Genomic DNA, 53358 nt, shown 5'->3' on the forward strand with positions numbered 1-53358 from the left:
GCTCGATGACGCTCCCGCCGATGCGCTGCCGCCGGTGGTAACAGAGCGCCGCGAGCGCTATCGGGTTGCCGGCATTGCGACAGACGAGGCTGAGCTTGCTGCTGGCGTTGCCGACGAGCAGGAGCGTGTGGATGCTGCCGTGGGCGGCTACAACCGCGCGGTGCGTCGTCTGTACGGCCCTGGTACGCCGTGGGGCGAGGTTGCCAAGTGGCAGACGGCAACGATGGAGGAACTTGAGCGTCAGCAGCGCATCAACGAGACGGCGAAGCATCGCGTGGTGGGGCTCGTTATCGAGACGCGCCCCGATGCCGTAACGCCGCAGGCGCTTACGCTCATCCGCCGCCTGGGCTGCACCAAGATCCAGATGGGTATTCAGAGTCTCGACCAACATTTGCTCGATATCAACGAGCGTCGTATTTCGGTGGCGCAGATCGAGCGGGCGTTTTCGCTTGCGCGCCTGTTTGGCTTTAAGATCCACGCGCATTTTATGCTTAACTTGCTGGGCGCCACGCCCGAGGGGGACAAGCGCGACTACGAACGCTTTATGACCGAAGGGGCCTTTATGCCCGACGAGGTCAAGGTTTACCCGTGTGCGCTCATCGAGGGCTCGCGTCTGGTGGGCTGCTACGAGCGCGGCGAGTGGCGTCCCTATACCGAGGAAGAGCTGCTCGGTGTGCTGGCCGACGACATCATGGTGACGCCGGCGTTCTGCCGCATCAGTCGCATGATCCGCGACTTTAGTTCCGACGACATCATGGTGGGCAACAAGAAACCCAACCTGCGTCAGCTCGTCGAAAACCGCTTGGCCGCTCGGGGTGACGGTGCGACGGTGCGCGAGATTCGCTATCGCGAGATCAGCACGGCGGGTGCCGACTTGGATGAGCTATCTCTTGATGAGGAGGTGGCGTACGAGACGCCGGTGACGCACGAGTGCTTTTTGCAGTGGGTGACGCCGCAGGGCAAGATCGCGGGCTTTTTGCGGTTGTCGCTGCCCGACCATTCGTTTGTTGCCGCGCATGCGGACGAGTTGCTGACGATGCCGGACGAGGCGATGATTCGCGAGGTACACGTGTATGGCATGGCGGCGCGCGTGGGGTATCAAGGCCAGGCGGCCCAGCACCATGGGTTGGGGCGTCTGCTCGTAGAGCGTGCGTGCGAGATTGCCCGGGATGCGGGTTATACGCGCATCAACGTGATCAGCGCGATTGGTACGCGCGAGTACTATCGCCATTTGGGTTTTTACGATCATGGACTCTATCTGCAAAAGGAGCTCTAGATGAACAAGCCGAGTGTTTCTGCTGGCGTCGTTGCCGGCGTTGCCCTGGGAGCCGCGGCGCTTGGTGCGGCCGCCGTCGCTGTTCGTGCTGCCTGTCTGCAGGTTGCGCGAACCCGCAATGGGTTGGCGCGTGTGAAACGCGTGCACGATGGGGACGGCGATGAGATTCGCGTGTTGGTGCAAGGCGGCGTCTACCAAAGCGCAAGCTACGTTGGTGAGCGTTGGGCGGAGCCCGTCTTTGCGTACTATCGTGCGTTTGACGACGTGTTTGAGTCCGAGGATGCGATGCACGATGCTTATGGTCACGGCATCAACCGCATGCTTGTGCTGGGTGGCGGCGGGTTTGCCTATCCTAAGTTCGCGCTGATGTCGCACGAGGGCTTGCGCATGGACGTCATCGAGTATGACGGAGAGATTACGCGCCTGGCGCGCCGCTGGTTCTACCTGGACGAGCTGGAGCGTGCGGCGGGCGATCGCCTGCGGGTGATAACCGCTGAGGCTCGCTCGTATTTGGGTGTGACGAGCGTGGGCCATCGTCGCTACGACGTGGTCGTGAGCGATTGCTTTGGCGGTGCCGAGCCCGTACGCGAGCTGGCGACGGTTGAGGCATTGCGTTTGGTGCGGGGCAGCCTAAATGTCGGTGGCGTCTACGTTGCCAATATCGTGAGTGCAAACGAGGGGAGCGATGTGACGTTCCTGCGCGACTGTGCCGCCACGGCGCTTGAGGTGTTCGACCATGCTTGGGTGGTCCCATGTGGCGATGCAGAGTTCGGCGGCGAGGAGAACTACCTGCTCATCGCCAGCGACGGCAACTACGCCTTTGCCGAAGCCGTGCCCTTCGACACCGACTTCCTCGGCACCGTTCTTCACGACAAATAGGTCTCCCCGTCCCAAAAAGACTGGTCTTAGGCGTGGTCGCGCCAGCCGAGAACGCGCTGCTTCATGTCTTCGATGTCGAGCACGCCTTCGGCAAAGCCTTTGCGCACGAGCTCTTCTGGAACGAATTCGTCGTACCGATCAAAGTAAGGCACCTCGCCGGGATAGACGAGGTCGATGGGGTCGAAGTCTTTCTCGGCTTCGGCGGCGAGCACTTCAAAGAACGTCTCCTCGTCGGCCTTCATCTTAAACTGCATAAAGTACGGGCGTGACGGGTCGAGTCCGCGAAGGCCCAACTCAGCGGCGCATTTAATCTTGAGCATGCGCTCGAGCGCCAAAAAGGCGTAGCTGCCCAACCAGGGGAAGAGCACCCAGGTGTCGCCACCCAGGTTGATGAGCGGCTTAGTTCCCGCGCCCGAAATCTCGGCCGTATGGCGAGCCTGCGCCAGACGGGCCCGCGCGTTACCCATCAGGTACGGATACGCCGCGTGCTCGTTGAGCGCCTTGCGCATACGCTCGAGTACGTGTGTATTGATGTCGCCGGGGCAGTCGCCAAAGTAGGCCGGCACCCGGCCCTTGACCTGCGTGGCAAAGACGGTGTGACGCTTCCAGTCCACTTCCTCGACAATCCAGCAATGGCCGGCGATGGCAATGCGCTCACCGGGCGGGGGCGGGTTGACAATCGTGCCCAGCTCGGCCGATTCGCTGCGAACGGTGAACTCCTCGTTTTCCTGAAACACGGCGTAGAACTTAAAGTTGTTAATGATGCGCTCGCCTGCGAGACCCACGATGAGCCCGCCGCTCTCGGTGATCTGAATATGGTCGATGGTAATGAGGTGACGGAGCAAGACGCGATAGTCATCGGCCGAGATGCGGTGAAAATAGCTGAGCGTGAGCACACGCTGGGCAAGTTCTGCCGGCGTGAGCTCACCGGTGCTGGCAAGTGTCGACATGGTCTGGTGATAGAGCAGACTATAGGGGAGTCGATCGAGCTCGGGTGGCTCGACCCACTTTTCCTCACGATAGAGTTGTACGAGCGCGATGCCCTGCAGGAGCTTCCACGGAATGGTCTCGGGCATCATCGTGCGCGGCTCGGGCTCTTCCTCGCGCATGACAAACCACATCTCGGGTGGAAGATCGCGGCGTCCTGTGCGGCCCATGCGCTGCAAAAAGGAGCTGACGGTAAACGGTGCATCGATCTGGAACGCGCGCTCCAGACGACCGATATCGATGCCGAGCTCCAGTGTGGAAGTGGTGACGGTTGTCTGTGCCTGCTCCTCGTCACGCATCAGCTCCTCGGCGGTCTCGCGCAGCGATGCCGAAAGATTGCCGTGGTGGATGAGAAAGCGGTCGGGCTCGTGTCGGCTCTCGCAGTAGCTGCGCAGCATGGAGCATACGGCCTCTGCCTCCTCGCGCGAGTTGGCAAAGACCAGGCACTTGCGGCCGCGCGTATGTTCAAAGATGTAGCCCATGCCGGGGTCGGCGTTTTCGGGCGCGGTGTCGGTGGGGTTGAGAAGCGCCTGCTCGGTCGCCCGCGGGATATCGACTTCGCCCTCGGGGGCCGAGGAAGTGCGACGATCCCTAGAGGTAACCTTGCCCCGTGCCTGTTCGCGACGCTGACGGCGCTCCTCCTGCGTGAGCTGTCCGCTGTGACGTCTGTCTTGGGTGCCGGCGGGCAGTGCCGTGGACGCTGCCGCCTCGATGCGCTCGCACGCAAGCACCTCGGCCTCTTGGGGACCAGCACTCTCGAATCCTCGCTGCTGCGCCTGGGGGCCCGAGTTGTAGAAGTGCTCCATGGAGATGCGCCACACGCGACGCGGTTCCTCAAAACGGGGGATAACGCAGCTGCGTCCCGTTCCCTGCGAGAGAAAGGCGCCCGTGCGCTCGGGGTCGCCGATGGTAGCCGAAAGGCCAATGCGTCGGGGCTGCACACCTGCCATGCGCGAGAGGCGCTCGATAAGGCAGAGCGTCTGCCCGCCGCGGTCGCCACGCATAAGCGAGTGAACCTCGTCGATGACCACATAGCGCAGGTCGCAAAACATGCGCGGGATCGCCATGTGCTTATGGATCAGGAGCGCCTCGAGCGATTCGGGCGTAATCTGCAAGATGCCGCTCGGCTTTTTAATGAGCTTTGCCTTGTGCGACTGCGAGACGTCGCCATGCCAGTGCCAGACGGGGATATCGGCCTCTTCGCAGAGGTCGTTGAGGCGGACGAACTGATCATTGATGAGTGCTTTGAGGGGACCAATGTAGAGGGCGCCTATGCTTGTGGGCGGGTTTTTCCAAAACTCGGTCAGGATGGGAAAGAAGGCTGCTTCGGTTTTGCCAGAAGCGGTGGATGCCGTTAGGAGGACATTGTCTTGCGTGTTAAAGATGGCGTCTGCCGCCGCAACCTGGATAGAGCGCAGGCTCTCCCAATCGTGGGAGTAGATGAAGTCCTGGATAAACGGGGCGTAGCGGTCAAAGGCGTTCACGGGGCCTCCTTTCAACAACGGGTTATCAAACGCAACGGGCAATGGGTCGTCGAATTGCAATATCGGCATTTGCCCAGATAAAGCCTGCCAAAATAAACCTGTCCCTTTTTGGCAGGTTAGATGGTGAATTCGGCGAAATTGCGGTCGCCGCCTGCGGTGCCGGTGTTGTCTGTTGCGGCTGTCGGCGCCAGCGCGTCGCCACCGACGCTTTGCAGCAACTCGGCTACGCTAGCATAGGGGTTCTGACACAGGATATCGAGCAACTCGATAAAGTCACGAATGACTTCACGCGGCGTCAGGTGCGTATCGGCTCCCACGCGACCGAACTCAATCTTGAGGAAGTCCACCAGGTCGTTCTCGGTAAGCGTGGGCGTCCAGCCAAAGTAGCCGGCATGGATCTGCATGAGTTTTTCGATGAGCACCAGCAGCTCCTCATAGGTGAGTGGCTGCAGGCGGATGATGGGCGCGAGCATGTCCTTAAGGTCCTCGCGTGCAAAGCGGCCCTGGGCGAGTCGGCTGCGTAGGGCCTCGTAGGAAAACACACCGCGGCGGCGGTCCTCGATGGAGGTCGGCGTGCCACCCATGATCATGCCCAGGTACTGCGCCTTGCCCTGAAGTGTGTCGTTGTACATGGTCAGGATTTTCTCGTAGTTGTACTGGCGCGTGATGGCGTTGGGAATCTTATACAGATTCACGAGCTCGTCAATGAGCACCAGCATGCCTTTGTAGCCGCTGCAAACCAAAAAACGCGCGATGAGTTTGACGTAGTCGTACCAGTCGTCATCGCTGATGATGGTTGAGGAGCCCAGCTCGGCGCGAGCCTCGCTCTTGGTGCGGTATTCGCCGCGGATCCATTTGGTCACGCGGCTCATGGCCTCTTCGTCGCCCTCGGATACGGCCGCGCGATAGCGGCGAAGCATGCGGGTGAAGTCGAAGCCGTGGACCATCTCCTCGAGCGGGGCTAGTTGGGCATTGACGACCGACTCGTCGACGTCGGCACACGAGGCGACCCAACGATCCAGGATAAGGTTGAGCGCACCGCCCTCGGGGCGCGTTTTAGTCGATATATTGCGGATGAGCTCGCGGTAGGTGGCAAGGCCCTGTCCCTGACCGCCCTGGAGACGGCGCTCAGGGGATAGATCGGCATCGGCGACGACGAACCCCTCGCCCATGGCGTGCGTGCGGATGGTTTGGAGTAAAAAGCTCTTGCCGGCGCCGTAGCGACCGACCAGAAAGCGGAAGCTCGCGCCACCGTCGGCGATGAGGCTCAGATCGGTGAGCAGGGCGCGGATCTCGACCTCGCGTCCTACGGTGATGTAGGGAAGGCCGATGCGCGGGACCACGCCGCCCTTGAGCGAGTTGAGAATGACGGCGGCGACGCGCTTGGGCACGCGGGGTGCTGCGGATGCGGTATCACTCATGGTCTAGGTATCCTCTCACGTCTGCTTCGTAGTCCTCAATAATCTGCGGTCCTGCCGCGCTAAATTCAATTACGGTGTCGCCCACCAGATCAAAGAGCGCCTCGTTGATGGTATCGACGAGCATGTCCTCGCTCTGCTCCGATTGCGCTACCGCCGATTCCGCCTGTACTGCATTGTGCTCGAGCAGCGCGCGGAGATAGGCGTCTGCAGCAGGCGCGAGTTCGTTCGTGGCGTCAACGGGCGCAGCAGCTGTAAACGCGGGCGTCGGCACAAGAAGCGGCGCCACAACACCAAACTGTTCGGTGGAAATGGTTGGCTCGTCGGCCTCGTCCTGCCGAATGGGTGCCGCGACCGCCTCGACCGTCGCGTCTGCCACGGGCTCGGCTTTCGACCGTTCGGAGCCTGCCGTATCGACCTCTGCGATCATTCCGTCCTCGCGCTCCTCGTCGATCAAAAGCGCCTCGCGCGTTTGCGCGGCGGCGCTCCGAATGTGCCCCAGCTGACTCAGATCGATATCGATCTTGACGGGCTGGTGTGCGGCGTCCCACGAAAGCCATGCCACAATCTCGTCATCGATAATCTTGGCCAGATATTTGGGGACCTTTTCTTCCTTAAGGGGATGGGCGGGGTCCAGCGCCAGGCGCAGGCGTTGGTCGCAGGCGCGCATCATTTCACCGAGCTTGCTGCTCTTTTGCCTACTACCGTGGATGCGCATGCATTCCCAAAAGCCGTTTTGGCAACGGTAGATATGGATAGGATCTAGGCGATATTCGCAGTCCTCGTGGCGCTCGGGCGCAAAGAATACGGCCGAGGCAAACATGGTGTAGGGCATGGCCGTCTCCTCCCCAAATAAACTCGCCACGATGCCGGTCTTTCGGTGCGTGTCATAGTAGCGCGCCATGCGGACATACACGGCGCACGCCACGTGGCGCAGATCGCGGTGGTGGCTGCGGTCGAGCCGCGAGTTACTTAGGTTATACGTGGAGAGGGCATTGATAGCGGCCATGAGTCGCTCCTCGCGCACCTCATCGGGCGGAAGGGGGAGCGTGGGCTCGGAGGTTTTGCGACGCTTAGGGGGCTGGCCGGACGGTGCCGGTGCTGGTACAAGGTCTCGTGCCGCGCGCCGCAGCTCGATAAGGGCGTTATCGAACATGACGGTTTTAGAGTCACGAAGCAGCTTGGGGTCGAGCCTGTGGAACACGGCGTAGTCCTGCAGCCACACGCGCGCAAACCGGTCGATGCCGGGCTCGAAGGCGCGATAAACATCCCAAAAAGCCTTGATCTTGTTAAAACCATCGAGCGGGTCATCTACGCCAATGCCGCAAATCAACTCATAGAGATACAGAAAGGCAAACGAGGTCGATGTCTCCTCGATATTCCCGCGGCGCACTTGGGCACGCCAGGTAAAGTAGCCGCGCAACTGCCGGTCGCTCATGGCGTTGTAGGTGGGAAAGTACGACTTAAAGGTGCCGTTGTAGGGACAGTCGTCCTCAAAGTCGGCCATCAGCAGGCCTTGGCGGTAGAAAAGCTCGGCTTCCGAAAGCCAACGGCCCGCCCCGCCCTTTGGGTCTTCTTGCCAACGCGATATCTCACGCATCTTGCGGTATTGGTCGGGGAGGAAGTTCTGCATCTGTCGGCCGGTCTTGAGAATCGGCTCGTCTGCGTAGATTTCGTTTGAGAAGCGGGCGGACTGATGGGTCCGGGCCTCGGCCATAATGCGCTCGATGAGCATCTTGATGTCCTGGTCGGCCACCGCTCCTCCTCTCGAACACAGCTACGGTGACCTCATATCATAGCACAGCATCAAACAGATGTTCGAGATACCGCTGCGTAGATAGATTTAGAACAGGAGGGCGTAGATGACGGCGATGATGACGGAGGGAAGCATATTGGCAGTGCGGAAGGTCTGAGGACGGATGAGGTTGACGCCGACGCAGAAGATGAGCATGGAGCCTACGAGCGAAAGGCTGTCGAGGGCTGCCGTGGTCATGATGGGGGAGAGTGCACCGGCAAACAGCGTGATCGTCCCCTGGAACACGGCGACGGGCAGGGCGGAAAAGATGCAGCCGCGGCCAAGTGAGGCCGTCATGGTGCAGACGATGATGCAGTCCAGTGCGCCTTTGAGGGCAAGCGTTGACCAGTCGCCGAGTAGGCCGTCCTGGATCGATCCCACAATGGCCATGGCGCCGATACACACGGTGAGTGAAGTCGAGACAAAAGCGTTGGTGAACTCGTTATCGCCCTCGCTGCCGGTTTTGCGCTTGAGCCATTCGCCAAGGTTCTCAATGGCGGCCTCCAAGTTGACGGCCTCGCCGATGAGCGAGCCGAGGGCGAACGAGACAATGAGCATGGTGGTACCAGTGGTCGCCAGCGCCTTCCCATCGATAAGGAGCATCTTTTGCATGGTGCCGCCAAGGCCGATAAACAGGACGCACAGCCCCGACGCTTTCATGAGCGTGTCTTGGATACGCGGTGTGATAAAGCGACCGCCCGCTAATCCCAAAAGACCGCCCGCAACTAAAAGGACAACGTTGATGATTGTTCCCAAGCCCGGCATGAGCCCTCCTGTATTGATGCCAACGTGGCAATCGTAGCAGAATGGAATGCGAGGCACATCGCGACTCATCTAATACGTTATATAAGTGGTATTAGGAATGATGCGCAGTATTTAAGCCTCAGGTGGTTGTCGGGACATAGGGATAGTAGTCAAAGCGCAGTGTCATAAGCCGCTGTGGGGATTCAATAGCCGCGGCGATGATATTGGCATCGCGGGCACGATCAAACCCTTCGAGTTCGATCTGATACGAGACGTCTTGCATAATGTCCAGACGTCGCCAGGCTAGGAGTGTGTCGCCATCGAATTCCAAGGTCTTGCCTCCGTCTGGGGCAACGGCGTATAGGCGCAGTTTAGCGGTGGTTGCAGGGTCGACAACCGTGACCTTTTTAATTTCGTTTCGAGTATTCTTGGCGCCCAACAAGGTGAGCAGTGTTGGGGCCACGACCTCGCCCGATGGCAAAAAGACGACTTCGATGGATTCAGGAAATGCGATGATGGCCGACTTGCGGACGGGCTGATTGGCGGCGGCAACTTCGATGTTCGCAGCGTCGATGACCTCCGTGTGGTCGAGCGCGGCAAGCACGCAGCAGTTACCTTCATCGATCTCTTGAGGATCAGTAAGCCCCAGACTGTCCGCGAGCTCGGGATCGTTTTGATCGGTAGCGGGCTCATTCGGTGCTTCGAAAGAAGCTGGGACGCTGTTTGTCGGCGACGGCGTGTCGCCCGCACCCGCTTCCTTGTCCGCGCTCTCTTCTTGTATGGTTGCGTTGATGGGTTCGTCGTTTGAGGAGAGCGTCTTGGCGTCAAGCGCGGAGGGGAGAATTCCGATGGCTCCGGATCCGTTCCACTCCATTTCGAGAAGCGCCGGGTCGGCAAGAATGCGTTGCCTGCTTTGCGCGTGGGCATCGATTTCAATAGGGCCTGCTTCTATCCCTCGTGTAAGGCTGAGTGATCCGGCTGGCTTCTCGAAATGAGCATCTGTGTCTTTGGTGCTGACGGCGTAGAACAGCAGGGACGCTTCTCCCGCCGCGATGGCATCGGTGCCGGCTTTGGTCAGCCGCAACGATGCCGTGAATGAGAGGGTGGGCTGCGTGTCGTCTGCATTCGCGGCGGCGCAGCCCAGACATATACCGCCTCCTTTCTCGAAAAACGCACCGTCGAAGGCGACCTTCGCTCCGTTCGCCGAGTCATCGACCGAAGCGATGTCGATGCGCAGCTCTAAATTGCATGGATCGCCATCTGCATCGAGCACAACCGAGCGCCACGTGCAGACGGCGCACCCCGCCTGGGAGCCGTTTGCCTTGTTCGAACGATTGATATCCACGACTATCGAGCCGTCCGTATTACGGCGAAGGCATCCCGAGGTTGAGATTGCAGCCTGTGCGAACGAAAAACGCTTGCACGCAATGGCGCTCGACGGATTTGGTGCGGAGCTTAGGGCTGCCGGTAAGAAGTCCGCCATGACGGGAGTCGCCCAGGCGGCGACAGGCGTTCCGGTTGCGAGCGCGCCGCAGAGTGCGACGACGGGCAAAAGGTTCTTCGATGCCATGGGGTCTCCTTAGCTAATTTAGTGCGGCCTGTCCGTGTTTTGTTTCTGGCTGCGTTTGATGTGCAGACCGAGGCCGGCGGTCCCCGCGCCTGCTGCTGTGGCGCCTGCTGCCAAGAGCCATCGTCTGTCGCCTGTCTGCGCCAACGGTTCCTCGCGGTCGCCACGGTCGAGCTCCGAGAGGTCGACCGTCACTTGCGTGGCGGCCTGTGCCTGTTCTTGCTGGGCAAAGGCCATGGCTGGCTCAAATGCTAGGATGCTGACGGCGGCGGCCAGGGCGACGGCCTTATGCCGTGTGCGCACCGGGCTCGACCGTCCAGGTGATCGTTGCAACCTGATCGCCTTCGCCGGTTACGCGGAAGATGTCGCGCGTGACGCGGGCGACGTTTCCGCTTGTCTTGAGCTTAATTTTGTCCGTGCCACCGGCAATGCCCTGGTAACCCATGTCGAAGGCTGCATTCTTGGAAAGATCGAGGCCCGTCTCCTGCATTGCGGTGCTAGCGTTCTGGAGTGCGCCGTCGGGGCCGACCTTAAAGTCGATGGAGTTCTGCGCGGTTCCGGCCTTGGCGTCGGCGGCAATGGTCCAGGTGTTCATGGCGTCGATCTTCATGTTGGTGACATGGATGCCGTAGGCCGAATGATTGTCGATGGTGGTCGCGTCTTCTGAGGGGCCCTGAAGCGTGCCGTCGGGCTTGGCGACGAAGGGAATAACCGTCGGAACTTTGAACTCAACGTTGTCGATCTCGGTCCTGACCATTACCTTCGTGGTTCCAACGCGCCCGGCTGCCATAGCTGGCGTCGGGGCGGCGCCCATTGCGAGCGCGAGCGCGAGCCCTGCGCCCACGACGAGCGCTCTGGCTCCGTTCATGTTCCTGGTGATGTCCATGGTCGTTCCTTTCTATTCGCCGCGGGCCGTCCCCGCGATGATTGGACAAATGCCGGTGAATTGCGTGCGGTGCCGCGTCGGCCGGAAAGCTAGTTCTCGGCTTGCTCAACCCGTACCTTGACACGTGTCGGATTGCCGTGGCTGTCGAGGGTCTTTGCATCGAGTGCCTGGATCTCGATGTATGCTTCGCCTTCTTTGATGTTGCCGGCGGGGCATGTCTCGATTGTCTTGCCGGTCTCGACCACACCGGATTCGTACATGGTCTCGTCGTTTTGGATGACGCGGAATCGCTGGGGAAATTTATTGTCTTGGACGTTTTGCACGTTGATGCGCAGCTTGCCGTTCTCCTGCAGCTGAGCGACCGGCGCGACCGAGATCGTCATCATGTTGTCGCGGACGATGGCATCGAGCTCATCTTGGATTTCTTGGCGCGATTTACCCTCTGCCGTCGTGACTGAGGCACCCGCTTCGGGCACGGGTTGCGACTGCCAAGCGTATAGCCCTACGGCGATGAGGGCGCAGACGATAGCCAGGCAGACAACGACGAGTTTCTTGCGACGTCCCAGTCCTGCGAGGCGGGGCGGCTTCTTCGCACTCATGCGGCATCCTTGGTGGTGTAGACACGTGCGAATGTGGACGGGTCCGCTCCAAAGAGCATGTGAAGCATCAGGCGGCGCGAGTAGATGAGCTCGTCGAAGTCGTGAGGGAGCTCGATGTCGTGGATACGCGCGATGTGGTGGGCGAGCGCCGAGAACGACTCGGGGTCGCAGATAACATCGGTGGTGACATGGTAGACCGCCGTATCGGGGAACGCCTCTTCGTCGAAAGGCAGGAGATAGGGATCGTCGTCGACCTCGATGGCGACGCCGTACTGGGGCCAGTAATATGCCATGGGAACCTCCCTGCTCTTGGGCCAAAACTTCTATCGGTTTTGGCTGTCGACGCCGACCCTATCAGTCGCAACTTGACCAATTTCTGACCAAATGCTTGACGGATTGGTGTCTCCGCAGGTAAAAGGCAGCAAAAATTACTTCAACTTTTTTCGAGCGACAATCGAGCGATCGGCGACGGCGTGGCCATATGTGTTAAAAGCATCGTCTGTCGAGGAAGACTTGCCGTTCGCCGAATTGCACGAACGTAAAAAACGCCAATTATGGAGACGGTCTCGAACACGTCGACGAAACGATGCGGTAACATCTCCCTGCAAACACTGTAGTTAGCTAAAGGGGGAGTTCGCGTGTCTGCAACCATCAAACCCTTCACCGACGAGTTCGAAGAGTATGGCCGCGATGAGTCTCGCACATCGGGCGAGGCCTCAAGCATCTCGTTTCCGACAACGGAGAACGAGGTCCGCGCCATTTTGAAAAAGCTCCATGCCGAGCGTGTCCCGGTGACGGTTCAGGGCGCCCGGACCGGTCTTGCCGCCGGCGCTGTGCCTCATGGCGGTCACATTCTCAATACTTCCCGCATGAATCGCTACTTGGGCCTTCGCCGCGATGAACAAGGCCGCTTTCTGCTGCGCGTGGAGCCGGGCGTTGTGCTTTCGGAACTGCGCAAGCAGCTGGGCAAGAAGGTACTGCCGGCCGCTGGCTGGGACCAGGCATCGCTTAAGGCCTACGATGAGTTTCAAGAGGCCCGCGAGCAGTTCTTTCCCACCGATCCCACCGAGGCATCTGCCTGTCTGGGCGGCATGGCGGCATGCAACGCCTCCGGCGCCCGCAGCTACGCTTACGGCCCCATGCGCCCGCATATCACGGGACTCCACGTCGCGCTGGCTGATGGCGATTTGCTTGAGCTTCAGCGCGGCGAGGCTTTTGCCCAGGGCCGCCACCTGTCGCTCGTGACGGCAGAGGGCCACACACTCGAGCTCGATCTTCCTGGCTACACCATGCCCAAGACCAAAAATGCCTCGGGTTATTTTGTTGCGGACGATATGGACGCCATCGACCTCTTTATCGGCGCTTGCGGCACGCTCGGCGTTATCACCGAGCTCGAGATTGCCCTGCAAGCGGCACCTGCGGTCGTTTGGGGTGTGAGCTGCTTTTTCGATAGCGAAGACAAGGCCGTGTCCTTTACCGATTCCGTGCGCCCTGTCCTGTCCCATGCGGTTGCCATCGAGTACTTCGATGCTAGCGCCCTGGATATCCTGCGTCGCCAGCGCGAGCAGTCGACGGCGTTTGCCTCGCTGCCGGTGCTCGACAAAGAGGCCAAGGTCTGTGTCTACGTGGAGCTCGACTGCGATGACGAGGCCCAGGCGACCGAGGAGCTGTACCACCTGGGGTGGGTGCTGGAGCTTGCGGGCGGCCGCGACGATGCGACATGGGTCGCGCGCACCGAGGTTGATCGCGAGTGCCAGCGGTTCTTCCGCCATGCGGTCCCCGAGAGCGTCAACATGCTTATCGACGAGCGCCGCCGCATGGATCCTACCATCACCAAGCTGGGCTCGGACATGTCGGTGCCCAATGCACACTTGGCCGATGTCATCGCCCTTTATCGTCGCACGTTGGCCGAAAGTGGGCTTGAATCTGCCGCCTGGGGTCACATCGGTAACAACCATCTGCATGTGAACATCCTGCCGCGCGATGCGCAAGACTACCGTCGCGGTGGAGAACTCTTTGCCCAGTGGGCTTCCGAGGTCACGGCCATGGGCGGTGCTGTTTCTGCCGAGCACGGCGTCGGCAAGATCAAGGCGGGCTTCTTGGAGACGATGTACGGCCACGAGGCCATGGTCGAGTCGGCGCGTCTCAAACTCCAGCTCGATCCTGCCGGCCAGCTGGGTCGCGGCAACCTGTTTGCGGAGAAGTTCTTGGATGGACTCGTCCAGAAGGGGGGCGCGTGAAGATGAGTGATTTCCATATGGTGGTGTGCGTCAAGGCGGTGCCCGGAAGCACCGAGGTCAAGATGGACCCCAAAACCAATACTATCGTGCGTGATGGCAAGCAGGCGGTCATTAACCCGTTCGATGCAAGCGCTCTGGAATGCGCGCTGGCGCTGAAGGACGACTTTATCGGCTTTGGCATGGACGTGCGTGTGACGGTGGTGTCGATGGGCATCCCCGCGACCGAATCGCTGCTGCGCGACTGCATCGCCCGCGGTGCCGACGACGCGCTGCTGCTGACCGACCAAGCCTTTGCGGGTGCCGATACCCTAGCCACCACCTATGCCCTCAAATGCGGTATCGAGGCACTCGATGAGGACTTTGACCTGCTCATCTGCGGCAAGATGGCAGTGGACGGCGATACGGCCCAGATCGGCCCCGAGCTGGCCGGCGCCTTTGAGATCCCCTGCGTGACCGACGTGAGCTGTGTGCAGAGCGCGGGATTTACGACGTGTGGCTCGCTGGCGCTCGTCCACGGCTGCGATGCCGGCGAGGAGACGGTGTACCTGGAGATGCCGTGTGCGATGACGACCGCCAAGGAGATTGGCCAGCTGCGCATGCCGAGTATTGCCGGCATTCGCGCGGCCGAGGATGCAGACGTGCGCGTGGCTAGCGCTGCCGACGTAAACGCCGATCCCTCGCGTTGCGGCCTTGCCGGATCACCGACGCAGGTCGTGCGTTCGTTTGTGCCCGACCGTGACCAAACGTGCGAGGCCGTTGAGGGAACGGCGTCCGAGCAGGCGGTAAAACTTGCCAAGATTATCGAGGAGATGGCATAGATGAGCGGACTGATAATCGATAGCGAGGCCTGCGTTGGCTGTGGCCGCTGCGTTCGCGCCTGCGCCTCGGGTGGCATTGTGGTGGAGGGCGAGCGCCCCAACCGTTGCGCCCGCGTAACCGACGGCTGCATCCTGTGCGGCGGGTGCGTCGACGCCTGCCCTGTCAGCGCTATCTCGATTGAGCGCGACGAGGCCGCTGGCGCGGTGGACCTTGATGCATATCGAGACATTTGGGTCTTCGTGCAGACTGACGAGCACGACGCCGTGGCTCCTGTGGCCTACGAGCTCATGGGTAAGGGCCGCGAGCTTGCCGATGCTCGCGGCTGCCGTCTGGTCGCACTGGTCGGTATGGGCCCCGAGGGTTCTCTCGGTGACCTGGAGCATCTGGTTTACGCCGGTGCAGACGAGGTCCTGGTCTGTCGCGACGAGCGTCTGCGCCAGAACGACGCGGAGGTTTACGCCCGCCTGATCTGCGATTTGGTGGCAGAGCGCAAGCCCGAGGCCATTCTGTACGGTGCGACCGCCTTTGGCCGCGAACTGGCACCCGGCGTTGCCGTGCGTTTGCAGACGGGCCTTACGGCCGACTGCACCGTGCTTTCGATGGATGCGGAGACGGGCTTGCTGCAGCAGACGCGCCCGGCGTTTGGCGGCAACTTGATGGCCACCATCATTTGCCCCAACCACCGTCCGCAGATGGCAACGGTGCGCCCCGGCATCTTTAAGGCTCCCGACTTCGACTACGGCCGTTCCGGCACGATTGCCCAGGTGATGCTTGCGGAGGACGTTAAGGCCCGTGTCGAGATCTCGATTCCCGTCGAGGAGTGGGGACAGCAGGCCTCAATTGCCGATGCCGAGCGTCTGGTCGTGGTGGGCCGCGGCATTGGCTCCAAGAAAAACCTACCGCTGATGCGAAAGCTTGCCGAGGCTCTGGGTGCCGAGCTTGGCTGCACGCGCCCCGTGGTGGAGGCCGGCTGGCTGGAGTATCGCCATCAAATTGGCCAGACGGGTGTATCGGTCTCGCCCAAGCTCCTCGTGAGCATCGGTGTCTCGGGTGCTATCCAGCATCTCGCCGGCATCGGTGGGGCGGAGTGCATTATCGCCATCAATGAGGACCCGGATGCCCCCATCTTTGGCGCCGCCCAGTACAAGGTTGTTGGAAACGCCGTCGAGGTCGTTGAGGAGTTGCTGGCTCAGCTCGAGTGCTAAGCGCTTGCCAGCCAGCGGCGCAGCTCGTCCTTAAGGCGGCTCCAGGTTGCCTGCGTGGTGGGGTCGATAAAGGGTCGCGTAATGCCAAAGGGCGCGTCGAGCAGGCGATAGATATCGCCTTGCTCGCGCGCCAGCGCACGGCTTGTCGGATAGACGAGCTCAAACATAAAGCAGATGAGTCCCACCAGGTAGTCTGCGGGCTCGTTGCGTTCATCGCGTGCGACGCAGCGGTGCTCGTCAAAGGCGGCAAGCGTCGGTGCCGAGAAGCGACTGGCTACAAACGCGTCCTCATCCACTTTGAGGATAGTGTCGACGGTGCTGTCGGCGATGGTGCGCATAATGTCGATCTTGTCGCCATCGCGCACGATATCGCAGAAGCTCCGCGTGCGCTCGTCGAGCTGCGCGGGTAGACGGAAATCACTGTGATAGGCAATGCTCGCTCGGATGAGCTCATCTTCTGCCGGGTCATCGATAAAGTCGCGGATGCTCGTTACGGCGGGTGCATCGGCGGGATTCTCGCCAAAGAGGACCTCGATGCCCAGCGCTGCATGGCTCATGCTCTCGGTGTCCTTAAAGGTGTCCCAGCGCCGCAGCTGTTCAAAACGACCCATATCGTGCAGCAGTCCGCACAGCCACGCCAGGTCAATGTCCTGCGGTGACCAACCCTGTTTACGTGCCACGGCATCGCATGCCTCGGCAACATGGTACGTATGCTCGATTTTGAGTGCGATACGTGGATTGGCGGCATCGTAGGCATCGGTATAGGTCTTAAAGGCCGCAGCTGCCCGCACACGATCGATAGCTGTCATAATGACTTCCTAAAAAGTTGTGTCTTTCTGTATCTTTCGATCCGGTGGCAATTGTAGGTGATGTCGGTTGCTGCCGGGCGATGATTCTGCCGTGTCGTTGAATGCGGCTCGGACAGCTTGTCGGGACGAGGAACGTTATGGTGCTCAAGATCTTAAAAACCGTCTGGCCGGTGATGCTTACCTATGTTGCGATAGGTGCGCCGTGCGGAATGATTATGGCGCAGGCGGGGATGGAACCATGGATGGTTTTTGCCCTGAGCAGCACGTTTGTGACGGGCTGCGGACAGTTTATGGTCTGCAACCTGTGGCTGGCGGGCGTGCCTGCGGCATCGATCGTCGCTAGCGTCGCCGCAATCTCCTCGCGCTTTGCACTTTACTCGGCATCGATCGCACCGCATCTGGCGGGCGCCTCGAAGCGTCAGACGCTGGCCGTTGCCGCGACGCTCACCGAGGAGGCATATGGCATCTCGCTTGCCAAGTTGATTGAGGGGCAGGATTGGGGTCCGCGCGAGTCCTTTGCGCTCAACGTGATCCTCATCGCAACATGGGGCGTTTCGTGCACAACGGGCGCCGTTGTCGGTGCCGTTGTCGATGTCCCCACCGCTCTTGCAGGTTTTGTCTGCACATCGCTCTTTATCTGCCTGCTCTTTTCGCAGCGACTGTCGCGTGGCAATGCCGTAGCTGCCGTTTTGGCTGCGGCATCCGTCGCCGTATGCAAGTTCTTGGGGTGGACGAATGTCGCCGTGCCGGTAAGCGTACTCGTCGGCGTTGCCGCGGCGCTCGTGTGCGATGCCCTCGCCGAAGGAAGGGGTGCTCGCGATGCCCGTTAACGAGTTTTTGGTCCTGTGGCTTTCGTCGTGGGCGGCCATCGCGTTTTTCCGCATTGCCCCGGCGTTTGCTTTGCGTGGGAGAACGCTTTCACCCCGCGTTACCGAGGCCTTGGGCTATATTCCGCCCGCTGCCTTTGCGGCGCTAGTCGCTAACGACCTGATAAGCCCCGGCGCTTTCGATGCCGGCTTGTGGCAGGGCTTGATTCCCTGGATCGCATCTGCCGGCGTCGTGGCGGTGGCAATCAAGACAAAGTCGATGCTGTGGTGCTGCGTCTCGGGCATCGTGCTCTATATCGTTTTGAGCCTCGTATAAGAGCAGGGCGCGTTTACCGTCTCGACTTTGCGAATCGAATTTCTCACCGAGCCGGTCTGCTTCTTCTGGTACCATGGTCAAACTTTACTGTAGCAAAGTATGACGTGGGCTTTTGTATCCCGTCAACGGAAATGGGGGTTTCATGGCACAGGAAGCGACCGCCAACGAGCAAAAGAAATTCAAAGTACCGCGAATCCCGGGCGACATCATGATCTACCCGATGATCGTCGGTCTTTTGCTCAATACCTTCTGCCCGCAGGTCTTCGAGATCGGTGGCTTCTTTACCGCCGCCTGTCGCGGCGGTTCCAATACCATCGTCGCCGCGATCCTGCTCTTCGTGGGTGCCGGCATCAGCTTTAAGTCCACGCCGGGCGCTATCAAGACCGGCGTCGTCGTACTGATCCCTAAGCTTGTGGTGGCAGCCGCGCTGGGCCTGGGCGTTGCGTATTTCTTTAACGACAACTTTTTGGGCCTGAGCTCGGTCTCCATTATCGGCGGCATCACCTTCTGCAACATGGCGCTCTATACGGGCATCATGGGCGAGTTTGGCGATGAGTCCGAGCAGGGCGCCGTGGGCATCCTGTTCTTTACGGCCGGCCCCGCCGTCACCATGATCATCCTGGGCGTTTCTGGTCTTGCTAACATCCCGCTGGGCACCATCGTCGGCTCCATCCTGCCGCTTGTCATCGGTATGGTTTTGGGCAACCTCTTCCCGTTCATAAAGAACCTGCTGGTTCCCGGCACCAATCCCGCGATTGCCGTCATCGGATTTCAACTCGGCGCGTCCATGAGCCTGTCGAGCTTTGTCACCGGCGGCATTTCCGGCATCTTGCTGGGCCTTGTCACGCTGTTTGTCGTCGGCCCCATCACCTTTGCGTTCGAGCGCCTGTGCGGTGGTAACGGCAAGGCCGCCGTGGCTTGCTCCACCATCGCCGGCACGGCTATGACCACGCCGGTTGCTCTTGCCGAGGTGGCGCCGCGCTATGCAGAGCTTGCGCCCGCCGCGTACGCCCAGATCGCCACCGCCGTTATCATCACGGCGATCATGGCTCCGATTCTTACTGGCTGGGTCGACAAGAAGTTCTGCCAGGGCAAGGAGGACCTGTCGCCCGCCGGTGTCGAGGCCATCGAGGAGGCTGTCGCGACCGACATCTATGGCGAGTAGCAATCATCATTCATCAATGATGCCGGCGCGCAATTCGCGCCGCTCGAGCGTCCGAACGGAAGCTGTCTTGCAGTAATGTTCGGACGCTCTGCTATGACTCCCTTTACCCCTACGGAATAGGGGGTGTTTATTTCCCAGGCACGATTCGGGAGATTCTGGCCACTTGGATATTGAAGGGATGGCGTCTAGTGGTTAAGGCACTCAAGATTGAGATATTCCTGCTCTGCATGATTGTTCTTATCGGGCTTGCCGCGCGAAGCCGTCGCTCTTTATTCTCGAGTACCCAGCAGCTATTGTTTAGCATGCTCGGCTATACCTCTGCCGCGTAAATATTATTCGATATGATCTGGACGCTCTCGGATGGTGTGGACGGCACGCTGGGCATTGCCACCAACTGGATTTCCAACGTGGTTTCGTTTTCACTCTTTGCCATCGCGTTTTTCATTTGGTTTATCTATTCCGAGACAGTGCAGGGCTCTCGCCTTTTGACCGCGCGCTATAAGGTGGCGCTCGTAACGTTGCCTACGGTGCTGGTGGTCGTGCTGGCGTTTACGAGCTGCTGGACGCACGCCCTGTTCTATATCGATGCGCAGGGCGTGTATCATCGCTGCTTTGCCTATATGATCCAGCCCATCGTCAGCTACTGCTACGTTATTCATACGTCCCTGCACGCGTTTGTGCAATCGCGCAGGGTCGAGAGTCTACAAAAGAAGGCCATCTATCGAACCTTGGCATTTTTCGCCATTCCGGCCCTGGTGGGCGGCACCTTTCAGGTCGTGTTTTCGGTGCCCGGGCTTTGTGTCGGCATAATGATTAGCATGCTGCTGCTCTACATCGTCTGCCAGGAGCAGCTGATCTCGACCGACCCATTGACTGGCCTCAACAATCGAAACCGTTTTGAGACCTATATGCTGTCGCTCTTCTCGAATGCGGATCATACGGGCGATGTGTATCTGCTCATGATGGACGCTGATGGCTTTAAGCAGATTAATGATCGCTACGGACATGTGGAGGGTGACCGCGCTCAAAGATGTCTGCTCGTCGTCTGGTGACTTTATTGCACGCTATGGCGGCGATGAATTCGTCGTGCTCCAAAAGGCGACGGCGGAACAGGACATCATACGTCTGTGCGAGGCAATCAACGACGAGCTCGCGCGTGCCGAGGTGCTGTATCTGTTGCGGATGTCCATCGGCTACGCACGGGTCGGTGATGGTGTCGATACCTGGCAAGACTTGCTTCGCGCTGCCGATGCGGAGCTCTACCGCGTAAAGCACGAGAAGAAAAAGGCCGGCGTCCAGATACGCTAGAAAAAGCGACCACGCGAATGTCCGCTGCAGGTGCGGCATACGCAAGGGCTTGGCTTGTTAGGCATTTTTAGGTTTGTTGACAATGATGATGCCGCCGCAGACCAGGAGCAGGGCCACAATGACGGTAACGGGGCTTGTGCCAGCGCCCTCGCCGAGCAGCAGCGCGCTCAACGCTACGCCAAAGACCGGGTTCATAAAGCCAAAGACCGAAACGCGGCTGACGGGGTTGACGGCGAGCAGGCGAGACCACAGCGAGTATGCGACGGCGGAAATGAGTGCCATATATATGATGAGCGCGATGGCGGGGACGATTTTGGTGGGGGATAGCGCGCCGCCCATCAAAAGCCCGATGGCGGTAAGGACCAGACCGCCGACTAAAAACTGCCAGCCGGCGAGTAAAACGCCGTCATGCTCGCGCGAGAAAATGCCAATGAGGCAGGTCGACAGGGCGCCCGCAACGGTGGAAGCCAGGATAAAGCCCTCGCCGTCGAGCGCAAAGCCAAAGGTGCCATCCGCGCCCGAAAGGTTGACGAGCGCTACACCGGCAAAGCCCAACACGCAGCCAAGCACCTTGGCTGTATCGAGCTTCTCGGTGTGAAACGCCAGAGCGGCAAAGAGGATTGCGAGGAAGTTGGCGCTGGCCTCAATGATGGAGCTCGACATGGCGCTGGCGCGCGAGAGTCCCAGGTAGAAAAAGAAGTACTGACCGATCGTCTGGAAAATCGACAAGACAAAGATGGGCTTGATGTCGCGAGCCTGCGGGATGAGTGGGCGGCGCTTCGCCGCGCTCATCCCAACGATGACCAGGGCGCCGGCAAGCGTGAAGCGCAAGCCTGCAAAGAGCAGCTGCGAGGCACTATCGTGTGCGGGGATGCCAAAGAGCTCGTAACCGATCTTGATGCAGGGGAAAGCCGATCCCCAGAGCGCACAGCAGATAAGGCAGCCCAGAATGAGTCCGGGCAGGGTGGCGAGATGCGGCTTGCGGCTTTCCATGATGTCCTTCCTGTATGCGCGAAGCAAAAAAGAACCCGCCACCGGAGGTGCCGGCGGCGGGCGTCGTTACCCGAGGGGATTGTACCCGATGGGAACGTCTTTAGGCGAAGTAGGCTACGCCGCTCTCAAAGATCGGCATGAACTTATCGCCGGGTACATGCTCGGGAACGTTGCGGTACAGGTTGTCGCCGCGACGCTCGGCATGGCCCATCTTGCCCAGGACGCGGCCGTCGGGGCTCGTGATGCCCTCGATGGCGAGTGCGGAGCCGTTGGGGTTGACGGAAAGATCCATGCTGGGCTTGCCGTCCTCGTCCACGTATTGCGTGGCGACCTGGCCGTTGGCGATCAGCTGGGCGAGCACCTCGTCATTGGCGACAAAGCGGCCCTCGCCGTGGCTGATGGCGACGGTGTAGGGGTCGTCCAGGCTGCATTGCGACAACCACGGGGACAGGTTGGACGAGATGCGGGTGCGCACCAGACGGCTCTGGTGGCGGCCGATGGTGTTGAACGTCAGCGTGGGCGCGTCGGGCGTGGCGTCGACGATATCGCCGTAGGGCACCAGGCCGAGCTTGACCAGGGCCTGGAAGCCGTTGCAGATGCCCAGCATCAAGCCGTCGCGGGCCTTGAGCAAGTCGCGGACAGCCTCGGTGACCTCGGGAGCGCGGAAGAACGCCGTGATGAACTTGGCGGAGCCGTCGGGCTCGTCACCGCCCGAGAAGCCGCCGGGGATCATGACGATCTGGCTTTGGCGGATGCGACGGGCAAGCTCGTGGGTGCTTTCGGCAACGGCCTCGGGCGTGAGGTTGTTGATCACGAAGGTGTCGGCCTCGGCACCGGCGGCGCGGAAGGCACGGGCGCTGTCGTACTCGCAGTTGTTGCCGGGGAAGACGGGGATAATCACGCGCGGGCGGGCGATCTTGGCGCCGCCGTACACATGGATGTCCTTGGCGCGATAGTCAATGGTCTCGGCCTCGGGCTGCTCGCTGGTGCTGCGGTAGGCAAAGACGCCCTCGATGCCGCTCTCCCAGGCTTCCTGGAGCTCGGAGAGCTCGATGACCTCGGAGCCGGTGTCGATGACATAGCCCTCGACGGTGGTGCCCAGGGGCTCGACGACAACGCCGTCGGCGACTTCGGGCAGCTCGGCATCCTCTGCGAGCTCGACGATAAAGCTGCCGTAGAGCGGGGTGAAGAGGCTCTCCACGTCCACGTCCTCGGCAAGCTCGATGCCGATCTGGTTGCCGACGCACATCTTAAAGAGGCTCTCGGCGCCGCAGCCGTAGCCGGGCGTGGAGATGGCCAGGGCGTCGCCGGTGGCGGTGAGCGCCTCGACGGCGTCAAACGCGGCGAGCAGCTGCTGGGCATCGGGGCGGTAGTCTTCGCCATAGGTGGCGGGGGCGATGCGGACGACGCGGTGCGTAAGGCCCTTGAACTCGGGCGATGTGGCGCGGGCGGCGCGACCCACGGCCACGGCGAAGCTGATGAGGGTCGGCGGAACGTTGAGCTCGCCGGCCTCGTCCTCAAACGAGCCGCTCATGGAGTCCTTGCCGCCGATGGCGCCGGCACCCAGATCGACCTGGGCCATAAGAGCACCCAGAACGGCTGCCATGGGCTTGCCCCAGCGCTCGGCCTCGGTGCGCAGGCGCTCGAAGTACTCCTGGAAGGAGAGGTAGGCGCGCTTGTGCTCAAAACCGGCGGCGACGAGCTTGGCGATGGACTCGACTACGGACAGGTAGGCACCTGCAAACTGGTCGGCCTCCATCAGGTAGGGGTTGAAGCCCCATGCCATGGCGCTCGCCGTGGTGGTCTCGCCGTCCACGGGGAACTTGGCGACCATGGCAGAGCTCGGGGTGAGCTGCGTCTTGCCGCCAAAGGGCATGAGCACGGTGGCGGCGCCGATGGTGGAGTCGAAGCGCTCGGAAAGGCCCTTGTTGGAGGCGACGTTAAGATCGGTGACGAGCGAGGTCATACGCTCGGCAAGCGTGGTGCCGGCCCAGCTGGGCTGCCACACGCTGCGGGCGCAGACGTGGGCGGCCTGGTGCTTGGGCGCACCGTTGGAGTTGAGGAACTCGCGGGACAGGTCGACGATGGCGACGCCGTTCCAGGCCATGCGCATGCGCGGCTCGGCGGTAACCTCGGCGATAACGGTCGCTTCCAGGTTCTCCTCGGCGGCGTAGCCCATGAACTCCTCGACGTCACCGTCGGCGACGGCGCAAGCCATGCGCTCCTGGGACTCGGAAATGGCGAGCTCGGTGCCGTCCAGGCCGTCGTACTTCTTGGTCACGGTATCGAGGTCGACATACAGGCCGTCGGCAAGCTCGCCCACGGCGACCGAGACGCCGCCGGCGCCAAAGTCGTTGCAGCGCTTGATCAAGCGACAGGCGTCGCCGCGTCGGAACAGGCGCTGCAGCTTGCGCTCGACCGGGGCGTTGCCCTTCTGGACCTCGGCACCCGAAGTCTCGATGGACTCGGTGTTCTGGGTCTTGGAGGAGCCGGTGGCGCCGCCGATGCCGTCACGGCCGGTGCGGCCGCCCAGCAGGATGATCTTGTCGGTGGGGGCGGGGCACTCGCGACGCACGTGGTTTGCCGGGGTAGCGCCCACGACGGCACCGACCTCCATGCGCTTGGCCACGTAGCCGGGGTGATAGAGTTCGTTGACCTGACCGGTGGCAAGGCCGATCTGGTTGCCGTAGCTGGAGTAGCCGGCGGCGGCGGTGGTCACGAGCTTGCGCTGCGGGAGCTTGCCCTCGAGCGTCTCGGAAACCGGGACGGTGGGGTCGCCGGCGCCGGTGACGCGCATGGCCTGGTACACATAGCTGCGGCCCGAGAGCGGGTCACGGATGGCGCCGCCCACGCAGGTGGCGGCACCGCCGAAGGGCTCGATCTCGGTCGGGTGGTTGTGGGTCTCGTTCTTAAAGAGGAACAGCCAGTCCTGGTCCTCACCATCAACATCGACCTTTACCTTGACGGTGCAGGCGTTGATCTCCTCGGACTCGTCGACATCGGTCATGACGCCGGTCTTCTTGAGATACTTGGCGCCGATGGTGCCCATATCCATGAGGCAGACGGGCTTGGCGTCGCGACCGAGCTCGTGGCGCATTTCCATGTAGCGGTCGAAGGCCTGCTGCACCACGGCGTCGTCGATCGTCACGTCATCCAGGACGGTACCGAAGGTGGTGTGGCGGCAGTGGTCGGACCAATAGGTGTCGATCACGCGGATCTCGGTGATGGTGGGGTCGCGATCTTCATCGCGGAAGTACTGCTGGCAGAAGGCGATGTCCGCCTCGTCCATGGCAAGACCGCGCTCGGAGATAAAGGCGGCAAGACCGGCTTCGTCGAGCTCGCGGAAGCCGTCAAGCACCTCGACGGGCGCAGGCTCGGGGGTCTCCATGTGCAGCGTCTCGGGTAGGTCGAGTGAGGCAATGCGGGCCTCGACGGGGTTCACCACGTAGTGCTTAATGGCATCGATGGCGGCCTCGTCCAGGGCGCCCGAGATCATATAGACCTTGGCGGAGCGCACGGCGGGGCGCTCGCCCTGGCTGATGAGCTGCACGCACTCGCTGGCGGAGTCGGCGCGCTGGTCAAACTGGCCAGGCAGGAATTCGACGGCAAAGACGGCGCCATCGCTTGCGGGGAGCTCGTTGTAGGTCACATCGACCTGGGGCTCGCTAAAGACGGTCGGCACGCAGGAGCGGAACAGCTCCTCATCGATGCCCTCGACGTCGTAGCGGTTGATGATCCTCAGAGCCTCGATGCCCTTGATGCCGAGAATCTCGCTCAGCTCGCCCTTGAGCTGCTGAGCCTCGACGTCGAACCCGAGTTTCTTCTCCACGTAGATACGAGAGACCATTGGTTCCTGCCTTCCTGATCGGTTGGGCGTACGGTGCGGTATGCGGCAGCGGTCGGTTTGCGGGGCAAGCCTCGCGATCGCCTTGAGCCACATACTTTTAAACCTCACTATGATACGACAGCTCGTGGCGCGTTGAGGACGGCGAGGGTGCTACAGTGGAGCGCAAACAAGAGAAAGGCATCACATGGCATTTGTTTCGCTCGCCATCATCGCACTCGTGGCCTTTGCAAGTCCCTTCATCGCCTCGGCGATTCCCGGAAAACCCGTTCCCGAGACGGTCTTTTTGCTCGTGTTTGGCGCGGTGCTGGGACCTCATATGCTCGGCATTATCCATGTGGATGCCGAGGTCTCGCTCGTGTCCGAGCTCGGCCTGGCCTTTTTGTTCCTGCTTGCCGGCTTTGAGATCGATCCCAAGAACATCACGGGCATCGAGGGGCGTTACGGCATGGCGACGTGGGTCGTCACGTTTGGTATCGCCTGGCTTGCCGTGCGCTTTACCCCGTGGTTTTCGGTCAGTCATTTTGATGGCATCGCCGTGACGCTGGCGTTGACCTCGACGGCGCTTGGGGCGCTCATGCCCATCTTGCGCGAGCGGTCGCTTTCTGGGACGCGCGTCGGCGATTCGATTCTTGCCTATGGTACGTGGGGCGAGCTCGGACCCGTGCTCGCCATGTCGGTGCTGCTGTCTGCCCGTACGGGTGTCGAGACGCTGTTGATCTTGGGGCTGTTCGCCGTGGTGTGCGTGCTGCTTGCCGTGGTCCCCAGCCGCTCCAAGCGTATTGGCAGCCGCTTCTTTGCCTTTATTCAGGAGCGCGCCGATACGACTTCTCAGACGTTCGTGCGCCTCACAGTGCTCATCCTGGTCACGCTCGTGGCGTTTTCCGCTATTTTTAGCCTCGATATCGTACTGGGCGCTTTTGCCGCGGGCTTCGTCCTGCGCTACATCATCCCCGAGGGCAACCATACGCTCGAGCTTAAACTCGATGGCCTTGCCTATGGCTTTTTGATCCCGGTGTTCTTTACCGTTTCGGGCGCCAAGATCGACCTGACGGCTGTAGCATCGCGCCCTGGCCTGCTCGTGGGCTTTATCGTGGCGTTGCTGGTTATCCGTGCCGTGCCCATCGTTGTCTCCATGGGCATCTGCCCTAAGACGCGCGATGTTTCTGCCTACGGTCGCATCACCGTGGCGCTCTACTGCACCACGGCACTGCCGATCATCGTCGCCGTGACGAGCGTCGCCGTCAATGCCGGCGCATTATCGCAAGGCGTCGCTTCGGTTATGGTGGCAGCCGGCGCCATCACGGTGTTCCTGATGCCACTGCTCGCGCAGCTCTTCTACCGCGTGGTCGATGCGGCGCCGGTCGCCGCCGTGGCGGAGGTTGCCGAGCATCCCGCCGATGCGCTCAATATCCTGCGTGCCCATCACGACCTGGCAAGTCTTCTCGCCCGCGAGCACGAGCTATTGACGTCGCATGGACATGGTCGCGTATTCGAAGGCTTGCCTACACTCGACACGATTGCCGAGCGCCTTTCTGATCGGGCGGCGAGCGAACGCATCGATGCGCGCATTGTGGATGCGGCGCATCTGCTTGCCGATAAGACCTATGGCGACGAGATAGATCCGTCCGAGCTCACCCCGCGTGAGCGTCGCCGCCTAGAGCGCGCCAAGCTCGCCGTGCACGAGTACCACCGTCGCATGCTGGAGCTCTACGCAAGAGAAGAAGCCGAGGACGACGACGGCAAGTAGCCGATACCGGTGCTGAGACGGCATTCCAGTTTGAAAGTTAGCCTCGAAACGGGATGCGGTTTCCGCTTTGGGCCTCTACGGGAAAGCACATCCCGGTTTGAAGGCTCAGAACGGGATACGCTTTCCGGAACAAGGCCCTTTGGGAAACTGCATCCCAGAATAGGCGCTCAGAACGGGACGCAGTTTCCGTTAGAGGCCCGTTGCGGAAAGTGTGTCCCAGAATCGAGGTCCAAAATGGGACACAGTTTCCGCGAGAGGGCTCAGGGGAAACCGCGTCCCGTTCTGGGCTAGAAAACTGGGATGCGGTTTCCGCCCAAACAGAAGAAGGCACGCTGTCTGCGGTTGATGCAGACAGCGCGCCTTTTGCATTGAGCTTTGTTGAGGTTTGAAGCCGGAGTTGCTATGTAAATAGGGGAATCTTAATTTTCAAAACCCCGTACTTTGAAATTAGCCAACACATTTTTGCAGTCTTAATTGCAAATACCAGACTTTTTCGAAATAATGATAGTCGATTAAGCTATTTGATTTCAAAGGAGCGATGAAGCGATGGCGTACAAGACACTCGAAAAACTCTTTTATGCAGATTCAAGCTCCGATCGTTATGCTCGCCATGACGAGCTGCTGCGCGAACGTCTTACTGCCGACGGCACGGTGCGGACTGGAATTCACCTTGAGCACGGTGAACTGTTTGCTTGTGTTCCTTTGGAGCTGTCCGTTGCTGGCGAGCGGATTCTCAGAAAAGAGCGAAAGATTTCCAACCTGTGGAACAGCTTGCCTTATGTGGCTTTGGGGGCCTCGATTCGTTCGCTGGTGCTTGAGGAGGTTGTTTTCAGCAACGAGATGGAGGGCGTACACAGCACGCGGCGCCAGATTGAAGCGGCACTGGAGTCTGCGGAGGATGCTGCGGTCGAACTTTGCGGTGCCGCCGAAAAGGAACACACTCCTTTTATTGAATTCGCTCGTCTCTATCTTCAGCTGGTGGATGGTTCAAGTCGTCCCGGCAAACCCGAGGATATCCGCGAGATTTTCGATGCCGTCACTAAAGGCGTGCTTGACCCGAAGGACCGTCCGGATGGCAAGATGTTCCGTTTGGGTCCCGTTGTGATTGAGAACAGTCGGGGCAAGATTCTCCATCAGGGTGTTTCCTCGGAGCCCGAAATCATTGACCTCCTTGGCAAGATGATAGAGTTTGGCAATCGCGAAGATGTCCCAAGCCTTTATGTAGCCTCGCTCTGCCATTTCCTCTTTGAATATATCCACCCCTTCTATGACGGCAACGGGAGGACGGGGAGATACCTTCTCGCGTTGAGCTTGAACGAGACGCTATCGCAGCCGACCGTGCTGTCGCTCTCTAGGGCGATTGCCGAGAATAAAACCGCATATTACAAGGCGTTCGATGTGGTGGAGAGGCCCCTTAACGGCAGTGAAGCTACTCCGTTTGTCGCAATGATGCTTGATTTGGTGGAGCAGGCGCAAGATGCCGTTCTGAGTGATTTGGTCGAAAAGCGTACGCAGCTTGAGGATCTTAAGATGGCGATCGAAGAGCTCGACGGCTCGTTTACCGAAAGGGCAAAAGATATTCTTTTTTATGCGGCCCAGATGCATATTTTTGAAGCCTTTGGTGAGTCCACACTTGATGGCGTGTCGGGCTATCTCGATGTAACAAAGCCGACGGCGAGTAGGTCATTGTCAAGCCTAATCGCCGCCGGCTATTTAGAAAAGGTGTCCGCAAGGCCGCTTGTGTGCAGGATGACGGGGTCGGGACTTAATCTTCTCGGACTAGAGTGAGCATCGGTTGCCAGATGAATGGACACTCCAAGGACTCACCCGCTATTCCTTTACAGCGTGAAGCTGTTCTTGCTCCATTGAGGTGCCTTTGAGGCCCCAACGGACTCTCGTGTCAAATAGAGGAGATTATGATTCAATCTCGTTCGACACGTACGCCATGAGTTCATCGTCTAAGGCCTTCAAAGAGTTTTTGATTTCCTGTCTGCGCGCGCGAGCCTGTTCTATTTTTGCGTCACATTCTCGTTTCGCTTTGAATTCGAATGGGCTGAAGAAGGAACGTCTGCTCTTAAGCTCTCGAAGTTCGTTTCCCAGCTGGTCAAATTCCTCTTCGAGCCATTGTTTTTGCGACTTTTTAACAGGATTATCTAACCAATATTTGGCCTGGAGCTCTGTTTCTTTTTCAGCGCGCTCACGTTCCTTCTTCTTCTCGGGGTCGTATTCGTCACGCTTTGCCATGTCCTTTACTAGCTGTTCCCTCCGAAGCTGTTTCGCCTCATCGCTGAGGAAAAAACCGTCGTTAGTTATTTGCCCGCTGGAGTATTGGCTGTGGTATCGGCGATTTGTTCGGACATTGATACATCGCTCCTCGAGAGTGCACAATATGCCCCAGCATTTTAAGAGCAGCTCATCTGTGGCAGCACCTTGCTTTGCGACCTTATTGTCAGAGAGGTCGATGGCTAAGCGAGCTGCTTTTACGCAACTATCGTATGCGTCTATGCATAAATCAAAAGCTTCCTCTTCGTTGTCATAGTCGAAATCACTTGTCCCGTAGTAATCAAACACACGGACCTTGTTCCATCGCTCTGACCATGCGTTACTGCCGTGGACCGCAGAGCTTAGGATTGTGATTGCAGCATTGAAATACATTGATGAAATGTTGCGCTCTGCAAGACCGGAAAGGTCTTCGGTAAAGGCGTCGAGGAACTCTTCGATATTCTCAGGTATCTCGGCACTCTCCCCCTGCTCCTTGCTGAGCCTCTTTACGGCAGCCGTCTGTAACTCGCACGCGGCCTCTATATTTTTCCATTGGAGTTCACGCGACTGTAGGTGACGAATAAGCTCCGATTGAACTAACTCTAGATTCTTCGCATTCGGTAGATTTGCAAGTTTCTGGCAGAAAAAGTCTGTCTCTGAGTTTGCGATAGCTCGCAGATGCTCAATGAAACCTATCGCTATGTTTAGCGCGTCGTTTATCTCATCAAAATCTGATGGGACTCGATTTAGCAGCTTTAGCATATTAATGCATGCTGCATTTGATTCCGACAAGCGATCGTTGTCAAACGCGAGCTGCCAGTCTATCGCTTTTGCCTTTATTGACCATGCCTCGGCGTTCTCAAGATCAATCTCGAGGACCATGGAGGCATATTTCTCAGCATCGGCGTTGTTACCTGCTTTTTGAGCAGTTCTAGCTAGGGCGAGATATCTATTGACATCTTCAGTGCGGTCTGTTTTTACCGTGCCTTCGACTTGGACAACGCCCTCGACCATCATTTTCTTTGCGGTTTCAAGCGTGTATTTCATTCCGCAGCTTTGACAGACGAAGAAGTCTCCATCCTTGATTATTTCTGTGCTTCCGCAGAGCTCGCATTGCAGCGCCTTCATTTCGATTGCTCCATTTCATACCCCTTGCTGTTCATTTCCCGTATTAGTTTCTGCTTTATCTCAAAAACGTCATCCTTGTAAGGGAGATATAACATGCCGTTTATATCGGACGGTTTTTCTATTGGCGGGTCAGTTTCTTTGAGAAGGATCGCGGTTCTGGACCTATCAAATTTCATCAGTAGCATCCCGAGTTCCAAAACTACGTTCTGGCGAGCTCTTGGCTGTGGTTGATTCTGTTCATTCTTTGGATAGCCCATATCGTCCGGGGTCATAAGCACGATTCCGAAATTTGCACGAGGGATGTATTCCATTAGTTGTTCAATTATTGTTCGGCCCCCCATGGGCTGATTATCGAGAAAAATTGGCTCGAGATTCAACTCTTCGAGAAGACGTTGGAGTTGGTTTCGTGCAGTTTTATCGTGGCCATAAACAACGAAAACTTTGTTGTTTGGTTCGTCAACGATTTCATCTTCAATGGCTTCTCGAACTTGATCAGCGTTATTTCCTTGACAAAAGAAGCCGCCGCTGTCGTAGACATATACGGCTGTTCCATTCTCGAGCTTTATTCGATAGCCAATAGTTTTGTATCTCTGGGTCTTTTTTACCGGAATATCTTTTGAAACAAGAAGCGAGATTAATTTATCCCTATCGATCATTGGCTGTCCTTGCTTGCTTTAACCAGTGCTGCTCTTTGCCTTATCAACGAAGCCATGCGCGATATTTTCGAGTCCGCACCTTCGATATCGTTTGATTCGATTGATTGCGATAGATCACGAAGCGCGCTCGATATTTCATCTTCAACTTGAGCGCTTGCTTCACAACTGGCGGGGTCGGCAAAGCTTGACGTTTCCAAGAGGCTGGTCATTGATGCGCGCAACTCTGAAGGTGATTCATCTAAAAGCAGGCTTAGCTGAAGTTCAAGGTTCTGCATAAATTGCGATTTGCTTGAAACCTGGTTTTCAATAGTAGATGTGTGAGATTCGGAAGCGCCCGTTGCGAAGAGTGCGGTTGTCGCAACGCTTGCTGGCAGAAAACTGAGAATTGGAATTGCTGGAAGCGCCTCTGTTTTTAACGCGGACCCTAGCAGGTTTAGCAACAATTGGACTGCAAACGATACGCCAATAACAAGTATCTTTGAGACACCAAATATCTTAAGATTCGTTTGGGGTCCAAATAACAAGGCTGAAACCACCAGGGCGAGCATGACCAAAGAGAATGCGCTCTCAATCCAAAAAGTGGTTGAGGGTCCAAATAAAAGGATTGCCACGCTTTCGATAACCATGAAGAGGGCTACGGGGATTGCTGCAATATATGCTTGGGTGTTCTTCATTATGACCTCCGTGCTCCGCACTCGGGACAGAACTTCTCGGTTCCAGAGAAGCGATAGCCGCATTCGGAACAGAACTTCGCAGCACTTTGCTGCGAATTGGTATCTGCAGGGATAGGCTGCGTCGCGGACGTGCTAGTCGCTTGTGAGAGCGCATCGGTCATGACTGACCCCATGGTCCCGCCGACACCGGCCATTACGCCTAGACCTATGCCCATGTTTGCGTATTCGCCAGTCGCTTCGTTCTGGGCCATCTTTTCGGCAACATCAAAGCTACGCTCCTGTTGATAGGTATAGCCCTCGATTTGCCGTTTTTCTGCGCGTGCTTTTGCAGAGATTACGGTGCGTTGCGCCGCGGTTTCTTGTTCGATAATGCTGACCTGCTGTTTTATCTGTGCCGCGCGTACGTCGGCATATTGCTTGAAATGGAGATCCTTAAACTTCTCGTATACCGGATCACCTTCGGGTTTGACGATGGCGGTGACCAGCATTTGTGTTAATGATAGGCCGTATGCGGCAAAGTCGGAAAGCAGCTTGTTCTTAAGCGAGTCGGATAGCTCTTCCAGGTGTGCATCGAGTTCGAAAATGGAGAGCTTTTGCTCGGTAATTACTTGAGCGAGATGAGTTTTTATGCGAGTTTGCAGGAAAGCTTTGAAATAACTGATCAACTTGTCCTGGGAGAGCAAGGCTTCGGTTCCAACAAGTTTGAGAAGGAGCCTGCGGGGCTCTTTTACAGCAAGAGCCATCTCTCCGGATGCCCCGAGCGAGAGCGGAAACCCATAAGTCGGTTCCATGAACTGAATCTTGGAATTGGTTCCCCAGCGGATGCCCATCTGCTCGATGAGGTTAACAAAGTAGACCTCTGAGTGAAACGGGCTGACACCGCCGGTCGTTATCTTCGAAACGCCGTTCAGTAACGGTAGATTTTGAGTTTCAAGTTCATGCCTGCCTGGTCCAAACGAATCCAGGGCCTGGCCATTAAGGAAGAAAATTGCTTCTTGGGTCTCGTGAACAATGAGTTGCGAGCCCGTATTGAAGTCTTCTGAGGGGTGTTTCCAGATAAAAGTTTGGTTATTGCCCTCATATTTAATGACATCCGTGATGCTCATAGTCCCCTTGTTTCCATGGTTAGTAATGTTGATTTGCTAAGATAGCCGTCGTTGCTACGACGGCAAAAGTGGTGCTGAGACCCAGGCGCAGGATGTCGCCGGGGTACAGCTGGGCGGGTGCGCCGGAGCTGATGTCGAGTTCGTTGTTGTCGGCTGTTCGAATCAGATGCGTGCCGTTGGTCGAACCGAGGTCTTGTGCGTACCAAGCATTGTTCTCGGCGAAGATACGGAGATGCCTAGCGGAGACATCCAGCCCAACATCGGTGACAGCGCTGTCTTCGAGTGCGAGCGCTCCGATGATGGAGCCCACGGCAGAAGGCTCAATGACATAAGGGCCGCCGATGACGAGTCCGCTATCGATCCTGATAAGGCCGATCGCATGTTCGGTGTCCGTTTGTTTTAAATCGCATGGGCAGAAAGAAATACTTGAGGGGGTAAACGACCTGACATTCTCTGCGAATTCAAAGCGGTCCCTGATGTACGCGATAGCACGGGCCGGTTCGCACCAACAGGCGGTCGAGACAACGAGCGCGATTGAGATAAGAGCCCTGTTATCTTTGTCTGACTGGCAGCCGACGAGGCGCGAGGCAGCGTTCCGGTAAAGGAGCCCATTACGCCCACAGGCACTGAGCGCTTGAGCCATCGCGTCAGTCGCTGCCGCAATCATGGTATAGATGTCGGTGTTAGAATACCCTTTTTCCTGTAGCTTGTGCAGGATTTGATTCGATGCGCAGGACCAGTCGGCAAAGTAGCGATCTTCTAGGGAGCCCGGCTGCGAGTGCACGATCGTGCGCGAAAGCCAGCTGGTGTCCTGTGCCATTTGGGCGGTAGGCTGTCCATTTGTTAACGGCAGATCGGATAGTAACAATTCAGCAAGTGCGCGATGGCTCAGGGTAAATGAAGTCTTGAACAGGGAGAACATGACCTCGAGCGGTGTTTGCCGTCTTGGCATGATGTTCTCCCTTCCTTGACCTTATTCGTTAAATAAAGGATAAAGGTGCCACTGGTCGATTTTACTGTGCAACAAATTGCATGTCGGCGAGCGGTCGCGCCGCATGATGCGTTCGTTCCAGCATGAGAGCTGGTTATCTTAGGGGCGCAATACGGTCGCGTTTTGATTAGGATGGCATGACTCAACTGCCCTTCGGGAAACTGTGTCCCGTAATGGACGGAGTGGGATGTAGTTTCCGCAAGGGGATTCTGGGGGGAACTATGTTCCGTTCTGAGCTGAAATGCCGGGACGCAGCTTCCCCTGCAAACACAAAAAGGCGCGCTGCCTGCAATCGATGCAGACAGCGCGCCTTTTGCGTAGGGCTCTGTAGAAGGCTGGGGCAAAAGCCTGTGACCCTTAGGAGCGGGCGGCTCCGTCGACGGGGAGTACGGCGCCCGTGACGTAGGAGGACATGTCGCTCGCCAGGTAGACGAAGGCGTTGGCGACGTCCTCGGGCTCGCCCATGCGGCCGAGCGGAATGGTGGCGATGATGGGCTTGATGACCTCTTCGGGCAGGTTGGCGACCATATCGGTCTTGGTCACGCCGGGGGCGACGGCGTTGACGCGAATGCCCATGGGGGCGAGCTCACGCGAGAGCGACTGGACCATACCGTTGACGGCGAACTTAGACGTGGGATAGCCGACGCCGGAGGGCTGACCGTACTTGGCGACCATTGAGCTCGTGGTGGTGATGGTGCCGCCATGGCCTGCCTCGGTCATAATCTTGGCAGCGGCCTGGTGGCCGTTAAAGACGGCGACGACGTTGAGGTCCATGACCTTGGCGAACTCTTCGGCCGTGTACTCCAGAAGCGGCGAGCGCTGGGAGATGCCGGCATTGTTGACGACCGTGTCCAGGCCACCCATGTCGGCGGCTGCCTGGGTAAAGGCCTCGGTTACGGCCTCGAGCGAGGTGAGGTCGCAGGAACGGCCCCAGACTTTGGCCTCGGGATAAGCTTCGGTCAGCTTCTCGACGGCGGCATCGGCGGTCTCCTGGCGAGAGCCAAAGACGGTGACGGCTGCGCCCTCCTCAATAAAACGGCAGGCGATGGCATAGCCGATGCCGCGCGTGCCTCCGGTGATGATTGCTTTCTTACCCTCGAGCAACATGGTGCCTCCATTCTTCGGGGGTGTGGACATACGCAGCACAGCATAGTGGCGGCCCAAAACGGGCATGTTCGCTTATCGGTGAACGGTACCCCCGGTTGTCAGCGAGCGGTCAAGTTGTTCAAACGTTGGCCGCGCTCATGCGCCCCGAGCGCGCAAGTAAAAAGGCTCCCGTCCAAGACCGGACGGGAGCCCTTCAAACATATATGTCGTATGGCGAGAGCCGGACTAGTTGGCCATAACGCCTTCGGTCCAGGCCTCGACGTCCTCAATACGCAGGACGTTGGCGATCTCGGCCACGCAGTCGACGCCTGCAAGCTCGGCGGCAGCAGCCTGAACGTCCTTCTCGAGCGCGCGGTGCGTCAGGAAGATGACCGAGCAGGTGTCGGTGACGCCCGACTTGCCATCCTCGACCTGATTGATGAGCGAGATCGAGATGTTGTGCTTGGCGAAGATATCGACCGTCTCGGACAGAGCACCAACGCGGTCGGCAACCTTCAAGCGCACATAGTACTTGGTCTGAAGCTCGTCCATGGGCTTAAAGGCGAGGTTGTGGCCGTAGGGCTCGATCTCGGGCAGCGGCGCCACGCCGCGGCTGATCTGCTCGGACAGCGACAGGATATCGCCCACGACGGCGCTCGCGGTGGGGAAGGAGCCAGCGCCGGCACCGTAGAACATGGTCTCGCCCACAGCGTCGCCCACCACGTAGACGGCGTTCATGGCGCCGTTGACCTTGGCGAGCATGTGGTCGGCAGGGATTAGCGTGGGGTGCACGCGGACGTCGACGCCGGCATCGGTGTTGCGGGCGATGCCCAGCAGCTTAATGGTGTAGCCGAGCTCGCGGGCCTGGGCGATGTCCTCGGCGCCGATGGTACGGATGCCCTGCTGGTAGACGTCGTCGGTGGTCACGCGGGTGCCAAAGCCGATGGAGGCGAGGATGGCCGTCTTGCTGGCGGCATCGAAGCCGTCGACGTCGGCGGACGGGTCGGCCTCGGCGTAGCCCTTGGCCTGCGCGTCGGCGAGCACGTCGGCGTAATCGGCGCCCTCGGCGTCCATGCGCGACAGGATGTAGTTGGTGGTGCCGTTGAGGATGCCGGCGATGGTCAGGATCTTGTTGCCCACCAGGTCGTGCTCGAGCGTGCTGACGATGGGGATGCCGCCGCCGCAGCTGGCCTCGCACTTGATCTGCACGCCGCACTCACGCGCCTTCTCGGCGAGCGTCTCGACGTGACGGCCGAGCAGGGCCTTGTTAGCGGAGACGACGTGCTTGCCGTTCTCAAAGGCCGTGGTGAAGATCTCGGTTGCGGGATGCTCGCCGCCAATTAGCTCGACGACGATGTCGACGGTGGGGTCGGTGACGACATCATGCCAGTCGCTCGTAAAGGCCTCGCGCTCAATACCGGCGGCTTCGGCCTGCTCCCAGGCAAGCGCGCAGGCGCGGGTCAGCTTAAGGTCGATGCCGTAGGCGGCCAGGTACTCATCGTGGTGGCTCTTGATCAGACGGGCCACGCCGCCGCCGACGGTTCCCAGGCCGATCAGGCCGACGTTCACGGTGCGCAGGGGTTCGCTCATAGATAGCTCCTTCGTGCATCTGTATGGATGATTGACCAGTTAAGGTTGAGTGCATTCTAGCGTGAACCAAGGGCGCGTGCTTGCCAGGCAACAAGAGCCGCATAAAACGCTACCCCCGAAACGCTGCGGAAATATTGGAAACACGCTCGCTACAAACGAACTCCCGTAACAAACTGTCAACGTTTGGGCCATAAGGTTTGCCCTGTACCGCAAGACGGCCGCACCGCGGCCAGCGAAAAGGGGGACACCATGTTCAACATCAACAGCACGCTCAGCCGTAGGAACTTCCTCGCCGGCGCCGCCGCGCTCGGCAGCACCGTCGCACTTGCCGGCTGCTCCTCGGGTGGCTCGGACGATGGGTCTGCCGATGACGGCAAGTCTTTCAAGATCGGCGTCATCGGTCCTCTGACCGGTGCCGCGGCCACCTATGGCGTCTCGGTCGAGAAGGGCGCCAAGCTCGCCGTAAAGGATTTCTCGACCAAGGACCTCAAGCTCTCGCTTAAGTCCGAGGACGACGTCGCCGACGGCGAGAAAGCCATCAACGCCTTCAATACCCTGTGCGACTGGGGCATGCAGGCGCTCGTCGGCCCCGTCACCACCGGTGCCGCCGTTGCCGTCTCGGGTGAGATTGCCGACGACATGCTCATGGTCACGCCTTCCGCCTCGTCGCTCGATGTCACCAAGGACAAGACCACGGTCTTCCAGGTCTGCTTCACCGACCCCACCATGGGCACGAGTGCCGCGAAGTTTTTGGCCGAGAAGTACGCAGACGCCAAGATCGCCCTGTTCTACAACTCCGGCGATACGTACAGCTCGGGCGTTGCCGACGCCTTTGCCGAGCAGGCCAAGGAGTCCAAGCTCGATATCGTCGACACCGAGACCTTTAAGGACGACTCTTCCACGAGCTTTACCAATCAACTGACCAAGGCCAAGGAGGCCGGCGCCACGCTCATCTTTGCGCCGATCTACTACACGCCGGCGTCCGTCCTGCTCAAGAACGCCAAGGACATGGGCTACGACATGACGCTCATGGGCACCGACGGCATGGACGGTCTGCTCTCTGTGGAGGGCTTCGATACCTCGCTTGCCGAGGGCGTGCTGCTCATGACGCCCTTCTCCGCCGACGACGAGAAGAACGCCGACTTTGTCAAGGCATATAAGGAGGAGTACGACGAGACCCCCAACCAGTTTGCCGCCGACGCCTACGACTGCGTCCACGCGATCGCCGAGGCCATCGACAAGGCTGGCATCGATACGACGGCCGACGGTGCCGACATTGCCGCCGAACTTGCCAAGGCCATGCGTAAGATCAAGATCGATGGCCTGACCGGCGAGCTCACCTGGAACGACGAGGGCCAGGTCGAAAAGCCCGCTACGGCCTATGTGATTCAGGACGGCAAGTACATCGCCGCCTAAGAGCGTATAAAACGCAACCGGTGAGGCTCTTTTATTCAGGGCGAGGATGCTTGTAACAGAATGGAAACATTACTTTTACACAATAAAGTGGCAGATATGCATAAAGCGGCAAAAATACGCAGAAATATGGATAAAAATCTGAGGTAAAAGAAAAGTTGAAATAATCGCCACTTTTCCTAACTAAAGCGTCTACTATTTTGCGAACGCCGAACACGGCGAAGGATGGCCTGTCGGGTAACCGAAACCCGACGAGATTTGAGAGGAGAGCCGCATGTCGAGCCTCACCGGTAAGTCATTGAACCCTGTTATGAATCGCAGGAGCGTTATCGCGAGCGCAGCAGGTCTGGGGGCGATGTCTATTCTAGCTGGCTGCTCCTCCAACGGCGGCGATAGCGGTTCCGCTTCGAGCGACGCCTCGTTTAAGATCGGCACCATCGGCCCGCTGACCGGTGCTGCCGCGTCCTACGGCAAGTCCGTTACCCAGGGCGTCGAGCTTGGCTGCAAGGATTTCTCGACCAAGGAACTGCCACTTGTCAGCAAGGCCGAGGACGACCAGGCCGACGGCGAGAAGGCCGTCAACGCCTTCAATACCCTGCTCGACTGGGGCATGCAGGCCCTCGTCGGCCCGACCACCACGGGTGCGTCGGTTGCCGTTGCCGCCGAGTGCGGTAACGACCCCAAGACGTTCATGATCACCCCGTCCGCGTCCTCCGAGGACGTTACCGACGGCAAGGATTGCGTCTTCCAGGTTTGCTTCACCGACCCCAACCAGGGCGTCAACGCTGCCAAGTTCCTGGCCCAGAAGTATGCGGACGAGAAGTTCGTTCTGTTCTATAACTCCGGCGACGCCTATTCTTCGGGTATCGCGGATTCCTTTAAGGCTCAGGCCGCTGAGTCCAAGCTCGAGATCGTTGACGAGGAGACCTTTAAGGACGACTCCGCAACGAGCTTTACCAACCAGCTGACCAAGGCCAAGCAGGCCGGCGCCACCATGATCTTCGCGCCGATCTACTACACGCCGGCGTCCGTCCTGCTCAAGAACGCCAAGGACATGGGCTACGACGTCAAGATGATGGGCTGCGACGGCATGGACGGCATCCTGGGCGTGGAGGGCTTCGACACCTCCCTTGCCGAGGGCCTGCTGCTCATGACCCCGTTCTCCGCCGACGACGAGAAGAACGCCGACTTCGTTAACGCCTACAAGGATAAGTACGGCGATACCCCCGACCAGTTTGCCGCCGACGCCTACGACGGCGTGCACGCTGTGGTCGAGGCTCTTAAGGAGGCCGGCTTGGGCGTCGACGCCGACCCCACCGAGGTCGCCGAGAAGCTGCCCGAGGCTATGCTCAAGATCACCGTTGACGGTCTGACCGGCAAGCTTTCCTGGAATGACAAGGGCCAGGTCCAGAAGGACCCCACGGCGTACGTCATCACCGACGGCAAGTACGTACAGGCCTAATAGACCGCCTTACATAGAGCGGTTTTGATCCCAAGCAGGGGAGGTTTTGGCCTTCCCTGCTTGCTTGGTATCTAGGGACGATGTAACGTCCCTGTTTCATACATCAACTGGAAACCTATTCGAAAGGGGGATGTGGAACATGACGGTCTTTATCCAATACCTGGTCAACGGCCTGTCCATGGGCAGCGTCTACGCCATCATCGCGTTGGGCTACACCATGGTCTACGGTATCGCCAAGATGCTGAACTTCGCTCACGGCGACGTCATCATGGTCGGTGCCTATGTCTCGTTCTGCGCCACGTCGTATCTCGGCCTCCCGGGCTGGGCTTCTGTAATTCTCTCTTGTGCGGTCTGCACGGTTCTCGGTGTTCTCATCGAGGGCCTGGCCTATAAGCCGCTGCGCCAGGCAGGCCCGCTGGCCGTTCTGATCACGGCTATCGGCGTGTCCTATTTCTTGCAGAATGCCGCCCAGCTTCTGTGGGGCGCCACGCCCAAGAACTTTACTTCGCTCGTCACCTTCCCGGTGCCGGAGTTCTTGGCCAAGTATAACGTGAGCGCTGTCTCGCTCGTCACCATCGTCGCTTGCCTGATTATCATGGCCGGTCTGGTGTTCTTTACGGGCAAGACCAAGATGGGCAAGGCCATGCGCGCCGTGTCCGAGGACAAGGCCGCCGCTCAGCTCATGGGCATCAATGTCAACCGCACCATCTCGATGACGTTTGCCATCGGCTCTGCCCTTGCCGCCATCGCCGGCGTGCTGCTGTGCTCCTACTCGCCGGTGCTGCAGCCCACGACGGGCGCCATGCCTGGCATCAAAGCCTTCGACGCCGCCGTCTTCGGTGGCATCGGCTCCATCCCCGGCGCCTTTGTCGGCGGCATTCTTATCGGCATCATCGAGGCAATGGCACAGGCCTACATTTCCACGAGCCTTGCCAACTCCATCGTCTTTGGCGTTCTGATCATCGTCCTGCTCGTCAAGCCTGCCGGCCTCTTGGGCAAGTACGTCCCCGAGAAGGTGTAGGTGAGCGTTATGAAGTTCCTTAAAGACAAGCAGACGCGTCACGACTTTGTCACGTACGCCATGTGCATCGTGGCATTCGCCATCGTGTTCTTTATGCAGTCCAACCATATGATCCCGCGCATGATCGCCGGTCAGCTGGTTCCCATCACGGCCTATATCGTCATGGCCATCTCGCTTAACCTCGTCGTCGGCATCGCGGGCGATCTTTCGCTGGGCCATGCGGGCTTTATGAGTGTCGGCGCCTATACGGGTATCGTCACCGCCGTTGCCCTCGAGAGCGCCGTTCCCTCCGATCCGGTGCGTCTTATCATCAGCATCGTGGTCGGCGCTGTCGCTGCTGCCATTATGGGCTTCCTGATCGGTATCCCGGTTCTTCGCCTGAGCGGCGACTACCTGGCCATCGTGACCCTGGCCTTCGGCGAAATCATCAAAGAGATCGTCACCTGCCTTATCGTGGGCGTCGATTCCCGCGGCCTTCACGTGATCTTTAACATCACGGGCAACTCCACGATCGACGACCTTCATCTGCTCGAGGACGGCACCGCCATCATCAAGGGCGCCCAGGGCGCGTCGGGCGTGTCGACCTACTCGACCTTCCTTGCCGGTGCCATCCTGGTCATGATCGCGCTCGTGATCGTGCTCAATCTGGTCCGTAGCCGTACCGGCCGTGCCATCATGGCCGTGCGCGACAACAAGATCGCTGCCGAGTCCGTAGGCATCTCCGTCACCCAGTACCGCATGATCGCCTTCGTGGTTTCTGCCGCCCTCGCCGGTGCTGCAGGCGCCCTGTTCGGCGGTAACTTCTCGCAGCTCTCCGCCACCAAGTTTGACTTCAACACGTCCATCCTCATTCTGGTGTTCGTGGTCTTGGGCGGCCTGGGCAACATGCGCGGTTCTGTCATCGCGGCGGCGCTGCTCACGGTGCTTCCCGAACTGCTCCGTCAGTTCTCGGACTATCGCATGCTCATCTATGCCATCGTTTTGATCCTGGTCATGGTCTTTACCAACAACCCGCAGCTCAAGGCGTTCTTCGGTCGCGTTAAGGACCGCTTTGCTCCCAAGAAGGAGGTGGCAGCCGATGCCCAGTAAGTTTGAGTTCAACAAGGGCAAGATGGTCCCGTATCCTTCTGGCGCCATCGTTCCCGACCGCGACCTGGGCCAGCGCCCGGCGCTCGAGTGCATCCACTTGGGCATTGAGTTTGGCGGCCTTAAGGCGGTCGACGACTTTAGCCTGACCATTGGCAAGACCGAGATCGCCGGTCTGATCGGCCCCAACGGCGCCGGTAAGACCACGGTCTTCAACTTGCTTACCAAGGTGTACCAGCCCACGCACGGCACCATCCTGCTCGACGGCGAGGATACCTCGGGTAAGTCCGTCTACCAGGTCAACCGCATGGGCATCGCCCGTACCTTCCAGAACATCCGCCTGTTCAACACCATGACGGTGGAGGACAACGTTAAGGTCGGCCTGCACAACCAGGAGCGCTACTCCGGTTTTGAGGGCGTGCTGCGCCTGCCGACGTATTGGAAGCATGAGAAGGCCGCCCATGAGCGCGCTATGGAGCTGCTGTCCATTTTTGATATGGAGCATCTGGCAAACGAGCAGGCTGGCTCGCTGCCTTATGGCGCCCAGCGTCGTCTGGAGATCGTCCGCGCGCTTGCTACCAACCCTAAGCTGCTGCTGCTCGACGAGCCTGCCGCCGGCATGAACCCGTCCGAGACCGCGGAGCTCATGGCGAATATCGTCAAGATCCGTGACACCTTCGGCATCGCCATCATGCTCATCGAGCACGATATGTCGCTCGTCATGAACATCTGCGAGGGCATCTGCGTGCTCAACTTTGGTAAGGTCATCGCCAAGGGCACGGCCGAGGAAATCCAGAACAACGACGCCGTTATCGAGGCGTATCTGGGCAAGCAGGATAAGGGGGAGAACTAAATGGCAGAGCCGATGCTTTCCGTCTACAACATCAACGTCTGGTACGGCGCCATCCACGCCATCAAGGACATCTCCTTTAACGTCAACGAGGGCGAGATCGTGGCCCTGATCGGCGCCAACGGCGCCGGCAAGTCCACGACGCTTAAGACCGTCTCGGGCCTGCTGCGCTCCAAGACCGGTTCCATCAAGTTTATGGGCGAGGACATTACCCATACGCCCGCCGATAAACTGGTGAGCAAGGGTCTGGCTCAGGTTCCCGAGGGCCGTCGCGCCTTTTTGCAGATGACGGTTGAGGAAAACCTGGAGATGGGCGCCTATACGCAGCCCAAGTCCACGGTGGCTCCGGGTCTTGAGCGCGTCTACGAGCAGTTCCCGCGCCTTAAGGAGCGCCGCCGCCAGGTTGCCGGCACCCTTTCGGGTGGCGAGCAGCAGATGCTCGTTATGGGCCGCGCCCTTATGAGCAACCCCAAGCTGCTCATGCTCGACGAGCCCTCCATGGGCCTGGCACCGATTCTGATCGAGCAGATCTTCCAGATTGTCGAGGACCTGCACAAGGCCGGCACCACGGTGCTCCTGGTCGAGCAGAACGCGCAGATGGCGCTTTCCATCGCCACGCGCGGCTACGTGCTCGAGACCGGCAAGATCACCATGACCGGCACCGGCCAAGAGCTCCTGCACGACGACAACGTCCGCAAGGCTTACCTGGGCGGCTAACTAGTTACGCGGTTTTACCAAACCGCGTAACGGCTCGACGCTGCAAGTCCGCCAGAGCGGCAATCTGCCTTTCAACTTCGGCGGCATGACCAGAAGGTCAATGCCGCCTTGTTTCAAGGCACCTTGCTCGCTCTGGCGGGTTTTCGCTGTCGTTGCCAAAACATCGACGTTGGGGGTAGTCGTTGGGGACGTTCTTGAATGACTAGTCGTTTGAGAACGTCCCCAATGACTAGGTCAAAAGGCTCCGAGTGCGGCGTGCTCACGCCCGTCGTGGTGTGCCCGAAGGGGGATGGCTGCTACGAGCTCGATCATTTGCGAGTAGAAGACGAACCAGCCGTTGCAGACCCAATATGGATCTCGCCAACCTCGGCAAGCTGCTCGATGAGTGGAAGCCCTGTCGGGTCGTCCATTTCAACACCACCCAGAATGATGGTGTCATCGCGCAGGTCGATCTGCGTGTTGAACACAGCGAGGTTAAAGCCGGAGGCCACAAATCCGATAGCAGCCAGGACGAGCCCCGTGGCAACAAGCCCACCCGCTACGGCAAGGTAAATCTTTTTTACGCTGGACATGGTTGCACTCCTTCCTATGCCGTGAGCGGCGCCGCTTCAGCGCCCATGCGGCTCTTATTGCCCCGATCTTTCCAGAAGGGCGAAACGGCTTTCTTCGCCCAAAGGGCAGAGAGGCGCGCGATCTGCCTGGACGCCGTCCAGGCGCCGGCTCCCGTGAGGAGCGCCACACCGATGGAAGCGAATCCCATTCCCATCGAGGCCAAAACGTACGGAACATGCCCGATAATGATGCCGTCCACGGCGAACAGGAGCCCTACCAGGCCCGCGCCCCCGAATGCCGCGGCCACGATCCACACGCAGAGCGCAAGAACCCAAATACAGATGTAGACTGCAGCGGCAACGGCGACGAACGCGAGCAGCAGCGGAATCCATACCGGAGAGCCCGCGATGGCGAGCGCCCATAGAAGTGCCGTGCTCTTGCGCTTGGTCCTCGCGATCGCGCGCGGCACGGCGGGTAGTTCGTCGAGCGTTGCCTCGGCGACCTCACCGGGCGTGCCCATGGCGGCCACAGCCTCGGCCTCCGTCATGCCGTCCTCCATACGGTCGGCGATGGCCTCCGCGTAGAACTCCTGCGTTTCCTTTACCTGATCTGCCGGCAGGCAGGCCAGAAGCTCGCCCAGCCGGTTCAAGAACTCATCGCGCGTCATGGTGCGCCCCCTCCACGTAACGGTAGATCTCCTGCACGGATGGCCATTCGGCGAGGAACTCGGCGATACGCTCGCGCCCGGCGTCCGTGATGCGGTAGTACCTCCGCAGCCGCCCGTTGTGTTCGGCGGAGCGCGCGGTGATGCAGCCCGCCTTCTCCAGGCGCTTGAGCAACGGATAGAGCGTGGATTCCGTGAGCCCCATACTCGCGGGCACGTCCTTCACGATCTGATAGCCGTAGGATTCCTCGCCCGAGACGGCCGCGAGCACGCAGGCCTCGAGGAAGCCGCGCTTCATCTGTGCCTCCATCCGCACACCTCCTTTCGTAGTATACTGTGTAACACCTACTATATGACACATAGTATATGATGTCAACAGTTGTCGTATAGGGAGTCCGGTCTGTCTGTCCCCTGCGGGTACTCATTGGGGACGTACTTAAATGAGTACCCATCGCTCAAGGTGGCATCTGGGGACGTTCCTTATGTGCCGGCACTTTGGGACACTCCTTGTCAAGGTTTTGTTCCATCGTGCGGGTTGCTATTTAACGTGCGACAATGCCGTGTGGAAATCGAAATGTCTCCTGGGGGCTATCTATGCTATACGAGTTTTGTGCTGAGAACTTTGAGCGGGTGCCGGCGGCTATCGATGCCGGTGCAAAGCGCATCGAGCTGTGCGATAACCTTGCCGTCGGTGGTACCACGCCCTCGGCCGGCGTTATCAGCGCTACGGTCAGCTATGCTCACGAGCATGACGCGCGAGTGATGTGCATGATTCGCCCGCGTGGCGGCGACTTTCACTACAACCAGGACGAGCTGCGCATGATGGAGATGGACTTGGGCCTTGCCGTGAGCGCCGGCGCCGACGGCTTGGTCTTTGGCTGCTGCAAGCCTTGTGCCGGCGGATGGGCGCTTGACGAGCTTACGCTCGGCGCCCTCGTTATGGCCGCGGGGTGTGCGACCGAGGAATGCAAGCGCGAGTCCCTTGACATCACCTTCCACATGGCATTTGACCAGCTCTCGCCCGAGGCTCAACTCGATGCGATTGATACACTTGCCGACTGCGGCGTTACGCGCATCCTCACGCATGGCGGCGCGGCCGGTACGTCGATCGAGGATAATTTCGATCACCTGGCTCGTTTAATCGAGTATGCGGGTGATCGTTTGACCATCCTTCCCGGCGGCGGCATCACTACGGCAAATCGCGACGCGGTCGCGGCAGCGCTAGGCGTCCCCGAGCTTCATGGCACCAAGATCGTGCCGCTGGAGGCGTAGCCCGCGCTGGCTGCGTGTTCATCCCATGGCGCTTGAGTAACAAGGGGAGCGCTCGAACAAAGCGGACAAACTAGCGTGCCATGGCGTCGCGGCCGGCCTCGACGCGCTTGCGCTGGGCGGCGCGCTCCTCGCCGGTCAGTCGCTCAAAGAGATGTCCGATAACCGAGGCGAGCACCTGCTGAAACAGCGTTCCGCACATGACGGGAAACACGACCTCGCCGGGAAAATACTGCGTGGCGATGACGGCGCCCGAAGAGATATTGCGCATGCCGCAGGTAAAGCACATGGTGGTCGTCTCGCTATACGGCAGGTGCAACGCGCGGGCGACCAGAATGCCGACGACAAAGCCGCTGATGGCGAAGGTCAAAATAAAGAGGGCGACTTCCAGGCGCACCGCATTCATGTGCAGCACGTACTCGCTCATGGCGGTGGAGTTGGAGGCGATGACACCCATCATCATGAACTTGCAGGCGGGCGAAAGCGCGGGGGAGAGTTTCTCGTGTCCCCATCCGCGCGTGAACTCGTTGATCACGATGCCGAGCACGGCGGGGATGGCGATCATAAAGGCCATGTTCTGCATCATGCCCGGAACATCGATTGCAACGGTGGCGCCCAGTAGGAGCTTAAGCGTGAGCGGAATCGTGACGGGTGATATAACCGAAGACGTCAGGATGATGGTGAGTGCGAGCGGGCCGTTGCCGCCGAACATGCTAATCCACATAAAGGCGGTGACTGCCACGGGTACGCTGTACTCGAGCACGATGCCGCAGACAAGGTTTGGGTTGGAACCAAAGAACAGTGAGCTCATGGCATACGCCGCGATGGGGATGAGCACGGCCGAGACAAATAACGCCAAAATCAAATGTAGGGGACGGCGGAACGCCTCGGCCACCTGGTGAAAGGTGTTGCTGAGCGCACCTTGGAACGTCATAAAGGCAAACAGGGCGGGAACGATGGGCTTGAGCACGCCGATCTGCTGGGGAAAGAGCACGCCGAGCGTCACGCAAATCGGAACGATGACCTGCATGTGCCCCGCGAGAAACTTGCCCAGTCCAACCCATTGCTTCATATGCTCTTGTGACTCCCTTTGCTCGTGAATTCGTTTTGAATGGATATGCTAGACGCTCGCATGCGTCTGTGCGTCAGAAACGCTCGAATATTTCGAGGCTATTACCGCCCTCGTTTATCGAAACCGCGGCGTGCTGGACGTTGTGCGTCCGCGCTGCACGGTATAATAAATCCGTTCAATAGATCTGCCTGCCGAAGCGGGTATACACAGAGGACTCATCGCTATGAACCGTGAGAGGTATCGCGGCGACCTGCCCCTATCGGGGGTGGGCGCCTATGTCATCGCTTAAGACGACGCATCGCTGGGCGGTCGCTCGGCAAAACCTCGAGCTCGAAAAGGAGCTTTCGGCTGGCCTGGGCATACCCGGGCTGGTGGCGCGCATTATGGTTGCGCACGGCATTACATCCATCGAGGAAGGCCAGCTGTTTTTGACGCCTTCGCTCGATCGCGACTGGGCGGACCCGCTCGTTATTCCGGGCATGGCGGTCGTCGCTGACCGCGTCGAGCGTGCTATTCGTAACCGCGAGCGCATCGCGGTCTTTGGCGATTTTGACGTTGACGGTATTACGTCGACCTGCCTGTTGACCGAGGCACTCCGCACGTTTGGCGCCAATGTCACACCATTCATCCCGCACCGCTTTGACGAGGGATATGGCCTTTCGCGCGCGGCGCTCGACCGCGTCAACGAGCTCGCCCAACCCAATCTGATCGTGACCGTTGATAACGGTATCGCGGCGAAGGAGGAGGTCTCCTATCTGGAGAGCCTGGGAATCGACCTGGTGGTCACGGACCATCACGAGCCCTCCGATCAGGTGCCGCAGGGCGTGCCCCTGACCGACCCTAAGCTTGAGAACGAGGGCCCCTCGCGCGAGCTTGCCGGTGCCGGTGTGGCGCTCAAGCTGGTGCAAGTCCTGGGCGAGCGTTTGGGCAAACCGTCGTATTGGCGTTCGCTGATCGAGGTTGCGGCGCTTGGCACCGTGTCCGACATGATGCCGCTGACGCCCGAGAACCGCGCACTGGTCGCCGAGGGCATCCAACAGATGCGCGTGACGGCTCGTCCCGGCTACATCGCGCTGGCAGCGCTCGCCAAGGCCGACCTCTCTAGCATTACGGCCGATGGCCTGTCGTTTTCGCTCATCCCTCGTCTGAATGCTGCCGGCCGCATGGCTGATCCCAAGCTGGCGCTCGACCTGCTGCTTGCCCGCGACCCCATCGAAGCGAGTGCGCTTGCCGCCGAGCTCGAGGAAATCAATCGCCAACGCCGCGAGATCGAGGCGGAGCTTACACGCGATGCCATGGCGAAGGTCGAGGAGACTTATGACGGCGGTCGCGCGATCGTCGTGGGCGGCGAGGGCTGGCACGAGGGCGTCAAGGGTATCGTAGCGAGCCGTCTGACCAACCGTTATCACGTGCCGGCGCTGCTGTTCTCGATCGAAGACGGTATCGCTCGCGGTTCGGGTCGCTCGGTGGGCAAGGTCAACCTGTTCGACGCCGTCGAGCGTTGCTCCGACCTGCTGATTCGTCGCGGCGGGCATGCCGGTGCGGTGGGCGTGACCATCGAGGCATCCAAGCTCGACGAGTTCCGTCGTCGCCTTTCCGCCGTGCTGTCCGAGCTTCCCGCCGAGGACTTTGAGGACACCGACGAGGTTGCCGCCACCGTTGACCTCTCCGAGCTGAATATTGAGACCATCGAGCAGATCTCCCGTCTTGAGCCGTTTGGCCAGGGCAACAAGGTGCCGCTGTTGGCGGCCGAGGGCGTGACAATGTGCGATCGCGCCGTGGTGGGCAAAACCGGCGAGCACATGCGCTTCGTGGCGACCGATGGCGCCGCGAGTGTGCCGGCTATTATGTTCCGCGTGCCGCAGATCGATAAGCTCATCAATTGCGATAGCGCCGTCGATTTGGTGTTCGAGGCCGTGGCCGAGCATTGGCAGGGACGCGTGAAGCCCAAGCTCATGATCAAAGATGTCTTGGTGCGCGATACCACGGCGCCCAATATCGACGATCCGGCGTGCGAGCTTCGTCGTGGCGTGCGGCCGGCGGACTTAGGCCCGCGCCTGGAGTCGCGTAAGCGCGAGACGCTTGCCCAGCTTTCCTATACCGAGCTCACGCGCTCGCTCATTCACAGCTTTATCGGATCGAACCAGCCGCACCGCGCACAGGTTGAGGCACTCGATGCCTTGGCCGACCACAAGAGCGTCTTGGCCGTTATGGGAACGGGCCGCGGCAAGTCTCTCATCTTCCATGTACATGCCGCGCGTGAGGCGGTGCTTCGCGGACGTGCGAGCATCTTTGTCTATCCGCTGCGTGCGCTCGTTGCCGACCAGGCCTATCACCTTTCTTCGACGATGGCAGCGCTTGGCATTGGTGTTGGCGTGCTGACCGGCGAGACCGTGGAGGCGGCGCGCGATGACGTGTTTGCCGGTTTGGCTTCGGGCCGCACCGGCATCGTGCTCACGACGCCCGAGTTCCTGTCCATTCACCGCGATCGCTTTGCGCGTTCGGGGCGCATCGGTTTTGTCGTTATCGATGAGGCGCATCATGCCGGTCTTGCCAAAGGTGGCGACCGGAGCGCGTACCTCGACATGCCCGATATTCTCAAAGCGCTAGGCGATCCCGTTGTCATGGCGGCAACGGCTACCGCGACGGCTCCGGTCGTGGCAGAGCTCGCTCGCGTATTGCCCATTACCAGCACGGTGGTTGACGAGACCGTGCGCGAGAACCTGCAACTCGAGGACGATCGCGACCTCGCAAGCCGCGAAAATCGCCTGGTGTCGATTGTGGCGACGGGGGAGAAGACCGTTATCTACGTCAATTCGCGCGACCAGTCCGTGGCACTTGCCAAGACGCTGCGCAAGCGCGTGCCAGACTGTGCGACCCATATCGCGTTCTATAACGCCGGGCTCGCGCGTTCCGATCGCCGCCGCGTCGAGGAGGCGTTTCGAGATGGCAGCCTCAGCTGCATCGTCTCGACCTCGGCCTTCGGTGAGGGCGTGAACCTGCCCGATATCCGACATGTCGTGCTCTACCATATGCCGTTTGGCGCGATTGAGTTTAACCAGATGAGCGGCCGTGCCGGTCGTGACGGACAGCCCGCTGTGATTCATCTGCTCTATTCGTCGCGTGACGCCCGTATTAACGAGCGCCTACTCGATTGCTACGCGCCCGAACGCGATGAGCTCGTCACGCTCTATCGAGCGCTGCAGACCATGTGGCGCTCCAACCGCGGCAAGACGGGGGACGATTCATTCTGCGCAAGCGATATCGACATTGCGCAGATGTGCCTTGCAATCGACGCGCGCACGCCGGTCGATGAGCGCTCGGTGGAAAGCGGCCTGGGAATCTTCGAAGAGCTTGGTTTCTGTCGCGTTTCGGGGTTTGACGACACCCGTCGCATCGCGATGGCCGAAAACCCTGGCCGCGTGCAATTGAGCAGGTCAATTCGCTATTTGGAGGGCTTGCGCTCGCGCATGGAGTTCTCGGCTTTCCGGAGCTGGGCGCTCGATTCGTGTGCTTCTGATATGCTAGCCAAAGTTAACCGCCCGATCGTACCACGGGCCTAGGGGAAGGGGACCTCGATGGATGCCGCAGCCCGTACCGCCCATGATTCCACCCTCCAGCCTTTTTCTGAGATGGAGCACTATAAGCATGCCGATGAGCTGCCGCCCGAGATTATGGCGGACAGCTACGACAAGCTGGAGCGCCTGTGCCTCAAATATATGAATGAGGATGACTTCTCCAAGGTGGAGCAGGCCTATTGCTTTGCTGCCGAGAAGCACTGCAACCAAAAGCGCCGCTCGGGCGAGATGTACATCAACCATCCCGTCGAGGTTGCCATCATTTTGGCCGATCTTAAGATGGACTGCGATGTGGTGTGCGCCGCGCTGCTGCACGATACCGTCGAGGATACCGAGACCTCGCTTACCGATGTTTCCGGCCTGTTTGGCGATACGGTGGCCGAGCTCGTCGACGGCGTGACCAAGCTCACCAACATCGAAGTCGACAGCATGGACGAGAAGCAGGCGCTTACGCTGCGCAAGATGTTCCTTGCCATGTCCAAGGATATTCGCGTCATCATCGTCAAGCTCGCCGACCGCCTGCATAACATGCGCACGCTTGCCGCCCTGCGCGAGGACCGCCGCCTGTTTAAGGCGCGCGAGACCATGGACGTATACGCGCCTCTGGCCGACCGCCTGGGCATGAGCTCTATCAAGTGGGAGCTCGAGGACCTGTCCTTCTTCTACCTTGAGCCCGACGCCTACCAGCGCATCGCGCGCATGGTGGCGGAGTCGCGCGAGGTTCGCGAGCGCTATCTGGCCGAGACCATCAAGACGCTCACCGACGAGCTCAACCGCATTGGCCTGGAGGGTTTCCAGATTAATGGCCGCTCCAAGCACTATTGGTCCATCTACCAAAAGATGAAGCGCAAGGGCAAGGAATTCTCCGAGATCTACGACCTGGTGGCACTGCGCGTCATCACGCATTCGGTGCGCGATTGCTACTCCACGCTCGGCGCGGTGCATACGCTGTGGCACCCCATGCCCGGGCGCTTTAAAGACTATATCGCCATGCCCAAGGTCAATAACTATCAGTCGCTCCATACGACGGTTATCGGCCCCACGGCCCGTCCGCTCGAGATTCAGATTCGAACCTACGAGATGCACGAGCAGGCCGAGTACGGCATCGCCGCCCACTGGCTGTACAAGAAGTCGGGCGGATCGTCTGCCTCCAAGACCAACGACGCCCAGCGTCTGGATGATCAGATTAACTGGCTCAAGCACTCACTCGACTGGGCGGCGTCTGACGAGATCACCGACGCCAAGGAATATCTGCATTCGCTGAAGGTTGACCTGTTCGATCAGGAGATTTTTGTCTTTACGCCCAAGGGCGAGGTCATGGCGCTTCGCGCCGGCTCTACGCCGCTCGACTTTGCCTACGCCGTCCATACCGAGGTCGGTAACCACTGCGTCGGTGCCAAGATCAACGGTGCGGTGGCGCCGCTCACGCACGAAATCAAGACGGGCGACCGTGTCGAGATTCTGACCAACAAGAGTTCCAAGCCGTCGCGCGATTGGCTCAAGATCGTCAAGACGCCTTCTGCCAAGTCAAAGATTCGCCGTTACTTCGCTGCCGCGACCAAAGACGATGACGCTGCAGCCGGCCGCGATATACTGGCCAAGGACCTGCGCAAGCGCGGCTATGGCATCTCTACGCCGCGTTCCACGCGTGCGCTCAATGCTGTGGCGGAGCAGTTTAACTACAAGCAGCTCGAGGACCTGTTCGCAGCCGTTGGGGCGGGCAAAGTCGCCCCACGTGCCGTGGGCAATAAGGTCGAGCAAATCTTGGACCCCAAGCCCGAGGAGCAGCTCACCAAGGCCGAGGCCATTGCCGAGGTCGTCAAGCAGCCTGCCCGCGGCTCCAACCGCAAGCCGCAAAAGCGCGGCAAGAGCGCCAGCAACGGCATTATCGTCAAGGGCGAGAGCAACAGCGGTCTGCTGGTCCGTTTGGCGCATTGCTGCAATCCGGTGACGGGCGACGACATCGTCGGCTTCATCACGCGCGGCCGAGGCGTCTCGGTGCATCGCGCCAACTGCCCCAACGTCAAGGGCCTTATGGAGCACCCCGAGCGCATGATTGATGTAGAGTGGGACGGCGCTGCCGACACCCTCTTCCAGGTCGAGATCGTGGTCGAGTGTCTGGACCGCATGGGCCTGCTCAAGGATGTCACCATTGCCATTGGCGATGCGGGCGGCAATATCCTTTCTGCTGCCACGTCGACCAACCGCGAGGGTATTGCAACCCTGCGCTTTATGGTCGAGATCTCGGACGCGAGTGGTCTGGATCCGCTGCTGGCATCGATTAGCAGCGTCGACTCGGTCTACGATGCACGTCGTTTGATGCCTGGCGAGGGTGGAGCTCAGCTCAAGCGCCGCGTTTAGTCGCGACGAACGTGCCACATTATCGATATTCGCTACACTCGAGGCATCGTTTGATGCCTCGAGTTCTATAGAGAGGAGAGGGATATGAGCGCTGCGTCCTTGGATTTAACTCCCAAAGGATCGGTCGAGATCGAGACGCTCGTAAACGGTCCCATTCAGACCAACAGCTATGCTGTTATTTCGGACAATGAGTGCGTGATTATCGACCCCGCATGGGAAGGCGAGCGCCTGGTGGAGCATATTCGAGCCGAGCATCCCGGTGTACGCGTGCTTGGAGCCGTATGCACTCATGGCCATGCCGATCATGTTGGTGGTGTTGCCGGCGTACGAACCGCCGTTGGCGAGGGCTGCCAGTATGAGCTGTGTGCTAAGGATGTGGCGGTGCCGTATGCGAATATCGAGGAACAGCGAGCTATGTGGGGCATTGAGACGCCCGACCCCGGGGAGCCGACGCGCCTGCTCGCCGAGGGCGATGCTATTGAGGTGGGCGATATCTGCCTGCAGGTGATCGAGACGCCCGGGCACACACCGGGTGGCATTGTTTTGTTCGCCGCCACCGAGCAGGGAAGCATCGCCTTTGTTGGCGACACGCTATTCCCGGGCAGCCGCGGCCGTACCGACCTTTCCGGCGGAGACGAGGCTGCGATTCTGCGCTCGCTCTCCAAGCTCGCCCGGCTGCTTCCGGCCGATACCGTTTGCCTGACGGGTCATGGTGATTCGACCACCATGGCGCGCGAGCTCATGCAGAACCCGTTCATGCAGATATAGCTTTATCGCCAGCTTTGTAAGCACGAGAAGTGTCCAAACGTCAAGTTATTTTCCCCAACGGGTCGATTCCGTTGGGCAAACGGTCAAAAAAAGTCCATTCGGGGTTGATTTCCGATCTCAGCCGAACACATTGAGCAAATA

General features: G+C 59.5%; 43 protein-coding genes and 1 pseudogene. 21 read left to right on the forward strand and 23 right to left on the reverse strand.

All coding sequences use genetic code 11. The annotated features are described in order from the left end of the window. Both DXB98_RS05365 and DXB98_RS05370 read left to right on the forward strand, forming a co-directional pair. On the forward strand, positions 1-1276 hold a 1276-nt coding region (locus tag DXB98_RS05365; RefSeq protein ID WP_233505098.1), incomplete at its 5' end, for an elongator complex protein 3. Continuing rightward, on the forward strand, positions 1277-2155 hold the full coding sequence (locus tag DXB98_RS05370) for a spermidine synthase (protein WP_117743405.1): 879 nt from the start codon (positions 1277-1279) through the stop codon (positions 2153-2155). Positions 2156-2181: 26 nt separating this feature from the next. Here the strand turns inward: DXB98_RS05370 and DXB98_RS05375 are convergent, their stop codons facing one another. From DXB98_RS05375 to DXB98_RS05415, 9 genes are all read right to left on the reverse strand, one after another. After that, positions 2182-4626, reverse strand: a complete 2445-nt coding sequence (locus DXB98_RS05375; protein WP_117743406.1) for a DEAD/DEAH box helicase — start codon at positions 4624-4626, stop codon at positions 2182-2184. A 116-nt stretch (positions 4627-4742) separates the two neighbouring features. Further along, complete coding sequence (locus DXB98_RS05380) at positions 4743-6047, reverse strand: ATP-binding protein (protein WP_117743407.1); 1305 nt, start codon at positions 6045-6047, stop codon at positions 4743-4745. Next, a complete protein-coding gene (locus DXB98_RS05385; RefSeq protein WP_233505099.1) occupies positions 6040-7800 on the reverse strand; it encodes a TerB N-terminal domain-containing protein in 1761 nt (586 codons plus the stop codon). Before DXB98_RS05385 ends, DXB98_RS05380 begins: the two co-directional genes overlap by 8 nt. An 87-nt stretch (positions 7801-7887) precedes the next feature. Beyond that, positions 7888-8604: a DUF554 domain-containing protein gene (locus DXB98_RS05390; RefSeq protein ID WP_199407129.1), complete on the reverse strand. Its 717-nt coding sequence runs from the start codon at positions 8602-8604 to the stop codon at positions 7888-7890. Between the two features lie 118 nt (positions 8605-8722). Further along, complete coding sequence (locus DXB98_RS05395) at positions 8723-10153, reverse strand: hypothetical protein (RefSeq protein WP_117743408.1); 1431 nt, start codon at positions 10151-10153, stop codon at positions 8723-8725. An 18-nt stretch (positions 10154-10171) separates the two neighbouring features. After that, positions 10172-10453 (reverse strand): hypothetical protein, encoded by a 282-nt coding sequence (locus DXB98_RS05400; protein ID WP_117734520.1) that lies wholly within the window; start codon positions 10451-10453, stop codon positions 10172-10174. Beyond that, positions 10437-11036 (reverse strand): hypothetical protein, encoded by a 600-nt coding sequence (locus tag DXB98_RS05405; protein ID WP_117734519.1) that lies wholly within the window; start codon positions 11034-11036, stop codon positions 10437-10439. Before DXB98_RS05405 ends, DXB98_RS05400 begins: the two co-directional genes overlap by 17 nt. Before the next feature lie 89 nt (positions 11037-11125). Next, positions 11126-11635: a hypothetical protein gene (locus tag DXB98_RS05410; RefSeq protein ID WP_117734518.1), complete on the reverse strand. Its 510-nt coding sequence runs from the start codon at positions 11633-11635 to the stop codon at positions 11126-11128. After that, positions 11632-11928: a hypothetical protein gene (locus tag DXB98_RS05415; protein WP_089573322.1), complete on the reverse strand. Its 297-nt coding sequence runs from the start codon at positions 11926-11928 to the stop codon at positions 11632-11634. Before DXB98_RS05415 ends, DXB98_RS05410 begins: the two co-directional genes overlap by 4 nt. Before the next feature lie 345 nt (positions 11929-12273). Here DXB98_RS05415 and DXB98_RS05420 point away from each other — a divergent pair, with 345 nt between their 5' ends. The 3 genes from DXB98_RS05420 to DXB98_RS05430 are packed head-to-tail and all read left to right on the forward strand — an operon-like array spanning position 12274 to position 15899. Then, entirely contained in the window at positions 12274-13875 is a 1602-nt protein-coding gene (locus tag DXB98_RS05420) for an FAD-binding oxidoreductase (protein WP_233505100.1), read from the forward strand. A 2-nt stretch (positions 13876-13877) separates the two neighbouring features. Continuing rightward, positions 13878-14693, forward strand: a complete 816-nt coding sequence (locus DXB98_RS05425; protein WP_117743428.1) for an electron transfer flavoprotein subunit beta/FixA family protein — start codon at positions 13878-13880, stop codon at positions 14691-14693. Next, on the forward strand, positions 14694-15899 hold the full coding sequence (locus DXB98_RS05430; RefSeq protein ID WP_117743409.1) for an electron transfer flavoprotein subunit alpha: 1206 nt from the start codon (positions 14694-14696) through the stop codon (positions 15897-15899). It begins immediately after the preceding gene. On the opposite strand, the gene DXB98_RS05435 is transcribed toward DXB98_RS05430, so the two are convergent. After that, positions 15896-16708, reverse strand: a complete 813-nt coding sequence (locus DXB98_RS05435; protein WP_117743410.1) for an HD domain-containing protein — start codon at positions 16706-16708, stop codon at positions 15896-15898. The two genes, DXB98_RS05430 and DXB98_RS05435, sit on opposite strands and share 4 nt — an antisense overlap. Before the next feature lie 173 nt (positions 16709-16881). Here DXB98_RS05435 and DXB98_RS05440 point away from each other — a divergent pair, with 173 nt between their 5' ends. From DXB98_RS05440 to DXB98_RS05460, 4 genes and pseudogenes are all read left to right on the forward strand, one after another. After that, on the forward strand, positions 16882-17538 hold the full coding sequence (locus DXB98_RS05440; RefSeq protein ID WP_255413325.1) for an AzlC family ABC transporter permease: 657 nt from the start codon (positions 16882-16884) through the stop codon (positions 17536-17538). Then, a complete protein-coding gene (locus DXB98_RS05445; protein ID WP_117734514.1) occupies positions 17528-17851 on the forward strand; it encodes an AzlD domain-containing protein in 324 nt (107 codons plus the stop codon). The genes DXB98_RS05440 and DXB98_RS05445 overlap by 11 nt, the downstream gene beginning before the upstream one ends. Positions 17852-17993: 142 nt before the next feature. Continuing rightward, complete coding sequence (locus DXB98_RS05450; RefSeq protein ID WP_117743411.1) at positions 17994-19016, forward strand: 2-keto-3-deoxygluconate permease; 1023 nt, start codon at positions 17994-17996, stop codon at positions 19014-19016. Positions 19017-19924: 908 nt separating this feature from the next. Beyond that, a pseudogene (locus DXB98_RS05460) lies at positions 19925-20324 on the forward strand (GGDEF domain-containing protein). A 57-nt stretch (positions 20325-20381) separates the two neighbouring features. Here DXB98_RS05460 and DXB98_RS05465 read toward each other — a convergent pair. Continuing rightward, positions 20382-21317, reverse strand: coding sequence for a DMT family transporter (locus DXB98_RS05465; RefSeq protein ID WP_117743414.1), 936 nt, complete (start codon positions 21315-21317; stop codon positions 20382-20384). Between the two features lie 100 nt (positions 21318-21417). Next, a complete protein-coding gene (locus DXB98_RS05470) occupies positions 21418-25164 on the reverse strand; it encodes a phosphoribosylformylglycinamidine synthase (protein ID WP_117743415.1) in 3747 nt (1248 codons plus the stop codon). A 184-nt stretch (positions 25165-25348) separates the two neighbouring features. Between DXB98_RS05470 and DXB98_RS05475 the strand changes: the two genes are divergently transcribed. Next, a complete protein-coding gene (locus DXB98_RS05475; RefSeq protein ID WP_117743416.1) occupies positions 25349-26911 on the forward strand; it encodes a cation:proton antiporter in 1563 nt (520 codons plus the stop codon). A gap of 546 nt (positions 26912-27457) precedes the next feature. Further along, positions 27458-28699, forward strand: a complete 1242-nt coding sequence (locus DXB98_RS05480) for a Fic family protein (protein WP_117743417.1) — start codon at positions 27458-27460, stop codon at positions 28697-28699. A 126-nt stretch (positions 28700-28825) separates the two neighbouring features. Here the strand turns inward: DXB98_RS05480 and DXB98_RS05485 are convergent, their stop codons facing one another. The 7 genes from DXB98_RS05485 to DXB98_RS05515 all read right to left on the reverse strand — a co-directional run bounded on the left by DXB98_RS05485 (position 28826) and on the right by DXB98_RS05515 (position 36404). Then, entirely contained in the window at positions 28826-30301 is a 1476-nt protein-coding gene (locus DXB98_RS05485) for a hypothetical protein (protein WP_117743418.1), read from the reverse strand. Next, positions 30298-30957 (reverse strand): TIR domain-containing protein, encoded by a 660-nt coding sequence (locus tag DXB98_RS05490; RefSeq protein ID WP_117743419.1) that lies wholly within the window; start codon positions 30955-30957, stop codon positions 30298-30300. The genes DXB98_RS05485 and DXB98_RS05490 overlap by 4 nt, the downstream gene beginning before the upstream one ends. Next, positions 30954-31631, reverse strand: a complete 678-nt coding sequence (locus DXB98_RS05495) for a hypothetical protein (protein ID WP_117743420.1) — start codon at positions 31629-31631, stop codon at positions 30954-30956. The genes DXB98_RS05490 and DXB98_RS05495 overlap by 4 nt, the downstream gene beginning before the upstream one ends. Beyond that, a complete protein-coding gene (locus DXB98_RS05500; RefSeq protein ID WP_117743421.1) occupies positions 31631-32737 on the reverse strand; it encodes an SPFH domain-containing protein in 1107 nt (368 codons plus the stop codon). Before DXB98_RS05500 ends, DXB98_RS05495 begins: the two co-directional genes overlap by 1 nt. Positions 32738-32756: 19 nt before the next feature. Continuing rightward, a complete protein-coding gene (locus DXB98_RS05505) occupies positions 32757-33689 on the reverse strand; it encodes an FHA domain-containing protein (RefSeq protein ID WP_117743422.1) in 933 nt (310 codons plus the stop codon). 396 nt (positions 33690-34085) lie between these two features. Further along, the gene (locus DXB98_RS05510) at positions 34086-34835 is read right to left on the reverse strand and encodes an SDR family NAD(P)-dependent oxidoreductase (RefSeq protein ID WP_117743423.1); all 750 of its coding nucleotides are present in this window, start codon (positions 34833-34835) and stop codon (positions 34086-34088) included. A 225-nt stretch (positions 34836-35060) separates the two neighbouring features. Further along, a complete protein-coding gene (locus DXB98_RS05515) occupies positions 35061-36404 on the reverse strand; it encodes a homoserine dehydrogenase (protein ID WP_117743424.1) in 1344 nt (447 codons plus the stop codon). Positions 36405-36653: 249 nt separating this feature from the next. On the opposite strand from DXB98_RS05515, the gene DXB98_RS05520 reads away from it, so the two are divergent. From DXB98_RS05520 to DXB98_RS05545, 6 genes are all read left to right on the forward strand, one after another. Beyond that, the gene (locus tag DXB98_RS05520; RefSeq protein ID WP_117734506.1) at positions 36654-37820 is read left to right on the forward strand and encodes an ABC transporter substrate-binding protein; all 1167 of its coding nucleotides are present in this window, start codon (positions 36654-36656) and stop codon (positions 37818-37820) included. Between the two features lie 271 nt (positions 37821-38091). After that, positions 38092-39279: an ABC transporter substrate-binding protein gene (locus DXB98_RS05525; protein WP_117734505.1), complete on the forward strand. Its 1188-nt coding sequence runs from the start codon at positions 38092-38094 to the stop codon at positions 39277-39279. A 139-nt stretch (positions 39280-39418) separates the two neighbouring features. Then, entirely contained in the window at positions 39419-40300 is an 882-nt protein-coding gene (locus DXB98_RS05530; protein ID WP_117734504.1) for a branched-chain amino acid ABC transporter permease, read from the forward strand. Positions 40301-40309: 9 nt separating this feature from the next. Next, positions 40310-41389 carry a branched-chain amino acid ABC transporter permease gene (locus tag DXB98_RS05535; protein ID WP_117734503.1) on the forward strand — a complete coding sequence of 360 codons (1080 nt, stop codon included), beginning with the start codon at positions 40310-40312 and terminating at the stop codon, positions 41387-41389. Continuing rightward, positions 41379-42239 (forward strand): ABC transporter ATP-binding protein, encoded by an 861-nt coding sequence (locus tag DXB98_RS05540; protein ID WP_006234439.1) that lies wholly within the window; start codon positions 41379-41381, stop codon positions 42237-42239. Before DXB98_RS05535 ends, DXB98_RS05540 begins: the two co-directional genes overlap by 11 nt. A gap of 12 nt (positions 42240-42251) precedes the next feature. Next, complete coding sequence (locus tag DXB98_RS05545) at positions 42252-42953, forward strand: ABC transporter ATP-binding protein (RefSeq protein ID WP_117734727.1); 702 nt, start codon at positions 42252-42254, stop codon at positions 42951-42953. A gap of 308 nt (positions 42954-43261) precedes the next feature. Here DXB98_RS05545 and DXB98_RS05550 read toward each other — a convergent pair whose 3' ends face one another. From DXB98_RS05550 to DXB98_RS05560, 3 genes are read right to left on the reverse strand one after another with little or no spacing between them, the layout of a single operon-like run. After that, positions 43262-43525 (reverse strand): hypothetical protein, encoded by a 264-nt coding sequence (locus DXB98_RS05550; protein WP_117734502.1) that lies wholly within the window; start codon positions 43523-43525, stop codon positions 43262-43264. Between the two features lie 14 nt (positions 43526-43539). Next, positions 43540-44172, reverse strand: a complete 633-nt coding sequence (locus tag DXB98_RS05555) for a DUF1700 domain-containing protein (protein WP_117734501.1) — start codon at positions 44170-44172, stop codon at positions 43540-43542. Further along, positions 44159-44479, reverse strand: coding sequence for a PadR family transcriptional regulator (locus DXB98_RS05560; protein ID WP_187362357.1), 321 nt, complete (start codon positions 44477-44479; stop codon positions 44159-44161). Before DXB98_RS05560 ends, DXB98_RS05555 begins: the two co-directional genes overlap by 14 nt. A gap of 284 nt (positions 44480-44763) precedes the next feature. Here DXB98_RS05560 and DXB98_RS05565 point away from each other — a divergent pair, with 284 nt between their 5' ends. Then, a complete protein-coding gene (locus tag DXB98_RS05565) occupies positions 44764-45441 on the forward strand; it encodes a copper homeostasis protein CutC (protein WP_117734500.1) in 678 nt (225 codons plus the stop codon). Positions 45442-45511: 70 nt separating this feature from the next. Here DXB98_RS05565 and DXB98_RS05570 read toward each other — a convergent pair whose 3' ends face one another. Then, positions 45512-46510, reverse strand: a complete 999-nt coding sequence (locus DXB98_RS05570) for a bile acid:sodium symporter family protein (RefSeq protein WP_117734499.1) — start codon at positions 46508-46510, stop codon at positions 45512-45514. Between the two features lie 275 nt (positions 46511-46785). Between DXB98_RS05570 and recJ the strand changes: the two genes are divergently transcribed. The 3 genes from recJ to DXB98_RS05585 all read left to right on the forward strand — a co-directional run bounded on the left by recJ (position 46786) and on the right by DXB98_RS05585 (position 53217). Beyond that, the gene (gene recJ, locus DXB98_RS05575) at positions 46786-50073 is read left to right on the forward strand and encodes a single-stranded-DNA-specific exonuclease RecJ (RefSeq protein ID WP_117734498.1); all 3288 of its coding nucleotides are present in this window, start codon (positions 46786-46788) and stop codon (positions 50071-50073) included. Positions 50074-50088: 15 nt separating this feature from the next. Next, the gene (locus DXB98_RS05580) at positions 50089-52449 is read left to right on the forward strand and encodes a bifunctional (p)ppGpp synthetase/guanosine-3',5'-bis(diphosphate) 3'-pyrophosphohydrolase (protein ID WP_117734497.1); all 2361 of its coding nucleotides are present in this window, start codon (positions 50089-50091) and stop codon (positions 52447-52449) included. A gap of 84 nt (positions 52450-52533) precedes the next feature. After that, positions 52534-53217 carry an MBL fold metallo-hydrolase gene (locus DXB98_RS05585; RefSeq protein WP_117734496.1) on the forward strand — a complete coding sequence of 228 codons (684 nt, stop codon included), beginning with the start codon at positions 52534-52536 and terminating at the stop codon, positions 53215-53217. Positions 53218-53358: the final 141 nt, after the last annotated feature.

The sequence above is a fragment of the Collinsella sp. OM07-12 genome (genome assembly GCF_003438275.1).
Classification (GTDB): domain Bacteria; phylum Actinomycetota; class Coriobacteriia; order Coriobacteriales; family Coriobacteriaceae; genus Collinsella.

What these genes read in the sequence shown, in the direction of transcription:
- DXB98_RS05370 (WP_117743405.1), top strand. Translation starts at nt 1,277, where the DNA reads ATGAACAAGCCGAGTGTTTCTGCTGGCGTCGTTGCCGGCGTTGCCCTG.
- DXB98_RS05380 (WP_117743407.1), bottom strand. Translation starts at nt 6,047, where the DNA reads ATGAGTGATACCGCATCCGCAGCACCCCGCGTGCCCAAGCGCGTCGCC.
- DXB98_RS05390 (WP_199407129.1), bottom strand. Translation starts at nt 8,604, where the DNA reads ATGCCGGGCTTGGGAACAATCATCAACGTTGTCCTTTTAGTTGCGGGC.
- DXB98_RS05395 (WP_117743408.1), bottom strand. Translation starts at nt 10,153, where the DNA reads ATGGCATCGAAGAACCTTTTGCCCGTCGTCGCACTCTGCGGCGCGCTC.
- DXB98_RS05405 (WP_117734519.1), bottom strand. Translation starts at nt 11,036, where the DNA reads ATGGACATCACCAGGAACATGAACGGAGCCAGAGCGCTCGTCGTGGGC.
- DXB98_RS05410 (WP_117734518.1), bottom strand. Translation starts at nt 11,635, where the DNA reads ATGAGTGCGAAGAAGCCGCCCCGCCTCGCAGGACTGGGACGTCGCAAG.
- DXB98_RS05415 (WP_089573322.1), bottom strand. Translation starts at nt 11,928, where the DNA reads ATGGCATATTACTGGCCCCAGTACGGCGTCGCCATCGAGGTCGACGAC.
- DXB98_RS05425 (WP_117743428.1), top strand. Translation starts at nt 13,878, where the DNA reads ATGAGTGATTTCCATATGGTGGTGTGCGTCAAGGCGGTGCCCGGAAGC.
- DXB98_RS05430 (WP_117743409.1), top strand. Translation starts at nt 14,694, where the DNA reads ATGAGCGGACTGATAATCGATAGCGAGGCCTGCGTTGGCTGTGGCCGC.
- DXB98_RS05435 (WP_117743410.1), bottom strand. Translation starts at nt 16,708, where the DNA reads ATGACAGCTATCGATCGTGTGCGGGCAGCTGCGGCCTTTAAGACCTAT.
- DXB98_RS05440 (WP_255413325.1), top strand. Translation starts at nt 16,882, where the DNA reads ATGCTTACCTATGTTGCGATAGGTGCGCCGTGCGGAATGATTATGGCG.
- DXB98_RS05445 (WP_117734514.1), top strand. Translation starts at nt 17,528, where the DNA reads ATGCCCGTTAACGAGTTTTTGGTCCTGTGGCTTTCGTCGTGGGCGGCC.
- DXB98_RS05450 (WP_117743411.1), top strand. Translation starts at nt 17,994, where the DNA reads ATGGCACAGGAAGCGACCGCCAACGAGCAAAAGAAATTCAAAGTACCG.
- DXB98_RS05465 (WP_117743414.1), bottom strand. Translation starts at nt 21,317, where the DNA reads ATGGAAAGCCGCAAGCCGCATCTCGCCACCCTGCCCGGACTCATTCTG.
- DXB98_RS05470 (WP_117743415.1), bottom strand. Translation starts at nt 25,164, where the DNA reads ATGGTCTCTCGTATCTACGTGGAGAAGAAACTCGGGTTCGACGTCGAG.
- DXB98_RS05475 (WP_117743416.1), top strand. Translation starts at nt 25,349, where the DNA reads ATGGCATTTGTTTCGCTCGCCATCATCGCACTCGTGGCCTTTGCAAGT.
- DXB98_RS05480 (WP_117743417.1), top strand. Translation starts at nt 27,458, where the DNA reads ATGGCGTACAAGACACTCGAAAAACTCTTTTATGCAGATTCAAGCTCC.
- DXB98_RS05485 (WP_117743418.1), bottom strand. Translation starts at nt 30,301, where the DNA reads ATGAAGGCGCTGCAATGCGAGCTCTGCGGAAGCACAGAAATAATCAAG.
- DXB98_RS05490 (WP_117743419.1), bottom strand. Translation starts at nt 30,957, where the DNA reads ATGATCGATAGGGATAAATTAATCTCGCTTCTTGTTTCAAAAGATATT.
- DXB98_RS05495 (WP_117743420.1), bottom strand. Translation starts at nt 31,631, where the DNA reads ATGAAGAACACCCAAGCATATATTGCAGCAATCCCCGTAGCCCTCTTC.
- DXB98_RS05500 (WP_117743421.1), bottom strand. Translation starts at nt 32,737, where the DNA reads ATGAGCATCACGGATGTCATTAAATATGAGGGCAATAACCAAACTTTT.
- DXB98_RS05505 (WP_117743422.1), bottom strand. Translation starts at nt 33,689, where the DNA reads ATGCCAAGACGGCAAACACCGCTCGAGGTCATGTTCTCCCTGTTCAAG.
- DXB98_RS05510 (WP_117743423.1), bottom strand. Translation starts at nt 34,835, where the DNA reads ATGTTGCTCGAGGGTAAGAAAGCAATCATCACCGGAGGCACGCGCGGC.
- DXB98_RS05515 (WP_117743424.1), bottom strand. Translation starts at nt 36,404, where the DNA reads ATGAGCGAACCCCTGCGCACCGTGAACGTCGGCCTGATCGGCCTGGGA.
- DXB98_RS05520 (WP_117734506.1), top strand. Translation starts at nt 36,654, where the DNA reads ATGTTCAACATCAACAGCACGCTCAGCCGTAGGAACTTCCTCGCCGGC.
- DXB98_RS05525 (WP_117734505.1), top strand. Translation starts at nt 38,092, where the DNA reads ATGTCGAGCCTCACCGGTAAGTCATTGAACCCTGTTATGAATCGCAGG.
- DXB98_RS05530 (WP_117734504.1), top strand. Translation starts at nt 39,419, where the DNA reads ATGACGGTCTTTATCCAATACCTGGTCAACGGCCTGTCCATGGGCAGC.
- DXB98_RS05535 (WP_117734503.1), top strand. Translation starts at nt 40,310, where the DNA reads ATGAAGTTCCTTAAAGACAAGCAGACGCGTCACGACTTTGTCACGTAC.
- DXB98_RS05540 (WP_006234439.1), top strand. Translation starts at nt 41,379, where the DNA reads ATGCCCAGTAAGTTTGAGTTCAACAAGGGCAAGATGGTCCCGTATCCT.
- DXB98_RS05545 (WP_117734727.1), top strand. Translation starts at nt 42,252, where the DNA reads ATGCTTTCCGTCTACAACATCAACGTCTGGTACGGCGCCATCCACGCC.
- DXB98_RS05550 (WP_117734502.1), bottom strand. Translation starts at nt 43,525, where the DNA reads ATGTCCAGCGTAAAAAAGATTTACCTTGCCGTAGCGGGTGGGCTTGTT.
- DXB98_RS05555 (WP_117734501.1), bottom strand. Translation starts at nt 44,172, where the DNA reads ATGACGCGCGATGAGTTCTTGAACCGGCTGGGCGAGCTTCTGGCCTGC.
- DXB98_RS05560 (WP_187362357.1), bottom strand. Translation starts at nt 44,479, where the DNA reads ATGGAGGCACAGATGAAGCGCGGCTTCCTCGAGGCCTGCGTGCTCGCG.
- DXB98_RS05565 (WP_117734500.1), top strand. Translation starts at nt 44,764, where the DNA reads ATGCTATACGAGTTTTGTGCTGAGAACTTTGAGCGGGTGCCGGCGGCT.
- DXB98_RS05570 (WP_117734499.1), bottom strand. Translation starts at nt 46,510, where the DNA reads ATGAAGCAATGGGTTGGACTGGGCAAGTTTCTCGCGGGGCACATGCAG.
- recJ (WP_117734498.1), top strand. Translation starts at nt 46,786, where the DNA reads ATGTCATCGCTTAAGACGACGCATCGCTGGGCGGTCGCTCGGCAAAAC.
- DXB98_RS05580 (WP_117734497.1), top strand. Translation starts at nt 50,089, where the DNA reads ATGGATGCCGCAGCCCGTACCGCCCATGATTCCACCCTCCAGCCTTTT.
- DXB98_RS05585 (WP_117734496.1), top strand. Translation starts at nt 52,534, where the DNA reads ATGAGCGCTGCGTCCTTGGATTTAACTCCCAAAGGATCGGTCGAGATC.